Genomic DNA, 45,983 nt, shown 5'->3' on the forward strand with positions numbered 1-45,983 from the left:
TTTTGCGCCGATCTTCTAAGGACAAACCTACAGTTTTGGTTAAATAAACCGGAATGGAGCCTATGGGATCGATGACCGCCCATAAAACCACAAATTGAACAATTAGCGAATCAAACATTGCAAAGTTACCCAAAAATAGAGAAGATTAAAAAATAATTGACACCCGCGGGATCGAAATAAACGCAGACAGATTTTTATATTGAAAAATATCTTTTGTCATCATATCTGATAAGCTCTTAACAATCCCTGTAATACTATAACAAAATTCATACAAAATTATGATTTTTTTCTCAAATTTAAGTTTAAAACGCGGCCAGACAATCTTACTGGAAAATGCCAATGCCACTATTAATCCGAAACAAAAAGTAGGCTTAGTCGGTAAAAACGGTTGCGGGAAATCCTCTCTCTTTTCCTTACTAAAAAAAGAGATGCAGGCGGAAAGCGGCGAGGTGAGCTATCCCGCCAACTGGACGCTCTCCTGGGTAAATCAGGAAACGCCGGCCTTAAATACCACAGCGTTGGATTATGTTATCGAAGGGGATCGCGCCTACTGCCGCCTGCAACAAGAACTGGAACGGGCGAATGAGGCTAATGACGGTAATGCTATCGCCCGGATTCACGGACAGCTCGACAATATAGATGCTTGGACGATTCAATCCCGCGCCGCATCGCTGTTGCATGGATTGGGCTTTTCCCAGCAAGAACTGAGCCTCCCGGTAAAATCCTTTTCCGGGGGCTGGAGAATGCGTTTAAATCTTGCCCAGGCGCTGCTTTGCCCGTCGGATTTATTATTACTGGATGAACCCACCAACCACTTGGATTTAGATGCGGTTATCTGGCTGGAACGCTGGCTGAGCCAATATCAGGGTACCCTGGTGCTGATTTCTCATGACCGTGATTTTCTCGATCCCATCGTCAATAAAATTATTCATATCGAACATCAGAAACTGAATGAATATACGGGTGATTATTCTTCTTTTGAATTGCAACGGGCGGAAAAATTAGCGCAGCAAAGCGCGCTTTATCGCCAGCAGCAGAATAAAATCGCACATTTGCAAAAATACATCGACCGTTTTAAAGCCAAGGCGACTAAAGCCAGACAGGCGCAAAGCCGCATTAAAGCGCTGGAACGTATGGAGTTAATCGCCCCGGCGCATGCGGACAATCCATTTACTTTCACATTTCGGGAGCCTTTATCTCTGCCGAATCCTTTAGTTACCCTGGACAAAGCCTCCGCCGGTTATGGTGAAGGAGAAAGTGCGGTTGAAATTTTACAACAAATCAAACTCAATCTGGTACCGGGTTCCCGTATCGGATTACTGGGCAAAAACGGGGCGGGTAAATCCACCCTGATTAAATTACTGGCGGCGGAGCTGCAACCCCGTTCCGGTGTGGTACAGCTGGCGAAAGGGGTGCAACTGGGCTATTTCGCCCAACATCAGCTGGATACCTTACGCGCCGAGGAATCCGCCCTATGGCATTTGCAAAAACTGGCACCGCAGCAGACGGAACAGGAATTACGCAATTATCTGGGCAGCTTCGCTTTCCACGGCGATAAGGTAAATGATGCGGTAAAACAGTTTTCCGGCGGTGAAAAAGCCCGTTTGGTACTTGCCCTGATTGTCTGGCAGCGGCCGAACCTGCTGTTGTTGGACGAACCTACCAACCATCTGGATTTGGATATGCGACAGGCGCTGACCGAAGCCCTGATCGATTATCAAGGCTCGCTGGTTGTGGTTTCTCACGACCGCCATCTGTTGCGTAATACGGTGGAGGAATTTTATCTGGTACATGATAAACGGGTGGAAGAATTTAACGGCGATCTGGAGGATTATGCCAAGTGGCTGAATGAAATTAACGCTCAGGAAAAAAGTGCGGTCAAAAATGACGAAGTTTTAACGGCGGCTAAAAGCGAAAATGAAAATTCCGGCTATAATCGTAAGGAACAAAAGCGCCGGGAAGCGGAACTGCGTCGACAAACCGCACCTTTACGCAAACAGATTGAAAACTTTGAAGGGGAAATGGATAAACTGAATAAGCTGGTTCAAGATATCGAACGGCAATTGGCGGATCCCTTACTTTATAATACGGAAAACAAACAAAAACTAACCGCACTTCTGGCCCGTCAAGTAGAAAGCAAAAAGGCGCTGGAACAGAGCGAAGCAAACTGGCTTGAAGCCCAGGAAGCGCTGGAAAATCTGATTGCCTCTCAAGCGTAAAAAAGCCCCGAATAGCTTAATGCATATTTAATTTTATCTGCGGATTAATAAATTTCGATTTTCCTGCTATGATTTTCCGGCAAATATCAATTAGCCACGGCCCATAGTAAATAAAAGGAACCTAACGTGTATAAAACCACCGGATTAACGCATTTAATCAATTCAACCAAATATTCGCTGCAAGGGTTAAAAAGCGCGGTGAAAAACGAAACCGCGTTTCGCCACGAACTGGGCTTGGGGGTTATTTTGATTCCGTTGGCCTGTTGGCTGGCACCGGGGAAAATAGAATTGATTCTGATGATCGGGTCTTATTTTCTGATTCTGCTCACGGAATTGCTGAACAGTGCGCTGGAATGCGTAGTGGATCGCATAGGTACCGAACGGCACGAACTTTCCGGTCGCGCCAAGGATCAAGGCTCCGCCGCGGTATTTATCGCCCTGGTCAACTGCGGCCTGGTATGGGCCATCATATTATTTTTCTGATTCCTCCCTTTGCAATTTAAAGAATTATCCTTAAGGAGTATAAATGAATCCCTGGATTCTGCTTGCCTTTTCCATCGTATTGGAAATTATCGCTACCAATGCGCTGAAGCTCAGCGACGGTTTTACCAAACCCTTGCCGACCCTGTTCTCAATGTTAATGTACGGACTTTCCTTTTATTTGGTTTCCATCGTATTCCGTACCCTGCCGGTGGGCATCGTATATGCCGTATGGTCGGGAGTGGGCATTGTGCTGACCGCTCTGGTGGCTTATTTTCTGTTCGGGCAAAAAATTGATACCGCCGGCGCTGTAGGTATAGGTTTAATTATTGCCGGCGTGCTGGTGATCAACCTGTTTGCCAAACATAGCGGATAAAAAAAGTGCGGTTTTTTTACCGCACTTTTTTCCGAGATTTTTATCGATCTTTGATTTCCCCGGAGATGCCGGCATAACGCCCTTATCCCCATTTGGCAATCCTAATGTTTCTCAATATTGCCTAACAGCAAAGAGCGCCCTTCAAATTCCTTACCGGCGATTTCCAAGGCAAAACGCTCATGATCGGCGCTTTTAACCTGCTCGTGCAGGGTTTCCACTTCCGACATACTGGCCCCCAGCGATTTTACGATTTCATCTCCCAGCGCCATAGCCGATTCGAAGGTTTCTCTAATGACCACATTGGCATTCGCTTTTACCAATTCCAGGGCGTGATAACGGTCATAGGCACGAACAAGCACCTTGGTATTCGGATAATGATGATGTACGTTCTCAACGATTTTTAAGGCTTTCTCCCGATCATCAATAGATACCACGATACAGGAGGCATGTCCGGCGCCGGCGGCATGCAACACTTCCGGGCGCGAACCGTCGCCGTAATAGGCCTTAAATCCGTAATTTTTCATTTCACGAATGGCTCGGGTGTTATTTTCAATAATAGAAATATTAGCACCATAAGCCAGCGCCGCCTGGCTTGCTACCTGTCCCACACGACCGAAACCGATAAACAAAACATTACCGCGCAATCCGCCTTCAATGTCTTCCACGTTTTCCACATTCTGCAAATTACTATCCGGCGCCGGCGCTTTAACAAAGCGGTCAAACAGCATCATTCCGAAAGGCGTGGTTACCATGGAAAGAACGACGACGGCCGTCATATTAGACTGAACTTCAGCGCTGATAGCATGTTGCGCCGCCGCTGCAGAAAGTAATACGAAGGCGAATTCCCCCCCCTGCGACATCAAAATCGCACGGTGCAGCGCAACATAACGGGAGGCTTTACCAAGGCGGGCGATAATATAAATACCAATGGATTTAAAGGCTAGCATTAAAACCAGACCGGACAGAATCAACTGCCAGTTTTCCGCAATGGTATTGAGATCCAAGCTCATGCCCACCGCCAGAAAGAATAGACCTAGCAACAAGCCGCGGAAAGGTTCGATATCCGCTTCCAATTGATGACGAAAACTGGACTCCGATAACAAAACCCCGGCCAAAAAAGCCCCCATCGCCATAGACAAGCCGCCTAATTCCATTAAATAAGATGAACCCAACACTACCAACAATGTCGCAGCGGTCATAATTTCACGCGCCTTTGATTTGGCCAACAGGCGGAATAAAGGATTAAGCAAACCGCCGGCAGCAATCAGAGCCGCTAAGGAAAGTGCCGCAATACCGGCTTTCTGCCATACGGAAACAGTATCCGTAACCGCACTCATATCGTCCGGCGCAAGAAACTGAACGGTAGCCAGCAACGGAACCAACAACAAATCTTCAAATAACAGAATGGATACGATACGCTGACCCTTAGGTTTCCCCAGTTCATGCCGTTCGCTCAAAATCTGCATAACCATAGCGGTGGAGGTTAATGTAAAACCGGAAGCGGCAATAAAGGACACCCCCCATGAAAATCCGTAACCCACCCCGACGCAAGTCAGCAATGCGGTGGCACAAACCACCTGCAAACTACCTAAACCGAAAATCTGGCCGCGTAACTGCCAGAGATGAGAGGGTTTCATTTCCAACCCTATTACAAACAGGAACATAACCACCCCGAATTCCGCCACATGCAGAATCGCCTCCGAACTGGTGAACACCCCCAGACCGAAAGGGCCGATAATTAAACCTGCCGCCAAATAGCCCAAAACGGACCCCATTCCCAAACGCTTAAACAGCGGCACCGCAATAATCGCCGATGCCAATAATACAACCACACGAAACAGATCTACCGCACCATGCTCAACAGACATTCTCTACCCCAAAAAAACAAACTAAATAAAATGAAAAAACGATAAAATGCCGATAACATCGGACGCTATATTTTACACATTTTTTACACATTCATTTATTTTTATGTAAATTTTTTAAATATTCGTAACAATTCAAATAGGTTAAGTCCGGCCCCGGAGCTGTTTTAACCCGCTTCCCCAAAAAAACGGCCTTAATACCTAGGTATTAAGGCCGCTTGTAAATAAGTTCTCCAATATTATGTTACGGATTGAATTTTAACTTTCCTTCTGCTTCCCCGGTATATAAAGAATAAAGCGAGCCCAAGACACAGCATAGCAATAATCCTGTTGGCGGAAACCGGAATAGCCGCATTGTGCAACCAACCGAAATGATCGATTAACATCGACATACAAAGTTGCCCGAAGATCACCGCTACCGTAGCAATTGCCGTTCCTATCCGACCTACCGCCAAGACCATAATAACAATATAAGGAACGCCGAGCATGGCTCCCAGCAACTGCCATTTAGGCACATCCATCAAAGTGATTTCACGGGCCGGTTCAAAGTATAAGATCAATAACAGAGAAACCAAAGCACCGAGAGAAAAGGTCAAAAACGCACTACGCAGTACACCGACCTTTGCACCTAGGGTTCCATTAATCGCCGCCTGAACGCTTAAGGTCGCTCCGCCTAAAACGGAAAGCAGAATCATAACTAAAATCATAAAGACTCCCTTGCAACAAAAAATAAAGCAATAGCGATAAAAATCAAAGCGATTACGCGGTATTTATCAATCGGACGTTTTTCCGCACCGAATAAAGCAAAATGATCAATAATCAGGCTTTTTAATACCTGTCCGGCCAAAATCCCAATCATCGCTAAGGCAATACCTATAACCGGCGTAATCACCGTTAAAATAACCACATAAATAGGTCCCAATAATCCGCCGAGCAATGTCCAAGAGGGTTGTTCGAAAAACGAAGGAACCTTACGCGGGCCAAAAAATAGCATAAGCAAAAATGTCAGCCCCGCACCTACCCCGAAAATACTGAATGTGGCCCAGAATTTACCGACCTGCTCGCCAAGGGGGCCGAGAAGCCCCGCTTCAACCGACAGACCCGCCCCGCCCAGAACGACGAGTAAAATTAAAATTAATTGCATATAGTTTTCCCTAGTCAAAATTTGCGGGGGGAATATTAAAAGATTTATACTTTGCAAAAAATGACTAAATAAGAAAAATACTTTTGCTGAAATAGATTAAATGAACAAAATAAATCATTTGGATATTCGAACATTAAAATTTTTTATAAGCGTGTATCAGGCGCAAAGTTTCTCCGTTGTCGCCAGACAGGAAAATGCTTCTCCCTCGCAGGTTTCCCGGGCTATTCAGCAACTGGAAGAAGCCTTGGGGGAACAGCTTTTTTATCGTAACACCCGTGCCATCGTCGCTACCCAGGCAGGCCATCTGTTTTTCCAATATGCCAAATCCATCTGCGATACCTTAACGGAGAGCCAACAGGCCCTGTCTTCGCAAAAACAGGAACCCTCGGGAATGATTCGTCTGAATGCGCCGATTGCCTTTGCCAATATTCATATTGCACCGCATTTAGCCGGGTTAATTCAGCGTTATCCGAAATTACAGATCCATCTGGAACAAAGCGATGAATTTATCGATCCCTTTACCGAAGCCACGGATATTACCTTTAGGATCGGGCATTTGTCCGACAGCGGATTAAGAGGACGTATTTTAGCTCAGCAGCATTATTATCTTGTCGCTTCTCCCGATTATCTTCAGCATTACGGAATTCCCCTTAAGGTAAGGGATCTGAATGGGCATCGCTGCATCACCTACAAGGGTAAATACGGCGCCGATCGCTGGTTTTATCGCAGTACCGAAGCCCCCCACTGGCAGCAATATATGTTTACCCCGACAATGACTGCGAATAATGCGGAAGCCCTTTATACCTCGGTCTTAAATCATATGGGGCTGGCGCTGTTACCGGACTGGATTGCTTATCAGGGCATAAAAAACGGTGGATTACTCAGGGTGTTGGCAGATTATGAGATGACGGCGCGAACGGAAACTCGGCATATCGCCATGTTATCTCCGCAAAACCGTCAGAAATCCTTAAATATACGAGTGGTGATGGATTATTTTTTAGAAGTTTTCGGCAACCCTATTTATTGGCAGAATATATAGGAAGGAGATTAAAAAGGAATTGGCGGAAAGTCATGAGAGTCGAACTCACCCAAGATTGCTGGCAACCTTAACAGGATTTGAAGTCCTGCCGCTTCACCGGAAACGACGACTTTCCGCAAAAAGAAAACCGTTTAACTTTAACTTAAATCCGCCCATTGTTCAAATAAAAAATAAAATTCTCCCTCCGGAACTCAACCAAATTATCGGGACATAAACGGATAATCGGTGAAATCAGGTGTAAAAAACAGTATGATTTATCCCCATCAGCGCTGAAAAAAGGAATAAAAATGACCGCACTTTACCAACAATTACCCTCTGTCGATAAATTGATCAAAACCCCGCAGGGTGAGAGCCTTATCCTTAAATACGGACATTCCGCTGTGGTAACTCAATGCCGCGAAATGCTGAGCCGGGCCCGCAGCGAAATAAAAAAGCAAGGCGAAGCGCCAACTTTTTTCAACCATAACCACAGCCTGTTTCAGCAATTGGAGCAGAATTTGATCCGCCAGCAGCAGGTCAAAATAAAATCGGTACATAATCTGACCGGCACCGTACTGCACACCAATCTCGGTCGCGCCCTATGGCCTCGAGCGGCGCAACAGGCGGCCTTAACCGCAATGGCGCAGAATGTGGCGTTGGAATATGATCTTGAAATAGGTAAACGCAGCCACAGGGACAATTATATTAGCGAATTATTACAACATATTACCGGCGCCGAAGCGGCCTGTATCGTTAATAATAATGCGGCGGCAGTATTGCTGATGTTGGCAACCTTTGCCAAGGATAAGGAAGTGATTATTTCGCGCGGCGAACTGATTGAAATCGGCGGCGCATTCCGTATTCCGGACATTATGGCGCAAGCGGGCTGTAAACTGGTGGAAGTGGGTACCACCAACCGTACCCATGTAAAAGATTATCGCCAGGCGATTAATGAAAATACTGCATTTTTAATGAAGGTTCACAGCAGTAATTATCAAATCTGCGGCTTTACCAGTGCGGTAGCAGAACATGAATTGGTGGAATTGGGCCGGGAATTCGGTATTCCGGTAATCAGTGATTTGGGCAGCGGAGCCTTAATCGATTTATCCCGATATAATTTACCTAAAGAACCTAGGTTACAGGAAAAACTGAACCAGGGTGTCGACTTGATTTCATTTTCCGGCGATAAACTGCTGGGCGGGCCGCAAGCCGGAATTATCGTGGGTAAAAAAGCCCTGATAGAACAGTTACAGGCCCATCCGCTAAAACGGGTATTACGTTGCGATAAGGTTATTCTGGCAGGCTTGGAAGCCAGCTTACGCCTGTATCTGCAACCGGAAAAGCTGGCGGAAAAACTCACCACCTTGCATTTGTTAACTCAGCCCCTCGAACAGCTGCAACAGCAGGCACAGCGGCTAAAACAAAAACTGGAACCTTTGCTGAAAGAAGATTTTGTATTACAAATCGAGCCAAGTTCGGCTCAAATCGGTAGCGGTTCGCAGCCGACGGCAAAAATTCCTTCCGTATCCGTTACCCTGGCGGAAAAAAGTCGCGGAAAACTGACCGCACTTTTGAGCCGTTTAAAAGCCCTTTCCAGTCCGGTTATCGCAAGGTGCGAACAGGACAAAATATGGCTGGATTTACGTTCGCTGGCGGATATTGAAGCCTTATTGAATACATTATCGGAATTAGAGGAATAGCATGATTATCGTTACTTCGGGCCATGTGGATCATGGCAAAACCGCTTTATTACAGGCGCTGACCGGTACGGATACGGCACATTTGCCGGAAGAAAAGCAGCGTGGAATGACCATTGATCTCGGCTACGCCTATCTGCCTTTACAGGATAAAATTCTGGGTTTTATCGATGTTCCCGGACATGAAAAATTTTTGGTCAATATGCTGGCGGGACTGGGCGGAATTCATTATGCCATGTTAATTATTGCCGCCGATGAAGGTTTTCAGCCTCAGACCAGAGAACATTTAACTATCCTGCGCCTGCTGCAAATCGAACAAATTATTCCGGTTATCAGCAAAGCGGATCGAGCGGATACGGCACAAATCGATCAGCTGAAACAGATAATCCGCCAAAGTGATCCTTATCTGGCTCAGGCTCCGATTTTTGTTACCTCCGCCAAAAGCGGGCAAGGTATCGATGAATTACGCGATTATTTGGCGGCGCTACCGAATTTATCCGATTCAACGAAACCTTTCCGCTATGCCATCGACCGCATATTCACCATTAAAGGCGCCGGAACCGTGGTTACAGGTACAGCCTTCGGCGGTAACGTAGAAATAGAAGATGAACTTTATCTGTCCGGCGGAGAAAAGGTTCGGATAAAAAATATTCATGCGCAAAATCAACAAAATACCCATGGTTCGGCGGGTCAACGCCTGGCGCTTAATATTAATGCGGATTTGGATCGTATTTCTATAGAACGCGGCGACTGGCTGTTCTCGCAAAAACCGTCGACACCTACCGAGCGTATCAGTATCAGAATTAGCGCGGAAACCGAGCTGAACGAAAATCAACCCGTGCATATTTACCATGCTGCCGCACGGACGACAGGTAAACTCTCGCTGTTAAACGTAAAAACCCTTACCGCCGGTCAGCAGGCGGTGGCGGAATTAATCTTGGATAAGCCTCTGTTTTTAGTGTACGGCGATAAATTGATTCTGCGCAGCGCCGATGCAAAACAGGTTATCGGCGGAGCCAAAGTTATTGAAATAAATTCGCAGAAACGGCACAAACGCAGTGAAGAGCGTCTGGATTTGTTACAGAAATTACAATATGCCGATCAACGCGAACGAATCAGCCTTTATTTGCAATCCAAAGCGGTAAGCATTCAAACCCTGTTATGGACGGAGCAGCTGAAGGAAAACCAACTGCGGGAGATTCTGCAACAAAACCGGGAAGTTTGTTATCAGGAATGGTGCTTTAACGCGGATTATCAGCACAAACAAAATCAGGCGATTCTAGCGGCGCTGGAAAACTATCATATGCAGCATCAGGATCAGCTCGGTCTGGGTAAAGCGCGCCTATACCGTATTGCCGCCGTTAATCAGCCGGAAAAACTGATTTATCATTTTATCGATTTATTACTTGAACAGGGCAAACTACAGCAAACCCGCGGCTGGCTGCATTTACCCGAACACAGAATCCATTTTTCCGAACAGGAACTGATTTTATGGCAACAGGTAACGGAAGAGTTTAACAAACAGAATAAGGGCGCCTTATGGGTACGGGATTTAGCTGCGCTTTTGGGCAAGGAAGAAGCGCTAATGCGCAATTTTCTATATAAAGCGGGAAAACTCGGCTATTTAATTCCCATTGTAAAAGACCGCTTTTTCCTTACGGAAACTATCTACGCTTATGCCGCATTAATTAAGAAAATCATTGAAGAGCAAGGTTATGTTTCGGTAAATCAGCTGCGCGACGAATTACAATTCGGACGTAAATTAACCGTACAGTTAATCGAATACTTCGACCGCTGCGGTTTTTTACGCCGTAAAGGCAATATGCATACCTTACGCGACGGAGATATTTTCGAATCTTAGAAAATACGCCCGCCGGATATGCCGGCGCAATAAATAGCTGGAGCGGGCGCCCAACCTAAAATAAAAAAACTTGACTATTTTTGACTATTGCTGAAAAATCTACCCGCTTTATCTATACCTCTGGTTAGGTAAGGCGGGAATTGTCCGTAAATTACTTACGCCCTCATACCCTCGGCGAGGTAAAGCGGGCAGTTTTATTTTTTATATTTTTCGGAGATCATTATGTCAGGTATTTTTACTCAAACCGAACCAAGCCGCCGTCGCTACGGTCTGGCTGTTTTTGTCGGTATTATCGCCGGCCTTATTTCAGCTTTCGTGAAATGGGGAGCGGAACATCCTTTCCCGCCGCGCAGTCCCTTGGATTTATTCAGCGCCGCCTGTAAAGATCATTCTCAGGCCTTAGAAGTTTGTTCCCGTGCTTTCCTCAATCCGCCGCATGTTTTTCTGCGTGATTATCTCGGCATCGATCCGACCCAAGCTGCATTCACCTTTGCCGATCAGGGTTTTAACTGGATTGGCGTAACCCATATTACCTTCTCTCTGGTATTTGCCATCGGTTACTGTGTTGTGGCGGAACGTTTCCCTAAAATTAAATTCTGGCAAGGTATTGGTGCGGGTTTAATCGCTAATATCTGCGTACATTATATTTCCTTCCCGGCTCTCGGTTTAACTCCGCCCGTATCGGAATGGCCTTGGTATGAACATATTTCCGAATTGGTCGGCCATGTTTTCTGGTTCTGGACAATTGAAATTATCCGCCGTGATCTGCGCAACCGAATCAGTAAAGAACCGGATGCCGAAGTTCCGCTGAACCAATCTTTCCGTTAAGCATAAAAAAACCCGAAGCCTGACTTCGGGTTTTGTTTTAATCAAATGCTCTTAACAGCGAAAGTGGATGAGATTCGCCGCTTAAATAATCCTGTATTGCCTGAATCACCAAGGGATTTCGCGCACATTGACCTTCCTGCCGAATATATTGTTCAAACTCCGGCAGACTTAACCATAATGCGCGGGTAATATCCCTATCCTGAGGTTGGGGAGCTATTTGTCGTTCCAGTTCAAGGGCAAAAACGAAACGCAGATAATCTTTTCCGCTGCGCGGTGCGTGCCACTGATAAATTTTAACCAGTTTCTGCATCTCGGCGCGAATACCCGTTTCTTCATATAATTCCCGCGCCGCGCCCTGCAGCAGGGTTTCGTCTTTTTCCAGATGGCCGGCAGGCTGATTTAGGGTACGTTTACCATATTCAATTTCTTCCACAAATAAAAACTTGTCTTTACAATGAACCACACAGGCCATGGTAATATGCGGCTTATGCATCAGCTTCTCCTTATTTTTAATCGTTGATAAAGCAGGGCAAGCTCCCTTTCCGTTAAACTTCGGTATTCGCCGCTGGCTAAATTATCCAGACTTAATTCCGCAATCCGATAACGGATAAGACGCAAGGTAGGAAAACCTATATGGGCGGTCATTCGGCGAACCTGCCGGTTTCTACCCTCGCTAATGGTTATTTCCAGCCAACTGACGGGAATCGATTTTCGCTCGCGAATCGGCGGATGACGCGCCCACAATCCTTCAGGTTCGGCTATCAGACGAACCTTAGCCGGGCGCGTAATACCATCGTTTAATACCAGGCCGCGCCGCAGTAAATCCAGCGCCTGTTGGTCCGGTACGCCCTCTACTTGAACCCAATAGGTTTTTTCGGTTTTAAACTCGGGTTGGCTCAAACGGTGTTGAATTTCTCCGTTATTGGTCAATAACAATAGGCCTTCGCTGTCCCGATCCAAGCGTCCCGCCGCATAAACACCGGTTACGGGAATAAAGTCTTTTAAGGTTGAACGCCCCTGTTGATCGCTAAACTGCGTCAACACATCAAAAGGTTTATTAAATAAAATGACTTGAGTATGAGAAAAATCCGGCTTATGCGGTTTTGCGCCGATGCGCTTTTTTTTAGTGCCAAATACCGCTCTTTGCGCGGGATTGGATTTATTTTGATTTTTGCGGCTTGAAACGAAACGAGAGTTCATATATTTTTGCTTTACGGCAATGAATTAAATCCGGCCCGATGCCGGTTTGTCGGCAAGACCGAATATCAGGCGCTCCCGCCTATACTAACACAACAGTTATAAAGGAAAAAATATGCAATCACAGGTCATTATTCCGCAAGGTGAAAAAATTACCCTCAACCCCGAAGGCGGCCTAAAGGTACCGGATAATCCGATTATTCCCTTTATCGAAGGAGATGGTATCGGCGTTGACGTAACCCCGGCCATGCAAGAGGTTATTGATGCGGCGGTAGAAAAAGCCTATGGCGGGCGCCGTCGGATTAGCTGGATGGAAATTTATGCCGGTGAAAAAGCCAATAAAAAATACGCTGAAAACACCTGGTTACCGCAAGAAACCCTAGATTTAATCCGAGAATATCATGTTGCCATCAAAGGGCCGCTGATGACGCCGGTGGGCGGCGGTATCCGTTCGCTAAATGTGGCCATGCGCCAGGGATTGGATTTATATAACTGCCTGCGTCCGATTCGTTATTACCAGGGTACTCCAAGCCCGGTTAAATATCCGGAAAAAATCGATATGGTAATTTTCCGGGAAAACTCGGAAGATATTTATGCCGGCGTAGAATGGAAAGCGGGTTCGGCAGAAGCGGATAAGGTTATCCGTTTCCTGCAGCAGGAAATGGGAGTTACCAAAATTCGCTTTAGCCAAGACTGCGGGATCGGTATAAAACCCGTATCCAAAGCGGGTACTCAGCGTCTGGTTCGCGCCGCACTGCAATATGCGTTGGACAATGATCGCCGTTCTCTAACCCTGGTACATAAAGGCAATATTATGAAATTTACCGAGGGCGCCTTTAAGCAATGGGGATACGAAGTGGCCAAGGAATTCGGTGCGGAGCTTATTGAACAAGGCCCTTGGATGAAATTGAAAAATCCGAACAGCGGCAAAGAAATTATTATTAAAGATTGTATCGCCGATGCTTTCCTGCAGGAAATACTATTGCACCCGAGCGACTATGATGTTATCGCCACCCTGAATTTGAACGGCGACTATATTTCCGATGCGCTGGCGGCACAGGTGGGCGGTATAGGTATTGCCCCCGGCGCCAATATCGGAGCGGAAGCCGCTATTTTTGAAGCTACTCACGGCACAGCGCCGAAAATAGCCGGTCAGAATAAGGGAAATCCGGGGTCATTAATTTTAAGCGGGGAAATGATGTTGCGCCATTTAGGCTGGACGGAAGCCGCCGATCTGGTAGTAAAAGCGGTGGAAAAAACCATTGCCGATAAAACCGTAACCTTCGATTTTGCCGAAATGCTTGCAGAGGCAAAGCTGCGTTCTACTTCAGAATTTGCCCGAGATATTGTGGCAAATATGTAATCCATTAGTTGCTGCCATAAAACAACAAAAAGAGCGGTGGAAAATAGCAGAATATTTTCCGCCGCTTTTTTATCTACACAAAAATTCTATTTAATACCTGTGCAATACCGTCTTCATCATTGGTTGCAGTGATTTCCGTCGCCATATTTTTTATTTCTTCCGGCGCATTGCCCATGGCTACGCTGTGTCCGGCATATTGCAACATATCCGCATCATTAAAATTATCCCCGAAAGCAATGATTTCATCCGCACTGATATTCAAGCTGTGCAGGATAAAATCTATGGCTTTCGCTTTTGTTGCGGCTTTATTCATAATTTCCAAATATTCGTTTTTTGAGCGATGAATACTCAAATGAGGTAAATTTTGCTTCAGTAAAATCTCCAGTTTCCGAATGTCCTGCGCCGGCCCCATTACCAGTATTTTATGTACATCGATTAAATCCGCCGGTTTGGCTGCGGCTTTCAGTTTGGTGATTTCACTTTCCTGTAAACACCATGGGTTATTTAAATCGTTACTGAACCAATGGGTACCTGAGTAGTGGTTTACGGATAGATGATTAAATTCCCCAAGCAGCTTGTCCAGTCGTTGCAGATCCGTACCTGATAAGGTAACGCTGTAAAGTGCGGTTAGATTTTTATCCAGAATCAGGGCGCCGCTGTAGCAGATAATGGCCTGTTGACTATCAAGCTGATCGGTATAAGCTGTAATGGCATAGGGCGGACGGGCGGAAACCGGAATAAAGGGGATGCCCGCGCGGATGATTCGACGTACCGCCTGCAAGGTATCGGGGCTGATAACATGCTTGCTGTTCAGTAAGGTACCGTCGATATCGCTGAATACGGCTTTATATGCTGTCATATTAGGCCTCATAAATTAAAATCGGGAGCATTTAATTAAAGCATAATCCGCCATGAAAAACCAAGATAAAAAAACCACCCGAAGGTGGTTTTTATAATCCGATTAGGTTCAATTACCGTTTGCTTTTTACCAGTTTTTCGGTTAATTCGTAAGCACGCAGTTTGGCCAATTCTTTGGACAGTTTTGCTGTTAAAACATCGAGATCGGCATCCGCATGATGAGATACGATATTCTCTTCGGCCTTCCGTTTCGCTTCCAGAATGCGATTCTGATCCAACTCTGAACCGCGAATCGCCACATCAGCCAGAACCGTAACTATATTCGGCTGAACTTCCAGGAAGCCGCCGGAAACATAGATAACCTCTTCATTGTCGTTTTCCAAAGTAATTTTGACGATTCCGGGTTTAATCCCGGTTAACAGCGGCGTATGGCCGGGTAAGATACCCAGCTCGCCTTCAGTTCCCGTCGCCTGAATACTTTTAACCACACCGGAAAAGATTTTCTGTTCCGCGCTTACGATAGTTAAGTTGAATGTTGCCATAATTTTCTCCTTCAAGTCTTCTGTTAATCAGTCTTGAAGCGATTACATATTTTTGGCTTTTTCTAGCACTTCTTCGATTGAACCTACCATATAAAACGCCTGTTCCGGAATATGGTCGTATTCGCCGTCTAAGATACCTTTGAAACCGCGAATCGTATCTTTTAATGATACGTATTTACCCGGAGAGCCGGTGAACACTTCGGCCACGAAGAACGGCTGTGATAAGAAACGTTCGATTTTACGCGCACGCGCCACCACCAATTTATCTTCTTCGGATAATTCGTCCATACCCAAAATGGCGATAATATCTTTCAATTCTTTATAACGTTGCAGAATACCCTGTACCCCGCGCGCCACATCATAATGTTCCTGACCTACAACCAACGGATCCAGCTGGCGGGAAGTGGAATCCAAAGGATCAACCGCAGGATAGATCCCCAAGGAAGCGATCTGACGGCTTAATACCACGGTAGAGTCCAAGTGGGCAAAGGTGGTTGCCGGTGAAGGGTCGGTTAAGTCATCGGCCGGTACGTAAACCGCCTGAACGGAGGTAATGGAACCGGTTTTAGTAGAGGTGATACGTTCCTGCAATACCCCCATTTCTTCCGCCAAAGTCGGCTGATAACCTACCGCAGAAGGCATACGACCCAATAAGGCGGATACTTCGGTACCGGCGAGGGTGTAACGGTAAATATTATCCACGAAGAATAATACGTCGCGCCCTTCATCACGGAATTTTTCCGCCATGGTCAGACCGGTTAAAGCCACGCGCAGACGGTTACCCGGCGGCTCGTTCATCTGACCGTACACCAGAGATACTTTATCCAGTACGTTGGATTCCGTCATTTCATGATAGAAGTCGTTACCTTCACGGGTACGTTCGCCTACCCCGGCAAATACGGAATAACCTGAGTGTTCGATAGCAATATTACGGATTAACTCCATCATATTAACGGTTTTACCAACCCCGGCACCACCGAACAAACCAACCTTACCCCCTTTGGCAAACGGACAAATTAAGTCGATAACCTTAATCCCGGTTTCCAATAATTCGGTACTGTTGGACTGATCTTCATAACTCGGCGCCGCACGATGAATTTCCCATTCTTCTTCCGCACCTATCGGCCCCTGTTCGTCAATAGGCTCGCCCAGTACGTTCATAATACGGCCCAGGGTTTTGGTTCCGACCGGAATCGAAATAGGTTTTCCCGTATTAGTTACGCTCAGACCGCGTTTCAATCCGTCCGAAGTACCCATTGCGATACAGCGAACCACACCGCCGCCTAACTGCTGCTGCACTTCTAGAGTTAAACCCGATTCTACTTTTAATGCATCATAAACTTTTGGTACCGCATCTTGTGGGAATTCAACATCAATCACCGCACCGATGATCTGTACAATTTTTCCTGCTGCCATTACCGTTCCTCTAATTTGGTTAAATCGCCGCCGCTCCGGCAACAATTTCATTTAATTCATTTGTAATACTTGCTTGACGGGCTTTGTTATACACCAACTGCAGATCATTGATTAAATTCCCTGCGTTATCCGTTGCTGCTTTCATCGCTACCATTCGAGCCGCCTGCTCTGAAGCTAAATTATCAACCACCGACTGATAAACCTGAGATTCTAAATAACGAACCAGTAAGCTGTCTAACAGCGCTTTCGGATCCGGTTCATAGATATAATCCCAAACCTGCTTTCTTTCGCCTAAATTATCGCTTTCTAATTCTGGCAGCGGAACAAGCTGAGTGAATACGGGTTTCTGCGACATGGTATTAATAAATTTATTATAGGCGATATGAATAGCATCCAACTCGCCGTTTTTATAAACGTCAAACATACCGTTTGCCACCCCGATCAGCTCTTCCACCGACGGATTATCGCCGATGCCGGAATGCTGCGCTCTGATTTTTAATCCCAACGAGCGGAAAAAGGCAATAGCTTTCGAACCTATAACAGCCAGCTCAACGCTGACGCCTTTTTCCTGCCATGCTCTGATCTCGGTCATCACGGTTTTAAACAAATTAATATTTAAACCGCCGCACATACCGCGATCAGTGGAAACAACCAGAATACCTACTTTTTTAATCTCGCGTTCGATTAAAAAAGGATGCTTATAACCGACACTGGCTTTAGACACGTGGCTGATAACATGACGAATAGTTTCAGAATAGGGGCGAGAAGAAGCCATTCGATCCTGCGTTTTACGCATTTTCGAGGTGGCAACCATTTCCATTGCCTTGGTTATTTTCTGCGTACTCTGTACGCTGGCAATTTTGGCCTTTATTTCTTTTGCACCTGCCATGTTATTTCTCCGTTTCCGTTACTACCACGTACTGTTAGCTTTAAAACTATCCAAAATACCTTTCAACGAATCCTTAATTTCATCGTTGTAATTTCCGGTTTTGGTTAATTCCTGCATAAACTCGGCATTATTACGGTTGGCATAATCTAAAAGTGCGGTCTCAAAATCCGCAATTTTATTTAGCGCCACTTCTTCCAGATAACCGAATTCCACTGCAAATAACAGAATCGCCTGATCCGCAACACTTAGCGGCGAATATTGTTTCTGTTTCAGCAACTCGGTAACTTTTTCACCGTGGGATAATTGCTTACGCGTCGCATCGTCAAGATCGGAGGCAAACTGGGCAAAAGCCGCCAGTTCACGGTACTGAGCAAGTGCGGTACGGATACCGCCGGCTAATTTTTTAATCACTTTAGTCTGCGCCGCACCACCTACACGGGATACCGAAATCCCCGGGTTAACCGCAGGGCGGACACCGGCGTTGAATAAGTTGGATTCAAGGAAAATCTGACCGTCGGTAATAGAAATAACGTTGGTAGGTACGAATGCGGAAACATCCCCGGCCTGCGTTTCAATAATAGGAAGAGCGGTTAAAGAACCGGTTTTTCCTTTCACTTCACCTTTAGTGAAGTTTTCTACGTATTCTTCATTTACTCTTGAAGCCCGCTCCAATAAACGGGAGTGAAGATAGAATACGTCTCCCGGGAAGGCTTCGCGGCCCGGCGGACGACGTAATAACAAGGAAATTTGACGATAAGCAACAGCCTGTTTGGATAAATCGTCATAAACGATTAAAGCATCTTCTCCGCGATCACGGAAGTATTCGCCCATGGCACAACCGGCATAAGGGGCAAGATACTGTAATGCGGCGGATTCCGAAGCTGAGGCCACGACCACAATGGTATTTTTTAATGCGCCGTGTTCTTCCAGCTTACGCACCACGTTTGCAATGGTGGAAGCTTTCTGACCGATTGCCACATAGATACATTTAATGCCTGAATCACGCTGATTAATAATCGCATCAATAGCCAAGGCGGTTTTACCTGTTTGACGGTCGCCGATAATCAATTCGCGCTGACCGCGACCTATAGGCACCATGGAGTCAACGGCCTTATAACCGGTCTGAACAGGCTGATCAACCGATTTACGCTCAATAACCCCCGGAGCAATCACTTCAACCGGCGAGAAACCGTCATTTTCGATTTCGCCTTTACCGTCAATCGGCTGTCCCAAAGTATTGACCACACGACCTAACAAACCGCGACCTACAGGTACTTCAAGAATACGTCCAGTACATTGAACTTCCATACCTTCGGCTAAATCGGTATAAGGCCCCATAACAACGGCCCCCACCGAATCGCGCTCAAGGTTCAGCGCCATAGCGTACAGATTACCCGGCAGGGCAATCATTTCCCCCTGCATCACGTCGCTTAAACCGTGAATACGAATAATACCGTCGCTTACTGAAACTATTGTCCCGGTATTGCGCGCTTCGCTTACCACATCGAACTGGGCAATGCGTTTTTTAATCAATTCACTAATTTCTGTTGAATTTAGCTGCATTTTTTCTTCCTCTTATAATTGCAATTCGCTGGCCAGGCGGGTTAATTGTCCGCGACTACTGCCATCGATGACGAAATCGTCGGTACGAATAATAACGCCCGCAATTAGCGAACTATCCGTACTGCAATTTAATTTAATTTTACGGGCCAGTCTTTTTTCCATTGCGACTGCAATTTTTTGTTCTTGTACGGCATTTAAGGGGTGAGCTGAAATAACCTGAACTTCCGTTACCGCATTATGTTCTTCCACATAGGCGCAGAATTGCTGAAAAACTGCGGGAAGAACGGTTAAACGCTTATTTTCAGCCATTAACCGAATAAAATTCTGCCCATATTGATCAAGTTGTTCGCCACAGACGGAAATAAAGCTGTCGGCAATCTTCTGTGCGGAAAAAGATCCGGTTAAAAAACTACGAATTTTTTCGTTATCAACCACAACGGCGGCAAAATTCAACATTTCCGTCCATTTTTCCACCGCAGCATTTTCCAGCGCAAAATCAAATGCCGCTTTGGCGTAAGGGCGAGCTATGGTAGTTAATTCTGACATAGGCCCGACCTTTTATAGTTCTGCAACTAATTTATCAATAATGTCATTGTTAGCCGCTTCATCAACTGTACGGCCCACAATTTTCTCCGCCCCGGCGATGGCAAGCGATGCCACTTTAACCCGTAATTCTTCTTGTACGCGTTTACGCTCGGCTTCGATCTCAGCATAACCCTGTTCGATAATTTTTGCTTTAGCGGCTTCCGCCTCGGCTTTTACTTCGTCCAGAATTTCATTGCGCCGTTTATTGGCTAAGTCCAGAATTTCCTGAGCCTGAACCTTGGCTTTATTAATTTCCTGTTCGGCCAGTATTTGCGTATCCGCCTGCTCTTTTCTTGCCGCTTCGGCAGAAGCCAGCGCATTGGCAATAGAACTCTGACGTTCTTCAATAGCCTTGATGATCGGCGGCCATACGAATTTCATGCAAAACCATACGAAGATGATAAATGCAATGGTCTGGCCGATTAATGTTGCGTTGATATTCACAACGGTACCTCCTTTAAAGTTGGTTATTACTCTTAATCAGAGTAGTCCGTTTCAGAATTAACCCAACAATGAAGCAAATGGATTTGCAAATGCAAAATATAAACCGATACCTACAGCAATCATCGCGATCGCATCCAATAAGCCCGCTACAATAAACATTTTAGTCAATAAAGAGTTGGCTAATTCAGGCTGACGAGCTGCAGATTCAAGGTATTTACCACCAAGAATACCGAAGCCGATGCCCGTACCTAATGCGGCAAATGCAAGCATAATGGCTGATGCGATGATAGTTGCACTGATTACAGTTTCCATAGTTTTCTCCAGTTTGGTTAAAACGGCTTTCCAGCCGCGATTGTTGGTTAAAGGTTAAATAAAAACAAATCCTAATGTTGCTCCGATTTATTATAGGCTATACCTAAATAAACCACGGTTAACATCATAAATACGAATGCCTGCAGTATCACAATCAGAATGTGGAAAATAGCCCAGGCCAGTTGCAGCGGTAAGCCTAAAGCCGCCACCGCAATATTAGAGCTGTACATTACGGCGATCAAAATAAAGATTAACTCGCCCGCATACATATTACCGAACAGACGCAGCGCCAACGAAATAGGTTTGGACACCAGGGTTACCGTTTCAAGCAGTAAATTTACCGGAATAAAGGCGGGATGATTGAAAGGGTGCATCGTATATTCTTTAACTAAGCCGCTTACGCCCTTTGATTTTACCGTATAGAACAGGATCAGACAGAAAACGCCGATAGCCAGGCTGAAAGTGATGTTCATATCGGCGGAAGGTACGGCGCGCAAATAATGAATATTCAGCATTTGTCCGATTTGAGGTAAATAATCCACCGGTATCAAGTCAATCAGGTTCATTAGAAAAACCCAGACAAAAATGGTTAACGCCAGGGGGGCAACCAGCGCGCGGTTGCCGTTAAAGTTTTCTTTAACTACGCCGTCAACCCATTCCACCAGCATTTCTACCAAACATTGCAATTTTCCCGGTACGCCGGTGGTCATTTTTTTACTGGTTTTATAAAAAATAGTCAGGAAAATAAAACCTGTTACCAGAGTAAAGAAAAGAGAATCGATATTGAATGCCCAAAAACCTTCACCCGAAGTTAGAAAGGTAAGGTGATGCTGGATATATTCAATTGAAGTTTGAGATGCACCTTCAGCAGACATATTATAATCCTACAATTGTTAATAAATCTTTATAAACGCCGATAATCACCGATTACAGAAATTATCGACGCCAGCTTTATTGGCGATTCGAGTTTAGATTAAACAGCAGGGGCAACAGATTATTCAGAATAATGAAAATAAAATAACCCGTAAAGAGTCCTGCGAAGTCCGGCTTTAAACAGACGAATACCAATATAAAAAAACTCACGGTTAATGCCAATTTTAAGCCTTCACTTTGGTAAAGAACTTTGGCTTTGTTTTCTACCGGAACATGGCTTTTGATGAAAAGCGCATAGCCGATAAAAGCAATCTGGGGTACAAAAGCAATCAGCGATCCTAACAAAAAGGATGAAAATTTGTGTGCAAACAAAAGATAAACTATGCCGGCACAGATAAAAATAAGTAATAACTCGACTAGAAAGGCTTTGATATATAACCTTTTTGTGTTAGCCAGCACTAAGGACATTATTATTTTCTATTACTTTTCAAATACAAACAAACGTCTAAATTATACGGATAACGCTGATTAATGCAATATAATCAATGTATCAAAAATGTTACACAGTTAACATTTTTGAAAAAATTATGTCCGGGTGAATAGGATATTTATTCTTCCTCTTCAATTCGGATCAAAACCAAATGACGTTCCCCGATCAATTCCGGTATTTCCAGCCTAATAACCTGAGAAATAACGAACTCTTTATCCAGTTCCTGTGCTTCCAGCGGTTGAAACTGGCCCTTCAACGCATAAAAAAATCCTTCTCGGTGCGGTAAATGCCGGCACCATCTGCTCATTTCCTTCAGAGAAGCGAAGGCGCGGCTAAGTACTCCGTCAAATTGGTGATCGGGTTTAAATTCTTCCACCCGGCTTAATACCGGCGTAACATTATTTAACCCCAGCTCGCGTAACGCATTACGAATAAAGCTGATACGTTTGCCAAGACTGTCCAGCAACACAAAGTGTTTATCCGGATTGATAATGGCTAAGGGCAGTCCGGGCAAGCCCGGGCCGGTACCCACATCAATAAAACGGCTTCCTTGTAAGTAGGGACTGACAATAATGCTGTCCAGAATATGTTTCACCAGCATTTCCGCCGGATCACGAACGGAGGTAAGATTATAAGCCTTATTCCATTTATGCAGCAAAAGCACGAGCTGCACTAATTGTTGCTTTTGCTGATCGGTAATCGAAAGTGCGGTCTTATTCAGCAGAGTTTCCAATTTTAAACTTAGCTGTTGCCGGAGATTATTCATTGTCGCTTCCTTATTCGCCGCGTTTGAGCATACCCTGTTTTTTAAGATAAACCAGCAAAATGGAAATCGCCGCCGGCGTAATTCCCGAAATACGGCTCGCCTGCCCGATGGATACCGGGCGATGCTGTTCCAGTTTTGCACGGACTTCATTGGATAAACCGGAAATGGAAGTATAATCGAAATCCGCCGGGATTAAGGTATTTTCATGGCGCTTACGGCGCTCGATTTCTTCTTGCTGGTGCTCAATATAACCCTGATATTTAATCGCTATTTCAACCTGTTCTACCGCTTCTTTATCATCCATAGCCGGCTTAAAAGGTGTAAGTGCGGTTAAAATCTGATAATTCATTTCCGGACGGCGCAATAAATCTTCTCCGTTGGCTTCTCGTACCAAGGGGCTTCCTAATACCTGATTGGCTTCGTCCAGATATTCGGAACGCGGATGCAGCCAAATCTGGCTTAAACGTTGCCGTTCCCGTTCGATATTTTCCATTTTCTGATTAAAGCGGGCCCAACGTTTTTCATCAATTAAACCCAATTGATGAGCAATAGGAGTTAAACGAATATCCGCATTATCTTCGCGTAATAACAGGCGATACTCGGCACGGGAGGTAAACACGCGATAAGGTTCCTTGGTACCCAAGGTACAGAGATCGTCTACCAGGACGCCCATATAAGCCTGATCGCGACGCGGATACCAAGCTTCCTGCTCGCGCACATATAAGGCGGCATTAATGCCGGCCAGCAATCCCTGTGCCGCCGCTTCTTCATAACCCGTAGTTCCGTTAATCTGTCCGGCAAAGAACAGTCCCTTTATCGCTTTGGTTTCCAGTGAAGGTTTCAAATCGCGCGGATCAAAATAGTCGTATTCAATGGCATAACCGGGCTTAACGATTCGCGCTTTTTCCAGCCCGTACATGGAATTAACGATCTTCATTTGAACGTCAAAGGGCAGGCTGGTGGAAATCCCGTTCGGATAGATCTCATTACTGGTTAAACCTTCGGGTTCAAGGTAGATCTGATGAGAATTCCGTTCGGCAAAACGCATTACCTTATCTTCGATGGAAGGGCAGTAACGGGGGCCGATCCCCTCTATAATTCCGGCGTACATCGGACTGCGATCCAAATTATTGCGGATCACTTCATGGGTTTGTTCATTGGTATGTGTGATATAGCAAGGGATCTGACGGGGATGTTGATCTTTGCTGCCCATAAAAGAAAACACCGGCAGCTGTTCATCACCATATTGTTTGGCCAGAAGATCAAAATTGATGGTTCGGGCATCTAAACGCGGCGGCGTACCCGTTTTCAGGCGACCGGTTCGCAACCCCAGCTCACGTAAACGCTCGGCTAAATTAACGGAAGCCGGATCTCCCGCCCGTCCGCCGCTATAATTTTCCAAACCTATATGGATCTTACCGGCTAAAAAAGTACCTGCGGTTAATACTACCGCTTTAGCGCTAAATTTAAGCCCCATTTTCGTCGTAACCGCACAAACGCTATCCTGCTCTAAAATAATATCCGTAACTTCCTGTTGGAAAATATCCAAATTCGGCTGATTTTCCAGTGCGATCCTTACCGCCTGGCGATACAAAACACGATCCGCCTGGGCTCTTGTAGCGCGTACCGCCGGACCTTTACTGGCATTTAAAGTACGAAACTGAATCCCGGCCTGATCCGCCGCACTGGCCATTAATCCGCCCATGGCATCTATTTCTCTGACCAGATGCCCTTTGCCGATGCCGCCGATAGCCGGATTACAGGACATCTGTCCTAAAGTATCTATATTATGGGTAAGTAGTAAGGTTTTAATTCCCATTCTGGCGGGAGCTAATGCGGCTTCGGTACCGGCATGACCGCCGCCGATGACAATGACGTCATAATTTTCGGTATAAAACATATTGACCTTGTAAAGATGATTTGATCTTTTTTGATGTGATTTGGAAATAATCGGCTATTGTACTTAAATTTTAACAAGCTTCAAAGGGGCTTTTATTGATCCCTGTGATAAAGATCCTCTGCTATTTTCCCTCGGATCGGAAAGTGGTTTTAAGTAATAAAAGATCTTAAATATATAGATAAAGATCTTATTACTATAATTATTAGGATCCTTTTACGATGTGCATAAGATCCTTTTTCCCTTTTAAATAAACAACTTGGATCTTATTTAAAACTGTTAGGATCCGACCTGGAACCCGGTTAAAACCTGTGTATAAATTACCTACTTATACACAGTTGCTAAGGACGATTTTTTTGTACATGGGTTAAATACAGATTTTCTACAAAGTTTTCGTCATCTTATCCACAGGCGATTAGCAATAATATTTTGCTTATTAAAAGGATAAATATAAAAAACCCCCTGAAAGATAATCAATTTTCAGAGGGTTTTTTGGTATTACAAGTTCAAAAACTGCTATTTGCTATTCTTGTTGCGGGGCTACGCTAATGGTTTTTCCCTGTAAATTTTCATTCAAACCTTTATTAAGTTGATCAATGATCTGCTTTTTATTTTTATTGATGGCATCGGCAAGCTTAGCATATTGTTCCGGCGTTAAGGGAACGCTTTGTCCGCTTTGCTGAGGCGCTGCATTTGCCCGGGTTGACTGGTTATGCTCGAGGCCTACGCAAGCACTTAGACCGAGAACCATAATAGGAATAATAAGATATTTTTTCATATTGATTGTTTTCCGTTATTTAATAGTTTAAAAAAATGCAATCTTTGCCATTTGTCCGATTGCATTTTCTCTATTTCATTGAAATTAAAGGCTTATAAAGCCAGATTAAAGCTTAGCGCTCAACATAGCTTCCAGTTTTTCAATATCCGCACCGAATTTACGGATACCTTCGGCCAGTTTTTCCACCGCCATGGCGTCGCTGTTATGCTGCCAGTAAAATTGGCTTTCGGTCAAAGGTTCCGGTTTAGCCTGGATTTCACCTTTGAATTCCAGTTTACGAACCAGCTCGTTGCTGCTTTCCTGTAATTCTTTTAATAAAGCCGGTGCAATGGTCAGACGATCGCAACCCGCCAATTCGGTGATTTCACCGATATTGCGGAAGCTGGCACCCATAACGATGGTGTTATATCCATAGCGTTTGTAATAGTCATAGATTTGGCTGACGGAGATTACGCCCGGATCTTCATGAGGCGCGTAGTCTTTTTTCTCACCATTGGCTTTGTACCAGTCGAGAATACGACCGACAAAAGGAGAAATAAGATAAACACCCGCTTCGGCACAGGCTCTGGCTTGTGCCTGAGAGAATAATAGGGTCAGATTACAGTTAATATTTTCCTTTTCCAGAATTTCCGCCGCACGGATTCCCTGCCAGGTGGAGGCTATCTTAATCAGAATACGTTCATTCGGAATACCGGCCTGGTTGTAAAGGGCAATCAGTTTACGCGCTTTTTCCACCGTAGCCTGAGTATCATAGGAAAGTCGGGCATCTACTTCGGTGGATATGCGTCCCGGCACAATTTTCAGAATTTCCAAGCCTATATTCACCGCCAGTTTATCCTCGGCATCGATTAATTGTTGCGCTTTATCCCGGCTTTGAGCTTTGGCATAGGCAACGGCATCATCAATCAGATTGGCATATTGCGGCAGGGCTGATGCACTTAAAATCAGAGAAGGATTGGTGGTAGCATCTTGTGGCTGATATTTCTTAATAGCTTCTATATCTCCGGTATCGGCGACGACAACGGTCATATTGCGCAGTGCATCCAGTTGTGTAATCATAATTTTCCTCTACTACTTTTAGTTTGCTGGTGAAATTTATTCTGATAATAAAATCTGTTACCTGAATGAGAATACGATAACATATATTTAAATGGGTTTGGCATGTATTTTATCATTGGAATTGATAGAGCAATCCTTAAAAAAAGGACAACCAACTGTTAATAATACTGATATTTCAATCGGATAACTGTGATTTTGATCACAAATAACGGAGTCATTATGCTTAAACGCTGTTCTTGGTGTGAAAGTTCCGAGCTTTATCTTAATTATCATGACAATGAGTGGGGAAAACCGGAATACGACAGCTTGAAACTATTTGAAAAAATTTGTCTGGAAGGTCAGCAGGCGGGGCTATCATGGATTACCGTTCTCAAAAAAAGAGAAAATTACCGCCATGCCTTTTATTTTTTTGATCCGGTAAAGATTGCGGCAATGACGGCGCAGGATATCGATAGGTTGGCGCATAACCCGGGACTTATCCGCCACAGGGCGAAGTTGCAGGCCGTGGTAACTAATGCCCGAGCTTATCTGGCCATGGAAAAGAGCGGTCAAAATTTCAGTGATTTTATTTGGTCTTTTGTGGATCATCGGCCGCGTGTAAATGATATTCCCGAACTTAAAGCGGTACCGACAAAAAGTGAAATTTCCGCCGCCATGTCTAAGGCTTTAAAGAAAAAAGGCTTTGTTTTTGTTGGTGAAACCATCTGCTATGCCTTTATGCAGTCCATGGGACTGGTGGATGATCATCTCAATGATTGTTTTTGTAAAAATAGGGAAAACAAGTAAGTTTGAGCTATTCCCTCCGTCTGTATAAAACTCGAATTTTAGAGTATAATTTTGCCAATTTTTAGCTGGAATAATGACCCGATGAAAAAAAACGCCTATAGCCTACTTTCCTTTTCTTTATTAACCCTTTTTTACAGTAGCCAGGGATATGCGGATTTAACCGCCCGCTGTTTAGCCGCTGTGCCGCATTTTAGCGGAGAACCTGTTAGCGGTGATGTAAATAATCTGCCGGTTTATATTGAAGCGGACAGTGCGGAGCTGAATCAATCGAAAAATGCCCTTTATCAGGGAAATGTGGAATTGAAGCAGGGGAATCGTCATCTGATTTCCGAACAGGCGGAAGTGGTGCAATCCGGCGGCGGGGCGAATATACAGCGTTATGCCTATGTGAGAAAGGGATTTGATTACAAGGATAATCTAATTAATCTGAAGGGAGATAATGCAAAAATAAATCTTAACAGTAAAGATGCGGATCTGGAGAATGCCGATTATCAGTTTGTAGGTCGGCAAGGTCGCGGTAGTGCCGAAAGTGCCGAAATGCGTGCCGATTACCGTTTGCTGAAAAATGCCGTTTTTACTTCCTGTCTGCCTGATGATAAATCCTGGAGCATAGAGGCTGTGGAAATGCGCCAGCATATAAAGGAAGAATATGCGGAAATGTGGCATGCCCGTTTTAAAGTAGCCGGCGTACCGGTTTTTTATACTCCTTATTTACAGTTTCCAATCGGTGATCGCCGTCGCTCCGGGTTATTGTTCCCCGCAGCAGGTTCTTCCAGTCGCGATGGTTACTGGTATTCTCAGCCGGTTTACTGGAATATAGCTCCTAATTACGATATGACCTTGGCACCTAAGTATATGTCGCACCGCGGTTGGCAATTAAACGGCGAATTCCGCTATTTAACCTTATTGGGTGAAGGTAAAATTGCCGGTGAATATTTAAGCCGTGATCGTTATAAGGATTATATCGGGGAAAATAAATCCCGCCACCTGTTCTACTGGACTCATTATGCCAAATTGCTGGATAACTGGCGTCTTTCCATTAACTATACCAAAGTAAGCGATAAGCGCTATTTTACCGATTTCGATTCTCCTTACGGCAGCAGTACCGACGGTTACGCGGATCAAACCTTTAAACTCAGCTATTATCAGCCTAACTATAATTTATCCATTTCCTCCAAACAGTTCCAAGTGTTTGACGAAGTGGATATAGGTCCTTACTATGCCTTACCGCAAATCGATTACAATTATTATCGCAACGGTTTAGCGCAGGGGTGGCTGGATTTCAAACTGTTTGCACAGGCGGTACATTTCGATAATGAAAGCAATTTAATGCCGACCGCATGGCGTTTTCATCTCGAACCCAGCCTTAATCTGCCGCTTTCCAACCGATACGGCAGCATGAATATCGAAACCAAACTGTATGCTACCCATTATCAGCAGAAGAAAGGTAACGGCGCCGGGGCGGAAGAGGTACAGCGTTCGGTAAACCGTGTTCTGCCTCAGCTGAAAGTGGATTTACAGACGGTTCTGGCCAGTAACCAAAGCTTTATCCAAGGTTATACGCAAACATTGGAACCTCATATTCAATATTTATACCGTCCTTATAAGGACCAAAGTAATATAGGTTCCAGACTGAATACCGAATACCTTGGTTTCGGCTATGATTCCGCCTTATTACAGCAGGATTATTTTTCATTATTCCGTGATCGCCGTTACAGCGGTTTAGACAGAATAGCTTCCGCTAATCAGATTACCCTGGGCGGAACCTCCCGTTTTTATGATCAAAATGCCGAAGAACGTTTTAATCTTTCTCTGGGACAAACTGTTTATTTGAATAATTCGCGCATTGATGATAAAAATGCCACCTCGGGGCGTTCTTCCTCTTGGTCGCTGGAAAATAACTGGAAGATCAGCGACAGCTGGAACTGGCGGGGCAGCTATCAGTACGATACGCGCCTGAATGAAGTTTCGTTGGCCAATGCCAGTCTTGAATTTAATCCGGAAAAGAGCAATCTGTTACAACTGAACTATCGTTACGCCAGTAAAGACTATATTAATCAGAACCTGACCTCCGGTGCCAACAGCTACAATCAGAATATAAAGCAAGTCGGTATTACTGCCGCCTGGGAGCTTAGTGATAATTGGGCGTTGGTCGGTCGTTATTATCATGATATTGCCTTGGGTAAAGCGGTGGAACAATATGCGGGTATCCGCTACAACACCTGTTGTTGGTCGATGGGAGTAGGTGCCAGACGCTATTTGACCAGTAAATCCAATCGCAGTTATAGCAACGATAAAGAAGTTTTCTACGACAACAGTTTCGGTATTACCTTTGAATTACGCGGTTTAGGTAATGATCATCACAGCGGTATTGTAGAAATGCTGGAAAAAGGTATGTTGCCTTATATTCGACCTTTCAACCTGTAAAATAAAAATAAGGGGCTTGAAAAAGCCCCGTTCTTTTATCGGTTACCGCCCGCTTCGAAGTTCTTATTTTTTTCTCCGCTATGATAGAATCTGTGCGGTTTATTTTGGAATACATCATATGCAGTCTTTACCTCTTGAACAATATTCGGACTTATTGAACAAAAAAACGCAAAAACTAACCGCACTTTTAGCCCCTTTTGACGCACCGGCACTTGAAGTTTTCGCTTCTCCCCCGCAGCATTATCGAATGCGGGCGGAATTTCGTATTTGGCACGACAAAGATGATTTTTACCATGTGATGTTTGATCAGCAAAGCGGCCGTTGCTATCGGGTGGATAGTTTTCCGGTGGCGAGCGAACTGATCAATGTGATGATGAAAGCCTTGCTGCCTCTGCTGAAAGAAAAAGAAATTCTGCGCCATAAATTATTTCAGATAGATTATTTAAGTACCCTGAGTAATAAAATAATCGTCAGTCTGCTTTATCATAAAGTTTTGCAACAGGAATGGATTGAAGCCGCACAAATATTGAAAAATAAGTTACAGCAAAAGGGTTTCGATTTGCAGCTTATCGGGCGCGCCAGTAAACAGAAAATCTGTTTACAACAGGATTTTGTTGATGAGGTTTTAGCGCTGAAAGGAAAAAACTATATTTATCGCCAAGTGGAAAACAGCTTCACTCAGCCGAATGCCCGAATCAATATAAAAATGCTGGAATGGGCGATGGATTGTACCGCCGGCAGCCGTGGCGATTTACTTGAGCTTTATTGTGGCAACGGTAATTTTTCCGTGGCGCTGGCGGCTAATTTCAACAAGGTACTGGCTACTGAAATCGCTAAGCCTTCGGTAGCTGCGGCACAGTTTAATATTGCCGCCAATAATATTAATAATTTGCATATTATTCGTATGTCGGCGGAGGAATTTACCCAGGCCCTTAACGGGGTAAGAAAGTTTAATCGTTTACAGAATATTGATCTCGACGCTTATCAATGCGATACCGTTTTGGTTGATCCGCCACGCGCCGGGCTGGATAAGCAGACGTTAAAATTGATCAGCGGATATCAACGGATTCTGTATATCTCCTGTAATCCCCATACCCTATGCGATAATTTAGCGCAATTGTGTGCAACCCATAGTATTCAACGTGCCGCCCTGTTTGATCAGTTCCCTTATACGGAACATATGGAAAGCGGGGTTTGGTTAGTTCGGAAATAATATGAATATACGATTAATCTGTGAAACGGGAAATGCAGGAGAATTTACCGCACTTTGTCAAACTAAGGGGCTGCAGGATTGTGCCGAGGGAGAAATCGCCCTGGTGCAAATTGTTTGCGCACAAGGAACAAGACTGGAACTGCGTAAATTAAACGAACCTAAATTAGGTGCGGTATATGTGGATTTTAGCAGCGGTGTTATGGCTCATCGGCGAAAATTCGGCGGTGGTCGGGCGGAAGCAGTCGCTAAGGCGGTAGGTATAAAAGGCGAATATTTGCCTGATATTATCGATGCTACCGCAGGGCTGGGCAGAGATGCTTTTGTATTGGCTTCTCTCGGTTGTCGCGTGCGCCTGTTGGAACGCCATCCGGCGGTTTATTTACTGTTGCAGGACGGCTTGCGTCGCGCCTATGCGGATCCCCATATAGGCGCAATGCTGAGTAATAATCTGCAATTACTGAACGAATCCCATATTCGCAATTTGGATCCGCAACAAATAAGCGCCGATGTGGTTTACCTCGATCCCATGTATCCGCACAAACAGAAAAGCGCTCTGGTTAAAAAAGAAATGCGTTTGTTTCAGCAGTTGGTGGGAGCCGATGCCGATGCCGACGAACTATTGGCGCCGGCGTTAGCATTGGCAAAAAAACGAGTGGTTGTGAAGCGCCCGGCTTATGCGGATTTTCTGGCCGGTAAAAAACCGGATTTCAGCCGGGAAACCAAAAACCACCGTTTTGATATTTATTTAACCTTTAACGGCGGATAAAAGGATTACAATCCTTTCAATCCCCGATAAATCCGAGCGAATGTTTCCCGTTTTCCGGCATATGCCTCGGTTTTCGCCTTATCCGGATAATAGGTTTGTTCCAGTTTCAGCGGTTTACACAATTGTTCTAAATCCTGTTCGGGATAAAGGGCTATTTGTGCCAATTTGGCCGCTCCCAGCGCAGGTCCCACATCACCGCCGCTACGATATTCGAAGGTTCTGCCGCTGATATCCGCCAATAACTGGCGCCAGTAATGACTTTTAGCTCCGCCGCCGATAAGGGTGATATTTTCCGAGCAAGCACCGGTTTCATGCAGAACATCAATTCCTTCCGCCAACGCAAAACTAACCCCTTCCACTACCGCTTTAGCCATGCTGGTTGCATTGTCGTTATGACTGAGCCCCCAGAATATGCCTTTGGCGTAAGGATCATTATGCGGGGTTCGTTCGCCGGATAAATAAGGTAAGAAAATCGCTTCCGATTGCTGAGTACATTGCTCGACACGCCGGAAAAGATCGGCTATATCATTGATGCCCAGAGCGCGGTTGGCCCAGTCTACTGCCGAGGCGGCACTTAAAATTACCGACATCAGATGCCAGCGATCAGGCAGGGCATGACAAAAACTATGTACCGCTTTCGCCGGATTGGCGCTGAATTTATCGGTAACCACGAAATATACACCGGAAGTACCGAGGGAAAGCATTGCCTGTCCGGCTTTATGTAAGCCGATACCGACCGCTCCCGCCGCATTGTCGCCGCCACCAGCAACTACGGGAACGCTGTGCATACCCCATTGTTGTGCCAGAGCCGGACGCAAATAACCGGTAATCTGGTTACCTTCGAATAATTGCGGCATTTTACTTTGGTCCAGTGCACAGGCTTGCAGTAATTCCCGATTCCAGCAACGGTTGGCCACATCCAGCCACATGGTACCTGAAGCATCGGACATATCGGTGGCGTATTCGCCGGTTAGTAATAGGCGCAGATAATCTTTCGGCAACAAAACCTTGGCGATTTTTTCAAACAGCTGCGGCTGATGCTTATTTACCCATTTTAATTTAGGTGCGGTAAATCCCGGCATCATCAGATTGCCGGTAATTTCACGTGATTTCGCCACCATATTTTCCAACTCTGCACATTCCTGCGCACTACGACCGTCGTTCCATAGAATTGCGGGAGACAATACCTGATCATTGCTGTCCAACAGGGTGGCGCCGTGCATTTGTCCGGTTAAGCCGATCGCTTTAACTTCATGTAAATCCCGGTGGCCGGCAAGCTCGCGCATTACGTTGTCGGTTGCTTGCCACCAATCCTGGGGATTCTGTTCCGACCAAAGAGGTTGCGGACGGGAAATTGGGAGGGAATGTTGCGCGCTGGCAATAAGGTTCTGCGCTTCGTCAAGTAAAACGGCTTTTACCCCGGAGGTGCCGAGATCTATACCTATATACATGGAAACTCCTTATTAGGAATAAATGCGGTAGTAAAAAGTGCGGTCTTTTTCGGTTGTTTTTTTGGTCGCTTTAATCATAGCGAATCCAATAAAAAAACTGATAAAAAAGTACCGCACTTTTGCGCTTTAATTATTTATAAATATAGCGATTAACTAAATTCTCTAAATATTCCTGCTGGCCGGAAACCGGTTGTGGTGCGATTTCCGATTGTTGAACAAAGTTTGCCAGACTTTCGAGAGATGCCTGTTGATTTAAAATCTGTTGGCCGATTCCCTGTTCCCAGCCGGCATAACGTTGCGCCACGATATTTTCAAGGGATTTATCCGTCAGCATTTTAGCGGCGCGCTCTAAGGATAATGCCAGAACATCAATTGCGCCTATATGCCCGTGGAACAGGTCGTAGCGGTCGATACTCTGACGACGGATTTTTGCATCAAAGTTAAATCCGCCGGTGGTAAAGCCGCCGTTTTTCAGAATTTCATAGATTACCAGCGTATTTTCTTCCACGCTGTTCGGGAATTGATCGGTATCCCAGCCTAATTGCGGATCGCCGCGGTTGGCATCAATGGATCCGAAAATATCCAGAGCGCAGGCGGTGGCGATTTCATGCTGGAAGGTATGGCCCGCCAGAGTAGCGTGATTGGCTTCGATATTTACTTTGATTTCTTTTTCCAAACCGAACTGTTTAAGGAAGCCGTAAACCGTAGCCACATCGTAATCATATTGATGTTTGGTCGGTTCCTGCGGTTTAGGTTCGATTAACAATGTGCCTTTGAAGCCGATTTTATGTTTATGTTCCACCACCATCTGCATAAAACGGCCGATTTGTTCGCGTTCCCGTTTTAAATCCGTGTTCAGCAGGGTTTCGTATCCTTCGCGGCCGCCCCATAATACGTAGTTTTCACCGCCCAAACGCTGAGTAGCGTTCATTGCGGTAAATACCTGCGCCGCCGCCCAGGCGAATACTTCCGGATTCGGATTGGTTGCCGCTCCGGACATATAACGCGGGTTAGTAAAACAGTTGGCCGTACCCCACAGCAGTTTTACTCCGGTTTGAGCCTGTTTTTGTTCCAAAATATCAACGATAGTATGGAAATTATTCAAATATTCTTTAAAGGAATTACCTTCAGGTGCGATGTCCACATCGTGGAAACAATAATAAGGAATGCCTAATTTGCTGAAAAATTCAAAGGCGATATCGGCTTTTTGTTTTGCACCGGCCAGCGCATCACTATTTTTCTGCCAGTTGCGATCAAGAGAACCTACCCCGAACATATCATTGCCGTTCCAGCAAAAGGTATGCCAATAACATACCGCCAGGCGCAAATGTTCCGCCATGGTTTTGCCTAAAATCACTTTGTTCGCATCATAATATCTGTAAGCAAAAGGATTGGTGCTGTTTTCACCTTCGTATTTCACTTTTTCGATTTTATCAAAATAGTTAGACATAACATTCTCCTGTGGAATTAATTTCGGCCTCATCATTTCTTAAAAGCAAAGAGGGATCAATTACGTTATTTCACTTGCGATTTAAGATAATTGTTTATTGTGCAGCGGATCACAAAAGAGAAAAAACGTAATAGGTTTAGAAGATTTGATAATTGAAGGCCTTTCCTATCCTACCGAAACTATAGCCAGAGTAATCCGTATTCGCTCTGTACCAAGATTAACTTAACTATCTATGAGGCATCATTATGAAAATTAAGCATGTTTTATTATCCTTAGCCGCCGCTATGACGGTGTTCAGCACCAGTGCGACAGCAAAAGATTTGACCATCGGCATGTCTATTGATGATTTACGTTTGGAAAGATGGCAGAAAGACAGAGATATTTTTGTAAATAAAGCGGAATCCTTAGGGGCGAAGGTTTTCGTACAATCGGCGAACGGTAATGATCAGACCCAGATTTCACAAATTGAAAACATGATCAATCGCGGAGTGGACGTGCTGGTGATTATTCCGTTTAACGGCGAAGCCTTAAGTAACGTGATTGCGGAAGCCAAACGGGAAGGGATCAAGGTATTGGCCTACGACCGTTTAATCAATAATGCCGATTTGGATTTTTATGTTTCCTTCGATAACGAGAAGGTGGGTGAATTGCAGGCGCAAAGCCTGATTAAAGAAAAACCGGAAGGAAACTATTTCTTAATGGGCGGTTCGCCGGTGGACAATAATGCAAAATTGTTCAGAAAGGGACAAATGAAGGTATTGCAGCCTTTAATTGACGGCGGAAAAATTAAAGTGGTCGGTGATCAATGGGTCGATTCCTGGTTAGCAGAAAAAGCATTGCAGATTATGGAAAACGCCTTAACTGCAAATAAAAATAATATTGATGCGGTAGTGGCTTCCAATGATGCCACTGCAGGCGGTGCCATTCAGGCGCTGAGCGCACAGGGGCTTTCCGGTAAGGTGGCTATTTCCGGTCAGGATGCCGATTTGGCCGCGATTAAACGTATTGTAGCGGGAACTCAAACCATGACCGTATACAAACCTATTACCAATTTGGCGGATAAAGCCGCGGAAATTTCGGTACAACTGGGTAAAGGTGAAAAAATAGATACCAACGCCGAGCTTAACAACGGTCTGAAAAATATTCCGGCCTATTTGTTGGATCCGATTGCGGTGAACAAAGATAATATCGATGAAACCATTATTAAGGACGGTTTCCACAGTAAAGAGGCGGTTTATCAATAAGGATAAGGGGCGGTGTCAGGCCGCCCTGTTTTTACGGCTTGACGGAGTAACTTATGGCGCAATTACTGGAAATGAAAAATATCACCAAAAAATTCGGTGATGTTACGGCGTTAAATGATATTTCCCTGTCATTGGATAGCGGTGAAATCTTATCTCTTTGCGGCGAAAACGGTTCGGGTAAATCCACTTTGATGAAAGTGTTATGCGGTATTTATCCCCACGGCGATTATAGCGGTGAAATCTTTTTCGGCGGAGAACCTTTAATTGCTAAGGGGATTAAGGATACGGAAGAAAAGGGGATTTCGATTATCCATCAGGAACTGGCGCTGGTTAAAAATATGTCCGTTCTTGAAAATATGTTCCTGGGTAATGAAATTATCAAAGGGGGACTGACCGACGATAACGAAATGTACCTGCGCTGCAAAACTATTCTGAAGCAAGTACAGTTGGAGGTGGATCCTAATACCAAGGTAGGCGAACTGGGACTGGGACAGCAACAGCTGGTGGAAATCGCTAAGGCGCTTAATAAACAAGTGCGCTTACTGATTCTGGACGAACCGACCGCCTCCCTAACGGAAAAGGAAACAGCGATTCTGCTCAATCTGATTGAAGATTTAAAAGCCCATAACATTTCCTGTATTTATATTTCCCATAAACTCAATGAAGTTAAGGCGATTTCCGATAAAATCTGTGTAATTCGCGACGGCGAACATATAGGGACGCGCGATGCTGCCGGTATGTCGGAAGACGATATAATCACCATGATGGTGGGACGCGAAATTACCTCGCTGTACCCTCATGAAGAACATCAGATTAAACAGGAAGTGCTGCGGGTGGAAAATTTGTCTGCCTGGCATCCGGTGAATACCCATATTAAACGGGTGGATAACGCCTCTTTTACCCTGCATGCCGGTGAAATTCTCGGTGTGGCGGGACTGGTGGGTTCCGGGCGTACGGAAATGGTGCAATGTATTTTCGGTTCCTATGCGGGTAAGTATCAGGGGGATATTTATCTTGACGGACAAAAGGTTTCGATTAAAAACTGCGCTCAGGCCATTGCACATAAAATATTTATGGTGCCGGAAGATCGAAAAAAACACGGCATTATTCCGATAATGGGCGTGGGTAAAAATATCACCCTCTCTTCGTTGCAACAATATTGTTTTGCCAAACAGGTGATCAACGAACCCTTGGAAGAAACCGTGATTCATCGTTCAATTGAAAATCTGAAAGTGAAAACTTCTTCCGCCGAACTGGCCATCGGCCGTTTGAGCGGCGGTAATCAACAAAAAGCGATATTGGCGAAATCCTTATTATTAAGCCCTAAGGTACTTATTCTGGACGAACCGACCCGAGGAATAGATGTGGGGGCTAAATACGAAATCTATAAACTGATCAATGAACTGGCAAAAGAAGGTATGGCGATAATTGTTATATCTTCCGAACTGCCGGAAGTATTGGGGATTAGTGATCGCGTATTGGTTATGCATCTGGGAAAAATAAAAGCGAATTTAATCAATAATGATCTCAGCCAGGAACAGGTGATGGAAGTTGCGCTGAAGGAGTAATCTATGTCTAAGCTTAAATCGATTAATTTACAAGTTTATATTATGTTGATCGCCATTGTGGTGATTATGATTTTTTTCTCCGTCGCAACGGACGGTGCTTATTTAAGTGCCAGAAATATTTCCAACCTGTTGCGTCAGACCTCGATCACCGGAATTCTTGCCATAGGTATGGTGTTCGTGATTATTTCCGCCGAAATTGATTTGTCGGTAGGTTCTCTGATGGGATTGCTCGGCGGTTTTGCCGCAATTGCCGATGTGTGGTGGGGCTGGCCGTTACCTCTAACCATTGCGGTTACCCTAGCTTTGGGTACGTTGATCGGCGCCTTTAACGGTTGGTGGGTCGCTTATCAGAAAGTTCCTTCTTTTATCGTTACCCTGGCGGGGCTGTTGGCCTTCCGCGGTATGTTAATCGGACTAACCAACGGTACCACGGTTTCGCCGGTCAGTGCGCAGATGACTACTTTAGGTCAGGGCTATCTCAGTGATAGTACGGGTATGATTTTGGCTACGGTAGCCTTGGTTTGCTTTGTGTTATGGGGTAATTATCAGCGTAAATCCCGTGCGAAATTGAATCTTGATCTGCCGCCTATCGGTAAGGATATGATGAAATACGGGCTCTTTGCCGTTTGTGTATTGGGGGCCGTTTATTTGTTAAACGACTATCGCGGTATTCCTTTCCCGGTATTGGTACTTGCCGTATTGGCGGTTATCGGAATCTTTATCGCCAAGAAAACCGCTTTCGGTCGCCATATTTACGCTATCGGCGGCAATATAGAAGCGGCCAGATTATCGGGAATTAATGTAGAGCGTATTAAATTGGCGATTTTCTCCATTAACGGCTTAATGGTCGCTATTGCCGGTTTGATTCTGAGCGCCAGATTAGGCGCAGGTTCGCCTTCTGCCGGGCAGAATGCGGAATTGGACGCCATTGCCGCCTGCGTTATCGGCGGTGCCAGTTTGGCCGGCGGTATAGGTACCGTATTCGGTGTGATTATAGGTGCGTTGATTATCGCATCGCTGGATAACGGTATGAGTATGCTCGATGTACCGACCTTCTGGCAGTATATCGTTAAGGGCGGTATCTTATTATTAGCAGTCTGGGCGGATACGGTAAGTAAGAAAAAAATGTAGGTTAAGGCGGGAAATATCCCGCCTTTTTCTGCTTTCCCCGGCTTAAAGTGCGGTGTTTTTTGGCCGGATTTTTAATAGGTCGGGGATTCGACCGAAACCAACCGACTTTCTTTTTCCTTCTTTAATAGCAATCCGGGTTTAATTTCTGTATCCTTACAAGCGGTTATTCAATGCTTATCGGGATAAATAATGGTTACAGAACAGAAGTATTACCGTATCGCACTGTTGTTTAATGCCAATAAAGTCTATGATCGCGAAGTGGTGGAAGGGGTCGGACAATACCTGCAGGCGTCGCAATGTACCTGGGATATTTTTGTCGAAGACGATTTCGTTTACCACAAGGAAAGCATTCAGCGTCTTGCCATTGACGGCATTATCGCCGATTTTGACGATCAGGAAACCTGCGAACTGCTGCGGGGGGTTAATGTTCCTGTGGTGGCGGTGGGCGGCTCTTTTGCCGATGAGCGCGATTATCCCCATCTTCCTTATATTGCTACCGATAATTATGCCTTGGTGGAAGCCGCTTTTCAGCATCTGCAACAAAAGGGCATCAATCGTTTCGCTTTTTACGGATTGCCGGCCGAGCAGCAACGCCATTGGTCGCAGGAGCGTAAAAACGCATTTTTAGCCTTAACCGCAAAATATAATTACCCTGCCGCCCTTTATCTGGGGGATAAAACCAATTCGGAAAACTGGGCAAAAGCGCAGTCGAAATTATTTGATTGGATAAGGACGCTTCAACCCCATACCGGTATTATTGCGGTTACCGACGCTCGAGCCAGGCATTTGTTGCAGGCGTGCGAATACCTGAAAATACCTGTACCTGATCAGCTCTGTGTTATAGGTATTGATAACGAAGAACTGATTCGTTATTTATCCCGAGTTTCTTTGTCTTCCGTAGCACAGGGGACTCGCCAGATAGGCTATCAGGCGGCGAAAACCCTGCATCGTTTATTGAGCGGGCAGGCGGTCGCGCAGCAGCTGCAGCTGATTCCGCCGTTGAAAGTGGTGCAGCGCCGTTCCACCGACTATCTTTCGTTAACGGATCCCTTCGTTATCCAGGCCATGCACTATATCCGCCATCATGCCACTCAGGGGATTAAGGTGGAACAGGTACTGGATCATCTGATGGTTTCCCGTTCCAATTTGGAATTGCGTTTCAAACGGGAGCTGGGAAAAACCATTCATCAGGCCATTCATGAGGAAAAATTATCTCGTGCTAAACATATGCTTTGTTCAACCGATATTCCTATTCAGGAAATAGCGGAAATCTGCGGTTATCCTTCGCTACAGTATTTTTATGCGGTATTCCGTAAGGATTATCGTCAGACACCGAAAGAATTCAGAGAAAGAAACTGAGTGCGGGTTGATTTTTATTGCTGAGGTTGCTTGCCGTCGCCTTTCTTGTCTGCTACCTCGGCGAGCTTTAGCTCCGCATAATTCAATAATGCCTGTAATTCGGTTTTCCCTTTTTCAGACAACACCTTATTATCCTGTAAAATCTGTCGACCCCGGGCCTGAATAAAGCGCAGGTAATCCGGATTGCCGCCGCTTTCAAACTGACGTCGGGCGAAATACATATCCTTAAAGTCTTTATCGGCTTGGGAAATCAGCATTTTTTGTCCCATTAACACCATCAGTGCGATGCTCAGTACGATAATTGCGGCATAGCCGCCGTATTTTTCGGAGAGGTAGTACAACAAACCGGCAAGCACAAAAAGAAAGGTTACCAGACGCGAGCTGTTCTTGATATAACCTTCCGCCGGCGGCGGTTTGATTAATTGCTTCAGTTTCATATTATTCCTGTGCGTAAAAAGATTGATCGGGCAAAAGAGCGGTGGTTTTCGGCCATATTTTTTTATCCGCTTGAACAACGGAACGGCATTACCCGTTCCGTTGTTATCGGCCGAATTATGCCAGAACGCCGAAGTGATAGCCGAGAATACCTATGCCGAACAAAGCAAAGATAATATACATGGCATTAATTTTCTTGCGTAGCAACCACATACAAAGGAAGGTTAGCAATAATGCGGCCAGACCGGGCAAAAGCTGATCTAAAACGCTCTGTACGCTGGTTACGACCTGATTACCGAGCTGATCCTGATAACGGGAAAGCTCCAGGGGAATATTTATCGTCGTCCATTTAGATACCAACGAGCCCATAACAAATAGCCCGAGAATCGATGCGCCCTGAGTCAGTTTTTGCAAACGACCGCCGCCCATATCCTTCACAATTTCGGTACCTTTGGCATAACCGTACTGGAAGCCGTACCAACGGGTTAGCGCACGGAAAATATTTATTCCGATAAAGAATAAAAGCGGGCCGAGCAAGCTGCCGCTGATGGCCAGACCGGCACCGAGGGCCGCCAACACCGGGCGTAAGGTTCCCCAGAAAATAGGATCGCCCACGCCGGCTAAAGGCCCCATTAAACCGACTTTTACCCCGCTGATGGCGGCATCGTCAATATCCTTTGCACCGTTGGCCCGTTCCTGCTCCATGGCTGCGGTAACGCCGATAATAGAAGAGGCTACCCAGGGCTGCGTATTAAAAAATTCAAGATGACGTTTTAGTGCCGCCGCCTGATCTTCCTTATTACCGTAAAGACGTTTAATTGCCGGAATCATGGATACGCAGAAGCCCATAGCCTGCATACGTTCGAAGTTAAATGAACCTAATAAGAAGGTTGAACGCCAGTAAGTGCTGCGAATATCCGCTTTAGTTAATTCTTTTTTTGTTTGTAACATAATCTTATTCCTCGTTATAGACCTTCAAGTTCATCATCCGCCAGTTCGCGTTTCTGTGCAGCGACCGGCATTGCCGCCTGATTAAAGCGAGGGTTTAGCTGGATATACAGCATTGCTAGACAGGCGCCCAACATCCCCAGCCCCACAAGGTTATAATCGGAGAAAGAAGCGATAACGAAACCGATAAAGAAGAACGGCATCAGTGCGCCGGCCCGCATCATATTAATTACCATGGCATATCCCACCACTACAATAAATCCACCGGCAATTTGTAACCCGCGGGTTACAACTTCGGGAATTGCGTTTAGTGCGGCGGTAACCGTATCTGTACCTGCGACTAAGGCAACGGCAAAGGTCGGGATTGCCACACGCAGCGCCTGTAAGGACAGCCCGGCGAAATGACAGAGTTCGATACCGCGGAAATTCGCTTTGGCGGCATAATCGTCGGCCTTATGCTGTAGGAAAATCGTCAGGGTACGTACAAAAATGGTTAATACCTGTCCGGCGGCGGCAACCGGAATGGCAATGGCGATGGCGCTGCCTTTGTCCTGCCCGCCCTTAATAACCAGAATGGCGGCAATTACGCTGGCCAGAGCCGCATCAGGTGCCATAGCGGCACCCACGTTCATCCAGCCCAGGGCGATCATTTCCAGAGTGCCGCCGATAATAATGCCTGATTGTAAATCCCCGAGTACCAAACCGATTAATGTACAGGCCACCAGCGGACGATGGGTCTGACGTTCGTCCAGTACGCTCCCCATGCCGCAAATTGCGGCCACCAGGGTAACCAGAATAATTTCTATTGAAGTCATAAGATTTTCCTTCTCTCATTATTAAAATTGAATTGCATTCAGTTTTTGGGTGGTAATTTCCACTTTCGGGTTATTGGCGACTTGCTGCAGGCTTAAATGTACGCCTAATTCCAACAGTTTGTTAAAGGCTTCCACATCGGCCTTACTTACCGCAACCGCATCGGAAAGCAGCTTATTACCTTCTTTGTAGGTCATTCCCCCTACATTAACCGCTTCGACTTTTACTCCGCCTTCAATTAAGCGCAAAATATCCGCCGGACAAGTTACCAACCACAGAATATTTTTGCCGGCATATTTCGGATTGTGATAAACCTTAATGGCTTTCTCTACCGGGATTACATAGCATTTCAGATTTTCCGGAGCCACCTGTAACAATAAATCACGGCGTAAATCGTCCGACGCCACTTCGTCGCTAACGGCGAAAATAGCCTCACATTTCACCGCTTTCGCCCAGGAAGTTACCACCTGTCCGTGAATTAAACGACTATCGATACGTAATAAAGAAATATTCATATGAGCACCGCAAGCATCGCCGGAAAGGGGGGCGGCTTCGGCGGTCCGGTTCGGTTTGATAACGGATTTCGGCGTCGCCTGTTTATTGCGGAAAGATTTCACCGCGGCGACCCCCACTTCTTTTGCGGTTTCGACCAGGGCGTCCAATTCGGCGTCCTCTTTAGCATCCAGTACTTCCAGTAACATAGGCAGGCTGACGCCTGTTACTATATCCGTATTTTCCCGCTGTGCAGCGATTCTGCTTGCGGCGTTATAGGGGCTGCCGCCGAATAGATCCACCAGAAACAATAGCGGTTCCTTTTCCGGCAAGCTGTCGATAATGGCCTGATATTTTTCAACCAAATGTTCGCCCCCTTCACCCGGTAGAAAGGTAACCACATGGGTATTTTCATCTTCGCCGTAGACCATTGCGGCCGATTCTACCAGCGCCTGAGAAAATTTACCGTGTGTTGCAACGATAAGATGGGTCATTTTTATCTCCCTTATAGGTTAAAAATTAATAGAAAAAACGTTTCAGCTTTTAAGGTAAAAAAATCAAATCAGAATTAGTTTATTTTTAGAACAAAAATCGTCAAATAAAATCATTCTAATTTATGATCTTGATCACAGAATATTAGAAAGGGATAAAGTGCGGTGAAAAAAATAGGATTTTTCATCGCACTTTTTAAGAAAAGTACGCAAGGTTTAATACCTAAGGCTTCAACCGAGAATTTTCAGCACTTCCCGGTAAACCGGCATCAGTTGCGTACAGCCTTCCCGATCCAGAAAATGTCCGCCGCTTGCCAGCAGCTGATAATCGGCCTGTAGGTGACGGGCAAGTTGCTCCGAATAGGTACAGTTAACCACAGGATCATCGGCGGCGGCGATAACCGTACGGTAGGGGATTCTTTCAATTAAATCCGCATAATCCGGCATCGGGTTTAGAAAAGGATTTAGTTCGGGGAGATTAGGTAAAGTTCGGTCAAAACCGGATACCAAAATAACGCCCGCAATATTTGAGTACTGTGTCTGCAAATAGCTTAAGGTGGCGATACAACCCAGACTATGTCCCACAAAAATCGTATTTTCATCGCATTGTTCAATATGCTTACGGTGGTAATCCAACCATTGGCGGGGATCGGGATGATGGGAGTCCGGCATATCGAATATGGTTGTAAGCATATTATGTTTTGCTAGTACCCGCTTCAGCCAAGGAAACCAATGAGATCGGCTGTTGGCGGTGTAACCATGGGTAATATATAGACGCTTTTGCATAATTTTTCCCTGTTTTGTTATTTTTAAGCGCTCAGTATTTTATTTTATTATCTAATTTTAAACTTAGAAGTAATATTTTGTTTTATAATATTTTATGGTGTATTTAACTAAATATTTAGTTTGTTTTAGGTTTTTTATCTTATAATTTTATTTTTATTTGTGTTTTTTAGTGAAAAATAATTTGCGGTTGTTTATTGTTGTGTCTATAGTGGGAGAAAATTCTATATTGCATCAGACTAATTTTGAAGGTAATTGAACATGGCTAATCATTCTCCGCGGGAAACCTTTTCCGGCCGACAGGTGTTTATTTTCGCCGCCATAGGATCGGCAGTGGGGTTGGGTAATATCTGGCGTTTTCCTTACGTAACCTTTGATAACGGCGGCGGCGCCTTTATTATTCCTTATATTATCGCCCTACTGACCGCCGGTATTCCGTTGATTGTTTTAGATTATGCTATCGGTCATCGTTATCGAGGCTCCGCGCCTCTGGCATTTCGACGTATGAAAAAATCCTTTGAGCCTTTTGGTTGGTGGCAAGTTCTGATCAATGTGGTCATCGGATTATATTATGCGGTTATTCTTGGTTGGGCGGCGGTTTATACCTATTTTTCCCTGAGTAGTGCCTGGGGGGCGGATCCGGCGGATTTTTTTCTGCATAAATTTCTGCAAACGGCGGCGCAAACCTCAATAGGTTTTGAATTCGTCCCTCATCTGGTGGGGCCTTTAGCGGTAATGTGGATTCTTGCCGTTGGGATTTTAGCCTTGGGCGTACAAAAAGGTATAGGTAAATCCTCAATGATTTTCATGCCGGTTCTGGTGGTAATGTTCATCATACTGGTTATTATCTCGCTTACTTTACCGGGAGCGAGCAAAGGATTGAATGCTTTATTTACGCCGGATTGGACTAAACTGGCTCAACCTTCGGTGTGGATTGCCGCTTACGGACAGATCTTTTTCTCCCTCTCCATCTGTTTCGGCATTATGATTACCTATGCCTCTTACCTGAAAAAAGATTCCGATTTAACCGGTACGGGTGCGGTAGTGGGGTTTGCCAACAGCAGTTTCGAATTGTTGGCGGGAATCGGCGTGTTTTCAGCATTGGGTTTTATGGCGGTTTCCGCAGGGAAAGAGGTTAGTGAAGTAGCTTCTTCCGGTATCGGCCTGGCATTTATCGCTTTCCCGACCATTATCGATCAAGCGCCTTTCGGACGTCTAATCGGCATCTTGTTTTTCGGTTCCCTTACCTTAGCCGCACTGACCTCCTTTATTTCCGTATTGGAAGTCATTATTGCCGCAGTGCAGGACAAATTAAAGCTGGGACGGATACGTTCCACCTTAATGGTGGGTATCCCGATGGGAATTGTTTCCACAATATTATTCGGAACTACTACAGGATTACCTATTTTGGATACGGTGGATAAATTCGTAAATACTTTCGGTATTATCGCCGTCGCCCTTTGTTTTATTTCGGCGATTACCTTTAGCGGTTTATCTGGGATATTGATCACCCATATAAATCAGACTTCATCAATAAAAGTCGGAAAAAAATGGTGGCTGTTTGCCGGCATTATTACCCCGATTGTACTTGCTTATATGCTATTCAGCGAAGGATATAAAATTTTAACCGAAGGATACGGCGGTTATCCCGCATGGTTTATCAATACTTTCGGCTGGGGAATGTCCATAGGATTAGCGGCGGTGGGATTTTTGATTTCCCGCCTGAAATGGAAAAACGAACTGAAATTTTTACCGGATGAGGAAAAATAAATGAATACTGCAGCAATTATTATGATGTGTACGGCGTTAATAATTATCTGGGGAGGCCTGTTTGTCGCAATTAAACGTCTGCCGAAAGAATAAATAACAGAAGAATTGGGCTTAAAGGGAGTGATAAATAATAAAAAGGAAAAGTGCGGTGTTTTTTTCTGTATTTTTATATCGGACAAATGAAAATAGTCGGCTTTTGCCTAAAAATCCGACGTTCTGCAAAAAATATGAAAAAATCCTAAAAAAATACTTGCAAAGGTCATCGAAAGCCCTATAATACGCCCCACACAACGACGCGCTGTTGTGAAACAACAAAACATCCGGTGCGTCGTTATT

45 protein-coding genes and 1 tRNA gene (1 of these 46 only partly in view) are annotated in these 45,983 nt (G+C 45.1%); 18 read left to right on the top strand and 28 right to left on the bottom strand.

Features of this window, described 5'->3' with window-relative positions; all coding sequences use genetic code 11:
- On the bottom strand, window positions 1–118 hold the beginning of the coding sequence (locus EDC45_RS06650; RefSeq protein WP_133544737.1) for a MarC family protein. Its footprint begins 500 nt before the window's first position; the window shows 118 of its 618 coding nt (coding positions 1–118); the start codon lies at window positions 116–118; its stop codon lies beyond the left edge, outside the window.
- A 160-nt stretch (window positions 119–278) separates the two neighbouring features.
- Between EDC45_RS06650 and EDC45_RS06655 the strand changes: the two genes are divergently transcribed.
- The 3 genes from EDC45_RS06655 to EDC45_RS06665 all read left to right on the top strand — a co-directional run bounded on the left by EDC45_RS06655 (window position 279) and on the right by EDC45_RS06665 (window position 3,075).
- Window positions 279–2,219 carry an ABC transporter ATP-binding protein gene (locus EDC45_RS06655; protein ID WP_133544739.1) on the top strand — a complete coding sequence of 647 codons (1,941 nt, stop codon included), beginning with the start codon at window positions 279–281 and terminating at the stop codon, window positions 2,217–2,219.
- A gap of 126 nt (window positions 2,220–2,345) precedes the next feature.
- Window positions 2,346–2,702 (top strand): diacylglycerol kinase, encoded by a 357-nt coding sequence (locus EDC45_RS06660; RefSeq protein ID WP_133544741.1) that lies wholly within the window; start codon window positions 2,346–2,348, stop codon window positions 2,700–2,702.
- A 43-nt stretch (window positions 2,703–2,745) separates the two neighbouring features.
- Window positions 2,746–3,075: a DMT family transporter gene (locus tag EDC45_RS06665; protein ID WP_133544743.1), complete on the top strand. Its 330-nt coding sequence runs from the start codon at window positions 2,746–2,748 to the stop codon at window positions 3,073–3,075.
- A 101-nt stretch (window positions 3,076–3,176) separates the two neighbouring features.
- On the opposite strand, the gene EDC45_RS06670 is transcribed toward EDC45_RS06665, so the two are convergent.
- The 3 genes from EDC45_RS06670 to EDC45_RS06680 form a co-directional block, all read right to left on the bottom strand.
- Complete coding sequence (locus tag EDC45_RS06670) at window positions 3,177–4,943, bottom strand: monovalent cation:proton antiporter-2 (CPA2) family protein (RefSeq protein WP_133544745.1); 1,767 nt, start codon at window positions 4,941–4,943, stop codon at window positions 3,177–3,179.
- 236 nt (window positions 4,944–5,179) lie between these two features.
- Window positions 5,180–5,647 carry a DMT family transporter gene (locus EDC45_RS06675; RefSeq protein ID WP_133544747.1) on the bottom strand — a complete coding sequence of 156 codons (468 nt, stop codon included), beginning with the start codon at window positions 5,645–5,647 and terminating at the stop codon, window positions 5,180–5,182.
- On the bottom strand, window positions 5,644–6,084 hold the full coding sequence (locus EDC45_RS06680) for a DMT family transporter (protein ID WP_133544749.1): 441 nt from the start codon (window positions 6,082–6,084) through the stop codon (window positions 5,644–5,646). The genes EDC45_RS06675 and EDC45_RS06680 overlap by 4 nt, the downstream gene beginning before the upstream one ends.
- Before the next feature lie 100 nt (window positions 6,085–6,184).
- On the opposite strand from EDC45_RS06680, the gene EDC45_RS06685 reads away from it, so the two are divergent.
- Window positions 6,185–7,123, top strand: a complete 939-nt coding sequence (locus EDC45_RS06685; protein WP_133544751.1) for a LysR family transcriptional regulator — start codon at window positions 6,185–6,187, stop codon at window positions 7,121–7,123.
- Window positions 7,124–7,143: 20 nt separating this feature from the next.
- Here EDC45_RS06685 and EDC45_RS10340 read toward each other — a convergent pair.
- Window positions 7,144–7,238: transfer RNA gene (locus EDC45_RS10340), tRNA-Sec, on the bottom strand.
- A 172-nt stretch (window positions 7,239–7,410) separates the two neighbouring features.
- Between EDC45_RS10340 and selA the strand changes: the two genes are divergently transcribed.
- The 3 genes from selA (at window position 7,411) to EDC45_RS06700 (ending at window position 11,488) form a co-directional block, all read left to right on the top strand.
- A complete protein-coding gene (gene selA, locus EDC45_RS06690; protein ID WP_133544753.1) occupies window positions 7,411–8,802 on the top strand; it encodes an L-seryl-tRNA(Sec) selenium transferase in 1,392 nt (463 codons plus the stop codon).
- Window position 8,803: 1 nt separating this feature from the next.
- The gene (gene selB / locus EDC45_RS06695) at window positions 8,804–10,660 is read left to right on the top strand and encodes a selenocysteine-specific translation elongation factor (RefSeq protein ID WP_133544755.1); all 1,857 of its coding nucleotides are present in this window, start codon (window positions 8,804–8,806) and stop codon (window positions 10,658–10,660) included.
- A gap of 222 nt (window positions 10,661–10,882) precedes the next feature.
- Entirely contained in the window at window positions 10,883–11,488 is a 606-nt protein-coding gene (locus EDC45_RS06700) for a YagU family protein (protein WP_133544757.1), read from the top strand.
- A 37-nt stretch (window positions 11,489–11,525) separates the two neighbouring features.
- On the opposite strand, the gene EDC45_RS06705 is transcribed toward EDC45_RS06700, so the two are convergent.
- Both EDC45_RS06705 and rluE read right to left on the bottom strand, forming a co-directional pair.
- On the bottom strand, window positions 11,526–11,981 hold the full coding sequence (locus EDC45_RS06705) for an NUDIX hydrolase (protein WP_133544759.1): 456 nt from the start codon (window positions 11,979–11,981) through the stop codon (window positions 11,526–11,528).
- Window positions 11,981–12,688: a 23S rRNA pseudouridine(2457) synthase RluE gene (gene rluE, locus EDC45_RS06710; RefSeq protein WP_133544761.1), complete on the bottom strand. Its 708-nt coding sequence runs from the start codon at window positions 12,686–12,688 to the stop codon at window positions 11,981–11,983. The genes EDC45_RS06705 and rluE overlap by 1 nt, the downstream gene beginning before the upstream one ends.
- 112 nt (window positions 12,689–12,800) lie before the next feature.
- Between rluE and icd the strand changes: the two genes are divergently transcribed.
- Window positions 12,801–14,048, top strand: coding sequence for an NADP-dependent isocitrate dehydrogenase (icd, locus tag EDC45_RS06715; RefSeq protein WP_133544763.1), 1,248 nt, complete (start codon window positions 12,801–12,803; stop codon window positions 14,046–14,048).
- Between the two features lie 73 nt (window positions 14,049–14,121).
- On the opposite strand, the gene EDC45_RS06720 is transcribed toward icd, so the two are convergent.
- From EDC45_RS06720 to tal, 14 genes are all read right to left on the bottom strand, one after another.
- Window positions 14,122–14,907 carry a Cof-type HAD-IIB family hydrolase gene (locus tag EDC45_RS06720; protein ID WP_243728774.1) on the bottom strand — a complete coding sequence of 262 codons (786 nt, stop codon included), beginning with the start codon at window positions 14,905–14,907 and terminating at the stop codon, window positions 14,122–14,124.
- Window positions 14,908–15,019: 112 nt separating this feature from the next.
- Complete coding sequence (locus EDC45_RS06725) at window positions 15,020–15,448, bottom strand: F0F1 ATP synthase subunit epsilon (RefSeq protein ID WP_133544767.1); 429 nt, start codon at window positions 15,446–15,448, stop codon at window positions 15,020–15,022.
- Between the two features lie 42 nt (window positions 15,449–15,490).
- A complete protein-coding gene (gene atpD / locus EDC45_RS06730; RefSeq protein WP_133544769.1) occupies window positions 15,491–16,864 on the bottom strand; it encodes a F0F1 ATP synthase subunit beta in 1,374 nt (457 codons plus the stop codon).
- A 19-nt stretch (window positions 16,865–16,883) separates the two neighbouring features.
- Entirely contained in the window at window positions 16,884–17,753 is an 870-nt protein-coding gene (atpG, locus tag EDC45_RS06735) for a F0F1 ATP synthase subunit gamma (RefSeq protein ID WP_133544771.1), read from the bottom strand.
- Window positions 17,754–17,774: 21 nt separating this feature from the next.
- The gene (atpA, locus tag EDC45_RS06740) at window positions 17,775–19,316 is read right to left on the bottom strand and encodes a F0F1 ATP synthase subunit alpha (RefSeq protein WP_133544773.1); all 1,542 of its coding nucleotides are present in this window, start codon (window positions 19,314–19,316) and stop codon (window positions 17,775–17,777) included.
- 12 nt (window positions 19,317–19,328) lie between these two features.
- On the bottom strand, window positions 19,329–19,862 hold the full coding sequence (gene atpH / locus EDC45_RS06745) for a F0F1 ATP synthase subunit delta (protein ID WP_133544775.1): 534 nt from the start codon (window positions 19,860–19,862) through the stop codon (window positions 19,329–19,331).
- A gap of 12 nt (window positions 19,863–19,874) precedes the next feature.
- Window positions 19,875–20,345 carry a F0F1 ATP synthase subunit B gene (gene atpF, locus EDC45_RS06750; RefSeq protein WP_133544777.1) on the bottom strand — a complete coding sequence of 157 codons (471 nt, stop codon included), beginning with the start codon at window positions 20,343–20,345 and terminating at the stop codon, window positions 19,875–19,877.
- A gap of 57 nt (window positions 20,346–20,402) precedes the next feature.
- Window positions 20,403–20,657, bottom strand: coding sequence for a F0F1 ATP synthase subunit C (atpE, locus tag EDC45_RS06755; protein ID WP_005760745.1), 255 nt, complete (start codon window positions 20,655–20,657; stop codon window positions 20,403–20,405).
- 71 nt (window positions 20,658–20,728) lie between these two features.
- Entirely contained in the window at window positions 20,729–21,532 is an 804-nt protein-coding gene (atpB, locus tag EDC45_RS06760; RefSeq protein WP_133544779.1) for a F0F1 ATP synthase subunit A, read from the bottom strand.
- A gap of 76 nt (window positions 21,533–21,608) precedes the next feature.
- Window positions 21,609–21,998 carry an ATP synthase subunit I gene (locus EDC45_RS06765; RefSeq protein WP_133544781.1) on the bottom strand — a complete coding sequence of 130 codons (390 nt, stop codon included), beginning with the start codon at window positions 21,996–21,998 and terminating at the stop codon, window positions 21,609–21,611.
- A 140-nt stretch (window positions 21,999–22,138) separates the two neighbouring features.
- Window positions 22,139–22,786: a 16S rRNA (guanine(527)-N(7))-methyltransferase RsmG gene (gene rsmG, locus EDC45_RS06770; RefSeq protein ID WP_133544783.1), complete on the bottom strand. Its 648-nt coding sequence runs from the start codon at window positions 22,784–22,786 to the stop codon at window positions 22,139–22,141.
- A gap of 10 nt (window positions 22,787–22,796) precedes the next feature.
- Entirely contained in the window at window positions 22,797–24,686 is a 1,890-nt protein-coding gene (gene mnmG / locus EDC45_RS06775) for a tRNA uridine-5-carboxymethylaminomethyl(34) synthesis enzyme MnmG (RefSeq protein WP_133544785.1), read from the bottom strand.
- 520 nt (window positions 24,687–25,206) lie between these two features.
- Complete coding sequence (locus EDC45_RS06780; protein WP_133544787.1) at window positions 25,207–25,461, bottom strand: hypothetical protein; 255 nt, start codon at window positions 25,459–25,461, stop codon at window positions 25,207–25,209.
- 105 nt (window positions 25,462–25,566) lie between these two features.
- Complete coding sequence (tal, locus tag EDC45_RS06785; RefSeq protein ID WP_133544789.1) at window positions 25,567–26,520, bottom strand: transaldolase; 954 nt, start codon at window positions 26,518–26,520, stop codon at window positions 25,567–25,569.
- Between the two features lie 219 nt (window positions 26,521–26,739).
- Here tal and EDC45_RS06790 point away from each other — a divergent pair, with 219 nt between their 5' ends.
- The 4 genes from EDC45_RS06790 to EDC45_RS06805 all read left to right on the top strand — a co-directional run bounded on the left by EDC45_RS06790 (window position 26,740) and on the right by EDC45_RS06805 (window position 31,712).
- Window positions 26,740–27,306 (top strand): DNA-3-methyladenine glycosylase I, encoded by a 567-nt coding sequence (locus tag EDC45_RS06790; RefSeq protein ID WP_133544791.1) that lies wholly within the window; start codon window positions 26,740–26,742, stop codon window positions 27,304–27,306.
- An 81-nt stretch (window positions 27,307–27,387) separates the two neighbouring features.
- Window positions 27,388–29,733 carry an LPS assembly protein LptD gene (gene lptD / locus EDC45_RS06795; protein WP_133544793.1) on the top strand — a complete coding sequence of 782 codons (2,346 nt, stop codon included), beginning with the start codon at window positions 27,388–27,390 and terminating at the stop codon, window positions 29,731–29,733.
- A 118-nt stretch (window positions 29,734–29,851) separates the two neighbouring features.
- On the top strand, window positions 29,852–30,946 hold the full coding sequence (gene trmA / locus EDC45_RS06800) for a tRNA (uridine(54)-C5)-methyltransferase TrmA (RefSeq protein ID WP_133544796.1): 1,095 nt from the start codon (window positions 29,852–29,854) through the stop codon (window positions 30,944–30,946).
- 1 nt (window position 30,947) lies between these two features.
- Complete coding sequence (locus EDC45_RS06805; RefSeq protein WP_133544798.1) at window positions 30,948–31,712, top strand: class I SAM-dependent methyltransferase; 765 nt, start codon at window positions 30,948–30,950, stop codon at window positions 31,710–31,712.
- Window positions 31,713–31,717: 5 nt separating this feature from the next.
- Here EDC45_RS06805 and xylB read toward each other — a convergent pair whose 3' ends face one another.
- Both xylB and xylA read right to left on the bottom strand, forming a co-directional pair.
- On the bottom strand, window positions 31,718–33,163 hold the full coding sequence (xylB, locus tag EDC45_RS06810; protein ID WP_133544800.1) for a xylulokinase: 1,446 nt from the start codon (window positions 33,161–33,163) through the stop codon (window positions 31,718–31,720).
- Between the two features lie 130 nt (window positions 33,164–33,293).
- Window positions 33,294–34,613: a xylose isomerase gene (xylA, locus tag EDC45_RS06815; RefSeq protein WP_133544802.1), complete on the bottom strand. Its 1,320-nt coding sequence runs from the start codon at window positions 34,611–34,613 to the stop codon at window positions 33,294–33,296.
- Between the two features lie 245 nt (window positions 34,614–34,858).
- Here xylA and xylF point away from each other — a divergent pair, with 245 nt between their 5' ends.
- The 4 genes from xylF (at window position 34,859) to EDC45_RS06835 (ending at window position 39,915) form a co-directional block, all read left to right on the top strand.
- Complete coding sequence (xylF, locus tag EDC45_RS06820) at window positions 34,859–35,857, top strand: D-xylose ABC transporter substrate-binding protein (RefSeq protein WP_133544804.1); 999 nt, start codon at window positions 34,859–34,861, stop codon at window positions 35,855–35,857.
- 53 nt (window positions 35,858–35,910) lie between these two features.
- On the top strand, window positions 35,911–37,425 hold the full coding sequence (gene xylG / locus EDC45_RS06825; protein WP_133544805.1) for a D-xylose ABC transporter ATP-binding protein: 1,515 nt from the start codon (window positions 35,911–35,913) through the stop codon (window positions 37,423–37,425).
- 3 nt (window positions 37,426–37,428) lie between these two features.
- Window positions 37,429–38,556, top strand: coding sequence for a sugar ABC transporter permease (locus tag EDC45_RS06830; protein WP_133544807.1), 1,128 nt, complete (start codon window positions 37,429–37,431; stop codon window positions 38,554–38,556).
- Window positions 38,557–38,745: 189 nt separating this feature from the next.
- Window positions 38,746–39,915, top strand: a complete 1,170-nt coding sequence (locus tag EDC45_RS06835; protein ID WP_133544809.1) for a XylR family transcriptional regulator — start codon at window positions 38,746–38,748, stop codon at window positions 39,913–39,915.
- Between the two features lie 14 nt (window positions 39,916–39,929).
- Here the strand turns inward: EDC45_RS06835 and EDC45_RS06840 are convergent, their stop codons facing one another.
- The 5 genes from EDC45_RS06840 to EDC45_RS06860 all read right to left on the bottom strand — a co-directional run bounded on the left by EDC45_RS06840 (window position 39,930) and on the right by EDC45_RS06860 (window position 43,880).
- On the bottom strand, window positions 39,930–40,352 hold the full coding sequence (locus EDC45_RS06840; RefSeq protein WP_133544811.1) for a hypothetical protein: 423 nt from the start codon (window positions 40,350–40,352) through the stop codon (window positions 39,930–39,932).
- 115 nt (window positions 40,353–40,467) lie between these two features.
- Entirely contained in the window at window positions 40,468–41,301 is an 834-nt protein-coding gene (gene manZ / locus EDC45_RS06845; protein WP_133544813.1) for a PTS mannose transporter subunit IID, read from the bottom strand.
- Window positions 41,302–41,315: 14 nt separating this feature from the next.
- Window positions 41,316–42,113: a PTS mannose/fructose/sorbose transporter subunit IIC gene (locus EDC45_RS06850; protein ID WP_133544815.1), complete on the bottom strand. Its 798-nt coding sequence runs from the start codon at window positions 42,111–42,113 to the stop codon at window positions 41,316–41,318.
- A gap of 21 nt (window positions 42,114–42,134) precedes the next feature.
- Window positions 42,135–43,097, bottom strand: coding sequence for a mannose/fructose/sorbose PTS transporter subunit IIA (locus EDC45_RS06855; RefSeq protein WP_133544817.1), 963 nt, complete (start codon window positions 43,095–43,097; stop codon window positions 42,135–42,137).
- A 228-nt stretch (window positions 43,098–43,325) separates the two neighbouring features.
- Window positions 43,326–43,880, bottom strand: coding sequence for an RBBP9/YdeN family alpha/beta hydrolase (locus EDC45_RS06860; protein ID WP_133544818.1), 555 nt, complete (start codon window positions 43,878–43,880; stop codon window positions 43,326–43,328).
- A gap of 258 nt (window positions 43,881–44,138) precedes the next feature.
- On the opposite strand from EDC45_RS06860, the gene EDC45_RS06865 reads away from it, so the two are divergent.
- A complete protein-coding gene (locus EDC45_RS06865) occupies window positions 44,139–45,647 on the top strand; it encodes a sodium-dependent transporter (protein ID WP_133544820.1) in 1,509 nt (502 codons plus the stop codon).
- Window positions 45,648–45,740, top strand: coding sequence for a methionine/alanine import family NSS transporter small subunit (locus tag EDC45_RS06870; RefSeq protein WP_133544822.1), 93 nt, complete (start codon window positions 45,648–45,650; stop codon window positions 45,738–45,740).
- Window positions 45,741–45,983: the final 243 nt, after the last annotated feature.

This window comes from Mesocricetibacter intestinalis (genome assembly GCF_004363295.1).
Taxonomy (GTDB): domain Bacteria; phylum Pseudomonadota; class Gammaproteobacteria; order Enterobacterales; family Pasteurellaceae; genus Mesocricetibacter; species Mesocricetibacter intestinalis.

What these genes read in the sequence shown, in the direction of transcription:
- EDC45_RS06840 (WP_133544811.1), bottom strand. Translation starts at nt 40,352, where the DNA reads ATGAAACTGAAGCAATTAATCAAACCGCCGCCGGCGGAAGGTTATATC.
- atpD (WP_133544769.1), bottom strand. Translation starts at nt 16,864, where the DNA reads ATGGCAGCAGGAAAAATTGTACAGATCATCGGTGCGGTGATTGATGTT.
- manZ (WP_133544813.1), bottom strand. Translation starts at nt 41,301, where the DNA reads ATGTTACAAACAAAAAAAGAATTAACTAAAGCGGATATTCGCAGCACT.
- EDC45_RS06780 (WP_133544787.1), bottom strand. Translation starts at nt 25,461, where the DNA reads ATGAAAAAATATCTTATTATTCCTATTATGGTTCTCGGTCTAAGTGCT.
- xylB (WP_133544800.1), bottom strand. Translation starts at nt 33,163, where the DNA reads ATGTATATAGGTATAGATCTCGGCACCTCCGGGGTAAAAGCCGTTTTA.
- EDC45_RS06670 (WP_133544745.1), bottom strand. Translation starts at nt 4,943, where the DNA reads ATGTCTGTTGAGCATGGTGCGGTAGATCTGTTTCGTGTGGTTGTATTA.
- EDC45_RS06865 (WP_133544820.1), top strand. Translation starts at nt 44,139, where the DNA reads ATGGCTAATCATTCTCCGCGGGAAACCTTTTCCGGCCGACAGGTGTTT.
- atpE (WP_005760745.1), bottom strand. Translation starts at nt 20,657, where the DNA reads ATGGAAACTGTAATCAGTGCAACTATCATCGCATCAGCCATTATGCTT.
- xylF (WP_133544804.1), top strand. Translation starts at nt 34,859, where the DNA reads ATGAAAATTAAGCATGTTTTATTATCCTTAGCCGCCGCTATGACGGTG.
- EDC45_RS06805 (WP_133544798.1), top strand. Translation starts at nt 30,948, where the DNA reads ATGAATATACGATTAATCTGTGAAACGGGAAATGCAGGAGAATTTACC.
- rsmG (WP_133544783.1), bottom strand. Translation starts at nt 22,786, where the DNA reads ATGAATAATCTCCGGCAACAGCTAAGTTTAAAATTGGAAACTCTGCTG.
- atpB (WP_133544779.1), bottom strand. Translation starts at nt 21,532, where the DNA reads ATGTCTGCTGAAGGTGCATCTCAAACTTCAATTGAATATATCCAGCAT.
- rluE (WP_133544761.1), bottom strand. Translation starts at nt 12,688, where the DNA reads ATGAACTCTCGTTTCGTTTCAAGCCGCAAAAATCAAAATAAATCCAAT.
- atpG (WP_133544771.1), bottom strand. Translation starts at nt 17,753, where the DNA reads ATGGCAGGTGCAAAAGAAATAAAGGCCAAAATTGCCAGCGTACAGAGT.
- EDC45_RS06835 (WP_133544809.1), top strand. Translation starts at nt 38,746, where the DNA reads ATGGTTACAGAACAGAAGTATTACCGTATCGCACTGTTGTTTAATGCC.
- icd (WP_133544763.1), top strand. Translation starts at nt 12,801, where the DNA reads ATGCAATCACAGGTCATTATTCCGCAAGGTGAAAAAATTACCCTCAAC.
- tal (WP_133544789.1), bottom strand. Translation starts at nt 26,520, where the DNA reads ATGATTACACAACTGGATGCACTGCGCAATATGACCGTTGTCGTCGCC.
- atpH (WP_133544775.1), bottom strand. Translation starts at nt 19,862, where the DNA reads ATGTCAGAATTAACTACCATAGCTCGCCCTTACGCCAAAGCGGCATTT.
- EDC45_RS06850 (WP_133544815.1), bottom strand. Translation starts at nt 42,113, where the DNA reads ATGACTTCAATAGAAATTATTCTGGTTACCCTGGTGGCCGCAATTTGC.
- EDC45_RS06830 (WP_133544807.1), top strand. Translation starts at nt 37,429, where the DNA reads ATGTCTAAGCTTAAATCGATTAATTTACAAGTTTATATTATGTTGATC.
- selA (WP_133544753.1), top strand. Translation starts at nt 7,411, where the DNA reads ATGACCGCACTTTACCAACAATTACCCTCTGTCGATAAATTGATCAAA.
- EDC45_RS06860 (WP_133544818.1), bottom strand. Translation starts at nt 43,880, where the DNA reads ATGCAAAAGCGTCTATATATTACCCATGGTTACACCGCCAACAGCCGA.
- EDC45_RS06675 (WP_133544747.1), bottom strand. Translation starts at nt 5,647, where the DNA reads ATGATTTTAGTTATGATTCTGCTTTCCGTTTTAGGCGGAGCGACCTTA.
- EDC45_RS06725 (WP_133544767.1), bottom strand. Translation starts at nt 15,448, where the DNA reads ATGGCAACATTCAACTTAACTATCGTAAGCGCGGAACAGAAAATCTTT.
- selB (WP_133544755.1), top strand. Translation starts at nt 8,804, where the DNA reads ATGATTATCGTTACTTCGGGCCATGTGGATCATGGCAAAACCGCTTTA.
- lptD (WP_133544793.1), top strand. Translation starts at nt 27,388, where the DNA reads ATGAAAAAAAACGCCTATAGCCTACTTTCCTTTTCTTTATTAACCCTT.
- atpA (WP_133544773.1), bottom strand. Translation starts at nt 19,316, where the DNA reads ATGCAGCTAAATTCAACAGAAATTAGTGAATTGATTAAAAAACGCATT.
- EDC45_RS06655 (WP_133544739.1), top strand. Translation starts at nt 279, where the DNA reads ATGATTTTTTTCTCAAATTTAAGTTTAAAACGCGGCCAGACAATCTTA.
- EDC45_RS06790 (WP_133544791.1), top strand. Translation starts at nt 26,740, where the DNA reads ATGCTTAAACGCTGTTCTTGGTGTGAAAGTTCCGAGCTTTATCTTAAT.
- xylG (WP_133544805.1), top strand. Translation starts at nt 35,911, where the DNA reads ATGGCGCAATTACTGGAAATGAAAAATATCACCAAAAAATTCGGTGAT.
- EDC45_RS06870 (WP_133544822.1), top strand. Translation starts at nt 45,648, where the DNA reads ATGAATACTGCAGCAATTATTATGATGTGTACGGCGTTAATAATTATC.
- EDC45_RS06705 (WP_133544759.1), bottom strand. Translation starts at nt 11,981, where the DNA reads ATGCATAAGCCGCATATTACCATGGCCTGTGTGGTTCATTGTAAAGAC.
- EDC45_RS06680 (WP_133544749.1), bottom strand. Translation starts at nt 6,084, where the DNA reads ATGCAATTAATTTTAATTTTACTCGTCGTTCTGGGCGGGGCGGGTCTG.
- EDC45_RS06700 (WP_133544757.1), top strand. Translation starts at nt 10,883, where the DNA reads ATGTCAGGTATTTTTACTCAAACCGAACCAAGCCGCCGTCGCTACGGT.
- EDC45_RS06685 (WP_133544751.1), top strand. Translation starts at nt 6,185, where the DNA reads ATGAACAAAATAAATCATTTGGATATTCGAACATTAAAATTTTTTATA.
- mnmG (WP_133544785.1), bottom strand. Translation starts at nt 24,686, where the DNA reads ATGTTTTATACCGAAAATTATGACGTCATTGTCATCGGCGGCGGTCAT.
- EDC45_RS06665 (WP_133544743.1), top strand. Translation starts at nt 2,746, where the DNA reads ATGAATCCCTGGATTCTGCTTGCCTTTTCCATCGTATTGGAAATTATC.
- EDC45_RS06765 (WP_133544781.1), bottom strand. Translation starts at nt 21,998, where the DNA reads ATGTCCTTAGTGCTGGCTAACACAAAAAGGTTATATATCAAAGCCTTT.
- EDC45_RS06720 (WP_243728774.1), bottom strand. Translation starts at nt 14,907, where the DNA reads ATGACAGCATATAAAGCCGTATTCAGCGATATCGACGGTACCTTACTG.
- EDC45_RS06855 (WP_133544817.1), bottom strand. Translation starts at nt 43,097, where the DNA reads ATGACCCATCTTATCGTTGCAACACACGGTAAATTTTCTCAGGCGCTG.
- trmA (WP_133544796.1), top strand. Translation starts at nt 29,852, where the DNA reads ATGCAGTCTTTACCTCTTGAACAATATTCGGACTTATTGAACAAAAAA.
- xylA (WP_133544802.1), bottom strand. Translation starts at nt 34,613, where the DNA reads ATGTCTAACTATTTTGATAAAATCGAAAAAGTGAAATACGAAGGTGAA.